This window comes from Flavobacterium ajazii (genome assembly GCF_010614725.1).
GTDB classification, from domain to species: domain Bacteria; phylum Bacteroidota; class Bacteroidia; order Flavobacteriales; family Flavobacteriaceae; genus Flavobacterium; species Flavobacterium ajazii.
Map to the genome: position 1 here is coordinate 173,015 of NZ_JAAEHL010000010.1, position 57,671 is coordinate 230,685.

The 57,671-nt window shown below is 35.2% G+C and carries 40 protein-coding genes (2 of these 40 running past the window's edge); 34 read left to right on the top strand and 6 right to left on the bottom strand.

The genetic code is table 11. From position 1 onward, the window contains the following. From GWR14_RS17990 to GWR14_RS24025, 12 genes are all read left to right on the top strand, one after another. On the top strand, positions 1–1,315 hold the 3' portion of the coding sequence (locus tag GWR14_RS17990) for a RagB/SusD family nutrient uptake outer membrane protein (RefSeq protein ID WP_163410468.1). Its footprint begins 221 nt before the window's first position; only the last 1,315 of its 1,536 coding nucleotides appear in the window; the start codon falls outside the window, past its left edge; the stop codon is at positions 1,313–1,315. 23 nt (positions 1,316–1,338) lie between these two features. Further along, positions 1,339–3,618, top strand: coding sequence for a sulfatase-like hydrolase/transferase (locus GWR14_RS17995; protein ID WP_163410469.1), 2,280 nt, complete (start codon positions 1,339–1,341; stop codon positions 3,616–3,618). A 16-nt stretch (positions 3,619–3,634) separates the two neighbouring features. Next, positions 3,635–4,897: a zinc-binding metallopeptidase family protein gene (locus tag GWR14_RS18000; protein ID WP_163410470.1), complete on the top strand. Its 1,263-nt coding sequence runs from the start codon at positions 3,635–3,637 to the stop codon at positions 4,895–4,897. A gap of 17 nt (positions 4,898–4,914) precedes the next feature. After that, complete coding sequence (locus tag GWR14_RS18005; RefSeq protein ID WP_163410471.1) at positions 4,915–7,230, top strand: arylsulfatase; 2,316 nt, start codon at positions 4,915–4,917, stop codon at positions 7,228–7,230. 222 nt (positions 7,231–7,452) lie between these two features. Next, the gene (locus GWR14_RS18010; RefSeq protein WP_163410472.1) at positions 7,453–8,712 is read left to right on the top strand and encodes a YeiH family protein; all 1,260 of its coding nucleotides are present in this window, start codon (positions 7,453–7,455) and stop codon (positions 8,710–8,712) included. 683 nt (positions 8,713–9,395) lie between these two features. Beyond that, positions 9,396–12,443, top strand: a complete 3,048-nt coding sequence (locus GWR14_RS18015) for a SusC/RagA family TonB-linked outer membrane protein (RefSeq protein WP_163410473.1) — start codon at positions 9,396–9,398, stop codon at positions 12,441–12,443. Positions 12,444–12,454: 11 nt separating this feature from the next. Then, entirely contained in the window at positions 12,455–13,912 is a 1,458-nt protein-coding gene (locus GWR14_RS18020; RefSeq protein ID WP_163410474.1) for a RagB/SusD family nutrient uptake outer membrane protein, read from the top strand. 180 nt (positions 13,913–14,092) lie between these two features. Then, positions 14,093–15,748, top strand: coding sequence for an arylsulfatase (locus GWR14_RS18025; protein WP_163410475.1), 1,656 nt, complete (start codon positions 14,093–14,095; stop codon positions 15,746–15,748). A gap of 569 nt (positions 15,749–16,317) precedes the next feature. After that, complete coding sequence (gene epsC, locus GWR14_RS18030; protein ID WP_163410476.1) at positions 16,318–17,142, top strand: serine O-acetyltransferase EpsC; 825 nt, start codon at positions 16,318–16,320, stop codon at positions 17,140–17,142. Between the two features lie 234 nt (positions 17,143–17,376). Next, positions 17,377–18,285, top strand: a complete 909-nt coding sequence (cysK, locus tag GWR14_RS18035) for a cysteine synthase A (RefSeq protein WP_163410518.1) — start codon at positions 17,377–17,379, stop codon at positions 18,283–18,285. Positions 18,286–18,414: 129 nt separating this feature from the next. Next, entirely contained in the window at positions 18,415–19,335 is a 921-nt protein-coding gene (locus GWR14_RS18040; RefSeq protein WP_031455760.1) for a family 2A encapsulin nanocompartment shell protein, read from the top strand. Continuing rightward, a complete protein-coding gene (locus GWR14_RS24025) occupies positions 19,319–21,217 on the top strand; it encodes a family 2A encapsulin nanocompartment cargo protein cysteine desulfurase (protein ID WP_163410477.1) in 1,899 nt (632 codons plus the stop codon). The genes GWR14_RS18040 and GWR14_RS24025 overlap by 17 nt, the downstream gene beginning before the upstream one ends. 323 nt (positions 21,218–21,540) lie before the next feature. Here the strand turns inward: GWR14_RS24025 and rocD are convergent, their stop codons facing one another. Continuing rightward, positions 21,541–22,794: an ornithine--oxo-acid transaminase gene (gene rocD / locus GWR14_RS18050; RefSeq protein WP_163410478.1), complete on the bottom strand. Its 1,254-nt coding sequence runs from the start codon at positions 22,792–22,794 to the stop codon at positions 21,541–21,543. A gap of 151 nt (positions 22,795–22,945) precedes the next feature. Here rocD and GWR14_RS18055 point away from each other — a divergent pair, with 151 nt between their 5' ends. From GWR14_RS18055 to GWR14_RS18070, 4 genes are all read left to right on the top strand, one after another. Next, positions 22,946–23,398 (top strand): Lrp/AsnC family transcriptional regulator, encoded by a 453-nt coding sequence (locus GWR14_RS18055; RefSeq protein ID WP_163410479.1) that lies wholly within the window; start codon positions 22,946–22,948, stop codon positions 23,396–23,398. A 133-nt stretch (positions 23,399–23,531) separates the two neighbouring features. Then, entirely contained in the window at positions 23,532–24,305 is a 774-nt protein-coding gene (locus GWR14_RS18060) for a dienelactone hydrolase family protein (protein ID WP_163410480.1), read from the top strand. A gap of 34 nt (positions 24,306–24,339) precedes the next feature. Continuing rightward, complete coding sequence (locus tag GWR14_RS18065; protein ID WP_163410481.1) at positions 24,340–25,290, top strand: DUF3667 domain-containing protein; 951 nt, start codon at positions 24,340–24,342, stop codon at positions 25,288–25,290. 6 nt (positions 25,291–25,296) lie between these two features. Further along, a complete protein-coding gene (locus tag GWR14_RS18070) occupies positions 25,297–26,313 on the top strand; it encodes a M28 family peptidase (protein ID WP_163410482.1) in 1,017 nt (338 codons plus the stop codon). Between the two features lie 134 nt (positions 26,314–26,447). Here the strand turns inward: GWR14_RS18070 and rho are convergent, their stop codons facing one another. Further along, on the bottom strand, positions 26,448–28,277 hold the full coding sequence (gene rho / locus GWR14_RS18075) for a transcription termination factor Rho (RefSeq protein ID WP_163410483.1): 1,830 nt from the start codon (positions 28,275–28,277) through the stop codon (positions 26,448–26,450). 185 nt (positions 28,278–28,462) lie between these two features. Between rho and GWR14_RS18080 the strand changes: the two genes are divergently transcribed. From GWR14_RS18080 to GWR14_RS18090, 3 genes are all read left to right on the top strand, one after another. Next, positions 28,463–28,879, top strand: coding sequence for a DUF4293 domain-containing protein (locus GWR14_RS18080; RefSeq protein WP_163410484.1), 417 nt, complete (start codon positions 28,463–28,465; stop codon positions 28,877–28,879). 167 nt (positions 28,880–29,046) lie between these two features. Beyond that, positions 29,047–29,709: a response regulator gene (locus GWR14_RS18085; RefSeq protein WP_163410485.1), complete on the top strand. Its 663-nt coding sequence runs from the start codon at positions 29,047–29,049 to the stop codon at positions 29,707–29,709. A gap of 112 nt (positions 29,710–29,821) precedes the next feature. Next, positions 29,822–31,507: a tetratricopeptide repeat-containing sensor histidine kinase gene (locus GWR14_RS18090; protein ID WP_163410486.1), complete on the top strand. Its 1,686-nt coding sequence runs from the start codon at positions 29,822–29,824 to the stop codon at positions 31,505–31,507. A 308-nt stretch (positions 31,508–31,815) separates the two neighbouring features. On the opposite strand, the gene GWR14_RS24030 is transcribed toward GWR14_RS18090, so the two are convergent. Together GWR14_RS24030 and GWR14_RS18095 are read right to left on the bottom strand one after the other, a co-directional pair. Next, on the bottom strand, positions 31,816–31,941 hold the full coding sequence (locus GWR14_RS24030; protein WP_262888220.1) for a hypothetical protein: 126 nt from the start codon (positions 31,939–31,941) through the stop codon (positions 31,816–31,818). 137 nt (positions 31,942–32,078) lie between these two features. Continuing rightward, positions 32,079–32,249 carry a hypothetical protein gene (locus GWR14_RS18095; RefSeq protein ID WP_163410487.1) on the bottom strand — a complete coding sequence of 57 codons (171 nt, stop codon included), beginning with the start codon at positions 32,247–32,249 and terminating at the stop codon, positions 32,079–32,081. Positions 32,250–32,570: 321 nt separating this feature from the next. Here GWR14_RS18095 and GWR14_RS18100 point away from each other — a divergent pair, with 321 nt between their 5' ends. The 3 genes from GWR14_RS18100 to GWR14_RS18110 all read left to right on the top strand — a co-directional run bounded on the left by GWR14_RS18100 (position 32,571) and on the right by GWR14_RS18110 (position 37,899). Continuing rightward, the gene (locus GWR14_RS18100) at positions 32,571–34,763 is read left to right on the top strand and encodes a peptidase domain-containing ABC transporter (RefSeq protein ID WP_163410488.1); all 2,193 of its coding nucleotides are present in this window, start codon (positions 32,571–32,573) and stop codon (positions 34,761–34,763) included. 2 nt (positions 34,764–34,765) lie between these two features. Next, complete coding sequence (locus tag GWR14_RS18105; RefSeq protein ID WP_163410489.1) at positions 34,766–36,058, top strand: HlyD family secretion protein; 1,293 nt, start codon at positions 34,766–34,768, stop codon at positions 36,056–36,058. Between the two features lie 152 nt (positions 36,059–36,210). Beyond that, positions 36,211–37,899, top strand: coding sequence for a tetratricopeptide repeat-containing sensor histidine kinase (locus tag GWR14_RS18110; protein WP_163410490.1), 1,689 nt, complete (start codon positions 36,211–36,213; stop codon positions 37,897–37,899). Here GWR14_RS18110 and GWR14_RS18115 read toward each other — a convergent pair whose 3' ends face one another. Continuing rightward, complete coding sequence (locus GWR14_RS18115; protein WP_163410491.1) at positions 37,900–38,397, bottom strand: metallophosphoesterase family protein; 498 nt, start codon at positions 38,395–38,397, stop codon at positions 37,900–37,902. Positions 38,398–38,536: 139 nt separating this feature from the next. After that, on the bottom strand, positions 38,537–40,465 hold the full coding sequence (locus tag GWR14_RS18120; protein ID WP_163410492.1) for an SPFH domain-containing protein: 1,929 nt from the start codon (positions 40,463–40,465) through the stop codon (positions 38,537–38,539). A gap of 461 nt (positions 40,466–40,926) precedes the next feature. On the opposite strand from GWR14_RS18120, the gene truA reads away from it, so the two are divergent. From truA to GWR14_RS18180, 12 genes are all read left to right on the top strand, one after another. Further along, positions 40,927–41,667 (top strand): tRNA pseudouridine(38-40) synthase TruA, encoded by a 741-nt coding sequence (gene truA / locus GWR14_RS18125; protein ID WP_163410493.1) that lies wholly within the window; start codon positions 40,927–40,929, stop codon positions 41,665–41,667. A gap of 90 nt (positions 41,668–41,757) precedes the next feature. Next, entirely contained in the window at positions 41,758–43,512 is a 1,755-nt protein-coding gene (locus GWR14_RS18130; protein WP_163410494.1) for an ABC transporter ATP-binding protein, read from the top strand. Between the two features lie 119 nt (positions 43,513–43,631). Then, a complete protein-coding gene (locus GWR14_RS18135) occupies positions 43,632–45,113 on the top strand; it encodes a sensor histidine kinase (RefSeq protein WP_246236345.1) in 1,482 nt (493 codons plus the stop codon). A gap of 87 nt (positions 45,114–45,200) precedes the next feature. Next, a complete protein-coding gene (locus GWR14_RS18140) occupies positions 45,201–47,795 on the top strand; it encodes a zinc-dependent metalloprotease (protein ID WP_163410496.1) in 2,595 nt (864 codons plus the stop codon). Positions 47,796–47,815: 20 nt separating this feature from the next. Beyond that, entirely contained in the window at positions 47,816–51,154 is a 3,339-nt protein-coding gene (locus tag GWR14_RS18145; protein WP_163410497.1) for a SusC/RagA family TonB-linked outer membrane protein, read from the top strand. Positions 51,155–51,167: 13 nt separating this feature from the next. Continuing rightward, the gene (locus GWR14_RS18150; RefSeq protein WP_163410498.1) at positions 51,168–52,487 is read left to right on the top strand and encodes a RagB/SusD family nutrient uptake outer membrane protein; all 1,320 of its coding nucleotides are present in this window, start codon (positions 51,168–51,170) and stop codon (positions 52,485–52,487) included. Between the two features lie 181 nt (positions 52,488–52,668). Continuing rightward, positions 52,669–53,433 carry a LytR/AlgR family response regulator transcription factor gene (locus GWR14_RS18155; RefSeq protein ID WP_163410499.1) on the top strand — a complete coding sequence of 255 codons (765 nt, stop codon included), beginning with the start codon at positions 52,669–52,671 and terminating at the stop codon, positions 53,431–53,433. A 224-nt stretch (positions 53,434–53,657) separates the two neighbouring features. Continuing rightward, the gene (locus GWR14_RS18160; RefSeq protein WP_163410500.1) at positions 53,658–54,242 is read left to right on the top strand and encodes an NUMOD4 domain-containing protein; all 585 of its coding nucleotides are present in this window, start codon (positions 53,658–53,660) and stop codon (positions 54,240–54,242) included. Between the two features lie 387 nt (positions 54,243–54,629). Further along, positions 54,630–56,018: a dihydrolipoyl dehydrogenase gene (gene lpdA, locus GWR14_RS18165; RefSeq protein ID WP_163410501.1), complete on the top strand. Its 1,389-nt coding sequence runs from the start codon at positions 54,630–54,632 to the stop codon at positions 56,016–56,018. A gap of 363 nt (positions 56,019–56,381) precedes the next feature. Next, on the top strand, positions 56,382–56,990 hold the full coding sequence (locus GWR14_RS18170) for a hypothetical protein (protein ID WP_163410502.1): 609 nt from the start codon (positions 56,382–56,384) through the stop codon (positions 56,988–56,990). A gap of 66 nt (positions 56,991–57,056) precedes the next feature. Further along, a complete protein-coding gene (locus GWR14_RS18175) occupies positions 57,057–57,446 on the top strand; it encodes a DUF1801 domain-containing protein (RefSeq protein WP_163410503.1) in 390 nt (129 codons plus the stop codon). A 123-nt stretch (positions 57,447–57,569) separates the two neighbouring features. After that, positions 57,570–57,671: the 5' portion of an NAD(P)H-dependent oxidoreductase gene (locus GWR14_RS18180; RefSeq protein ID WP_163410504.1), read on the top strand. It continues 492 nt past the right edge of the window; only the first 102 of its 594 coding nucleotides appear in the window; its start codon is at positions 57,570–57,572; its stop codon lies beyond the right edge, outside the window.

Genomic DNA, 57,671 nt, shown 5'->3' on the forward strand with positions numbered 1-57,671 from the left:
GACTGATGATTTGAGTGCCGGTCCAGGCTCACCAAACCCAGATGTTCGGTCACTTTCAGCTTTAACACATTCTTCCACTTTAATTCGCGGAAAAGAAAGCTGGCAGCAGCATTATTCAGGCATAAATAAAGCCAATGTTGCCATTGAAAGAATACCGGGAATTACTATGGATGAAAAATTGAAAAGCAGATTATTAGGTGAAGCCAAATTCCTGCGCGCCCTGTATTATTTCGACTTAGTGAGACAATTTGGAGGCGTGCCATTATTACTAACGGACCAAACTCAGCTTTCGATTGAGCAGCTACAAGTGCCTCGCAGCACTGCAGATGAAATTTATACACAGATCATTACAGATTTAAAGGAATCTGCAAACTCGTTTAAGGCAGGATCAACCGGAGAATCTGGGCGTGCCACAGAAGGTGCGGCTAAATCCTTATTATCCAAAGTATACTTAACAAAACGTGATTGGGCAAATGCGATTACCACAGCTGAAGAAGTAATAAATGGCAGTTATGGTTATGCCTTGCTGGACGACTATTCACAAGTATTTTTGCCGGCTTACAAAAACAGCAAAGAACATATCTTTTCGGTACAATTTAATGCAGTGGCGAATATAACCAATGCCGTAACCGCAAGGGATATCGCAACCGGAATACCTGGTCTGAAAGGTTCTTATGGTGATCAATTGACTTTTTACACCAAAGGAACAGATAAATATTTCAGCATTTATAAGTTATACACTGCCAAAGATAAAAGGCGTAATGTAAGTTTTGTAACTAGATACAAAAGTCCGACCAATGGAAAATGGTACGGAAATCTGCACGACAGCAAAGTTCCGGGTGATTCTATTCCTTACCTAAATAAATATTGGGATCCAAATTATGCAAGCACCGGAAAATCAGAAGCGAATGCAAATATATTACGTTTTGCTGAAGTCTTGTTAATCCATTCAGAAGCTGAAAATGAATTAAACGGTCCGACTGAAAAAGCCTATACTTCGCTTAATAAGATAAGGAAAAGAGCAGGCTTGGACGACCTTACAACAGGTTTGACAAAAGATGAATTTCGTGAAGCCGTTTACCTTGACAGAAGGTTAGAACTTGTTGGCGAATATCAGCGCTATTTTGACCTTATTCGTCAAACAGGAAGCGAGGTCACCGGAGTTGGACCTGAAGGACGAGGCACATTACTTAAAAATCTTCAGGCAGTCGGAAAAACAAACGTAGCAGCAAAACACTATTTATTTCCGATTCCTGAATTTGAAATTGAACGGAATAAAAAACTAAAAGGTGCCCAAAATCCTGGTTGGGAATAACTAATCTTTAAAAATATATACAAATGAATATAGATAAACTTTTAATTTCTGCATTGGCTCTATTTGGAACAAGTACTGCCATTATAGCTCAGCATCAGCCCATTCAGCCTTTTCAGGGAAAGATTGGAAAAACACTTGACGAATCGACTCAGTGGTGGCCCGAAAAAGTAAAAGCTAAGAAAGATGCGCCAAATGTATTATGGATTCTGCTTGACGATGCCGGTTTTGGCTCTTCATCAGCTTTTGGTGGTTTGGTAGAAACGCCAAACTTCGAAGCACTTGCTAATAATGGTCTGCGTTATACCAATTTTCATACAACGGGTATCTGCAGCCCCACACGAGCAGCATTATTAACCGGACGAAACCATCACAAAGTGGCTATGGGTCATCATGCCGAATTAGGAATTGGTGAACCTGGCTATTTAGGTGAAATTCCGTTAGAAGCCGGAACTGTTGCCGAAATCTTTCGTGAAAACGGCTACAACACTTTTGCACTCGGTAAATGGCACGGCATACAACCGGCACAGCAAAGTCTTAATGGCCCGTTTAATCGATATCCAACCGGACGCGGATTTGAACAATTCTACGGATTTTATGGCGGTGCGACAGACCAATGGCATCCACAGCTTAGCGATGGTATCAATGAAATCAATATTGAACCCAATGCCAAACATTTGAACGAGCTGTTGGCAGATAAAGCCATTTCGTATATTGCCAATCAAAAATCAACCGATCCGGAAAAACCGTTTTTTGTGTATTATGCAACCGGGGCAACGCATGCACCTCATCATGTTGCCAAAGAATGGAGCGACAAATACAAAGGTAAATTCGACAAAGGCTGGGATTGGTACCGTCAGGAAGTATTTAAGAGACAAACAGCTCAGGGATTATTACAAAAAGGAACTGTTTTGCCTCCGCGTCAGGCAGGCGTACAAGACTGGAACAGCCTGTCTGCTGATGAAAAGAAAGTATATGCACGTTTCATGGAAAATTACGCAGGCTTCCTTGCCTACACCGATCACGAAATTGGACGTGTAGTCGACTTTCTAAAACGTTCAGATTTACTTGATAATACGCTGATTTTTTTAATTATTGGTGATAACGGAGGCAGTAAAGAAGGAACTTATACAGGTTCTTTGGGCATAGGAGAACGCAATACTGCCGGAAGCAATGTGCCATTTTTACTGGACAATTTAGACAAAATAGGAACAGAAAACTCTAATCCAAATTATCCGTTAGGATGGTCTCAGGCTTGTAATACGCCTTTCCGTTACTGGAAAAGTGATGCCAACAGTGAAGGCGCTACACACAATCCGTTGATTGTTAGCTGGCCAAACGGAATAAAGGAAAAAGGAGGCATCCGCACGCAGTACAGTCACGTTTCGGATATTTTGCCTACAACAGTTGAACTTGCAAAAGTCAGTGTTCCGGAAGTAATCAACGGATATCCGCAATGGCCAATTCAGGGAACCAGTTTTGCTTTTTCTTTCAACGACGGAAAGGCACCAACGCGTCATCATGTACAATACTATGAACTTCATGGAGGCCGTTCGATTTATAAAGATGGCTGGAAAGCAAGCGTTTATCATCCGCGAAATTACTCCGGTGATACGGCAAGCAATGACCCGAATTTTAACCCACGCCCTTTCAGTCAGGACAAATGGGAACTTTATAACCTGAACGAAGACTGGAATGAAATTAATGACTTAGCAGCAAAGAATCCGGAAAAACTGAAAGAACTTCAGGATTTGTTTGACAGCGAAGCCAAAAACAATAACGTCTATCCTTTACACAGTTATCAGGAAGGATTGGCAAAACCTGTAATTAAGCCCAAAACGGTAATTCTTGAAGGAGTATCACAAAAAATTCAGGTCAATATTGGAAAAGGAGCTGTAACCATTACCGCAAATATTGAAACTTATGCGAAAACTGACGAAGGCGTAATATTTGCAAACGGTGGATTATTGGGTGGTTCCAGCCTCTACATTAAAGACGGAAAACTGCAATACATTCTCAACAATGGATTGGAAGAAAAAATTCTGACAGCATCTAAACCACTTAATGTTGGTAAAAATACCATCAAACTAGAATATACCGATTCAAAAAGTATTGTGTTGTCTCTTAATGGCGAAAAAGTAGCTGAAGAAAATAATATTAACCGTGGAAAATACCTTAACAGTATCTCTGGTGAAGGAATTAGCGTGGGTAAAGATTTAAATTCTCCGGTAACCAAATCCTATCCGGTACCGTTTGATTTTAAAGGAAAAGTAACAAAGATTGTGATTGAACAAAGTGTACAATAATTTATTGTAAGAAAGTATGAAATCAAAATATTCAATCCTTGCAGCTTTCCTGTTAATTGGAGCCACCACATTAGGTCAGAACAAATCCGAAGCTGATTTTTTCAATGGGAATCAACTGTTTTCTACCGTTCAGAAATTTGTTTCCCTTGGCGAACACCGCACCGGGACTCCAGCCGATCTGGCTACGTCAGACTGGCTGGGCAAAGAGCTGGTTTCTTATGGATACAACGTAAAGTATCTGGAATTTCCTATTCGGCAATTCTTTCCCGAAAAAGTATCCCTGTCTAACGGAAAAGAAACGATAAAAGCCTTTCCGTTATGGTGGGTAGATGAGAAAGCCAGCCGAACTGTGACAGCCCCATTAGTTGATGCAGGTAAAGATAATGCCTATTGCAAAGATAATATTGCACTGATTCATCTTCCGCTTAAAAAGCAAAGAGCCAATCCGAAAGTTTATATTGATTCGATTATCAATTTGGGTGTTAAAGGCATCGTTGCCATTACCGATAATCAGTCGGGAGAAATCGAAGCCTACAATACCAACAAAGATCAGCAGCCATGGAAGGTTCCGATTATTTTAATTGCACCCAAAGACAGTGTAAAAGCACTTGCCTTTGTAAAAAGCAGTAAACCGGTTACGCTGGCTGTTAACGGTACTTTTAAAGATGTCAAAGGCCGTAATGTTTATGGTACAATTGGTAATGGAGATAAGTACATTGTAATCTCAACTCCTATCAGCGGCTGGTTTACCTGTGGCGGAGAACGTGGTTCGGGTATCGCTATCTGGCTATCACTAGCCAAATGGGCTGCTTCCCTAAAATCGAAATATACCTTTGTGTTTACCGGCAATTCAGGTCATGAACATGCTTTTAAAGGCGCACATGAATACCTGGAACAAAATGCACCGCCTGTAGAAAAAACACACTTGTGGATTCACTTTGGTGCGGGTGCAGCAACATTGGAATACAAAACCACTGCTTCAGGATTAGTAAAGCAAACCAATGTTGATCCAAAACGGAGATTCTTCTTTAATGACCCTGTAAAAAAATCCTTCAATACTGCATTTGCAGGAATTGATGCGGTGAAAGTTTTGGCAAATGAAAATCCGGGTGGAGAACTTATTTATGTGGCAAAAAAAGGATACAAAAGATTTGCAGGCGTTTCGTATGCGCATCCGTTTTTTCATGTAAATACTGATGATGCCAGTACCACTTCTCCGAAAATTTTGGAAGAAACAGCAAAGGCTTTTAAGGATTTCATTACAGCAGAAATAAAATAACTTTTAAAAAAATTACAATGAATAAAATAATTTTCAAAACCGGAATCAGGATGCTTTTGGTATCTTCCGTATTAATGAATGCTTATGGGCAACAATCCGGACAATTAACTTCCGATAAAGAGTTTAAAGGGAAAATCGGAAGGACAGTCGCTGAGTCACAAGAGTATCATCCCGAAAAGAAAAAAGCCCCGGCAGGAGCACCAAACGTAATTGTTTTCCTGATTGATGATGCCGGATATGGTACTTCAAGCGCTTTTGGAGGACTCATGCAAACCCCGGTATTAGACAGTTTGGCCAATAACGGTATTCGTTATACCAATTTCCACTCCACAGGGGTTTGTTCTCCTACACGTGCGGCTTTACTGACGGGTAGAAACCATCATTCGGTACACATGGGAACTTTGAACTACAGCTCCAGCGGCTTTCCGGGTTATGATGCCATTATGCCTGGTGACAAAGCAACGATTGCCGAAGTATTACATGAAAATAATTATAATTCTTTTGCTGTTGGAAAGTATCACGTGGCTCCATTAGATGAAATTACCACAAACGGCCCTTTTGACAGATGGGCTGTGGGACGTGGTTTTGATCATTTTTATGGTTTTCAGTTAGGGCATACAGATCAATATCATCCCAACTTATACGAGGATAGAAAAGTCATTGATATTGAACCCAACAACAAACATTTAACTACATTATTGGCAGACAAAGCTATTAGTTATATTGCCAACCAAAAATCAATACAACCAGAAAAACCGTTTTTCCTTTATTTTGCTACCGGAGCTATTCATTCTCCGCATCAGGTAGATAAAAAATGGAGCGATTTGTACAAAGGTAAATTCGACAAAGGCTGGGACTGGTATCGTGAAGAAGTATTTGCACGCCAAAAAAGACTGGGGGTAATCCCTGCAAATGCAGTATTGCCGGATCGTGACCCAACGGTAAAAGCATGGAACAGCTTAACGCCTGAACAGAAAAAAGTATATACCCGTTTTATGGAGGTGTACGCAGGCTTTTTAACGCATGCTGATTATGAATTTGGACGTATTGTTAATTATCTGAAAGAAATAGGACAGTCAGATAATACCGTTATTCTGGTAAGTATTGGAGATAACGGATCAAGTCACAGTCCGACGAACGGATCTTTCAATGGATATATCAGCAGTCTGGATGAAGACAAACAGGTTGCTGAACTTTATAAAAATATTGATAAGATCGGAACAGAACATTCGTTTCAGGATGCTCCTTCGGGATGGACACAGGCCACCAACACCCCTTTCCGTTTATGGAAAGCCGATCCTAACAGTGAAGGCGGAACACACCAGCCGCTTATTGTGTATTATCCAAATGGCGGATTTAAAAAAGGTGCGATACATAACCAATATGGACACGTAATTGATATCGCCCCGACTATTTATGAATTAACCGGTGCAAAAGTACCAGAGGTAATAAAAGGATTCAAACAACAGCCTATAGAAGGTACCAGTCTGGTTTATTCGTTTAAAAATGCCGATGCACCCAACCGTCACACTGTTCAGTATTATGAACTTTTTGGAAAACGTGCTATTGTTAAGGATGGCTGGAAAGCTTCGGTTTTTCACAAATCAGGAACAGACTTTTCTAAAGATGTGTGGGAACTGTATAATCTGAACGAAGATTTTAACGAACGTATTGACTTAGCAGCTAAATTTCCTGAAAAGGTAAAAGAATTACAGGCTTTATTTGATGCAGAAGCCATAAAATATAATGTTTATCCTCTGACTGATCATGCATTAGGACACAGCGCAGGCGGAAGAGAACGCAGTCCGTTTGGATTGAAAAACAAAGTAATTTTGTATCCGGGAATTGATCAGTTTCTTACGTACAGCGGACCTCAATTTCAAAACGATCCCTTCACAATTACTGCGGATGTTGAATTAAAATCTACAACAGAACAAGGAGTTCTCTTTGCTACCGGTTCTGAATTTGACGGTCTGAGTTTGTTCATCAAAGACGGAAAATTTATTGTAGCCCATAATACCGGAAGTATCATTAAACATTTGGAATCGAATGTTCCTGTTCCTGTTGGAAAGTCAAAACTAAAATTTGAGTTCAATTATACTTCCCCTCCAAAAGGCAATAAAGACCGAAATCTTCCTGCCGGAACAGAGGCCATTTATATCAATGACAAAAAAGTAGCAGAAAGACAAATTATAGCTTCTGAAGGCAGAATAGGTATTTACAAAGACGGTATTGATGTTGGTGCAGACCGAAATTCTCCTGTCTCAGACAAATACAAAGTTCCGTTCAATTTCACAGGAAAATTGAATAATATTACCATAGAATACAAATAAGATCAAATACAAAAGCGGTCAGTTCAATACGAATTGGTCGCTTTGTATTTTGAAAAAGCAAATAGACAATGTCAACCTGAATAGAATTGAAGACCTATGGATACTGAAGGGCTTCGACTCCCCTCAGCCTGACACTTTTTTATATTTCACAAAACACATTTAAAAATACTTTTATTACATTCATTACATAAATAAAAAACTAAACCATAACCATTAACTAAAATGTCACAAAAAACAAAACAACCTACCCTTCACGAAGACTGGACAGTCGTACTGTTAGGATTTTTAATCATCGGAATTTCACTTTTTGTATTTCTTCCTGAAGTCCCGGCATTCAAATGGTCCAACGGATCCGATCTGCTTACAGATGTATTTTCCTTTGGAAATCTGCAAATTCTGCTGGTTCAGTTTATTTATCTGATTATTATCGGAACTATTGCTGTTTTTTTAATTGGCAAATCGGTAAAAAACTTTTTATTGGGTTTTCCAATCGTGTATCTGCTGACAGTTTTAGCATTAATTATTGCCGGCAATACATTCATAAAAGGGCTTAATTTAGAAGCCGTTATTTTTAGTTTGATTATTGGTCTTGTAATTGGCAATTTCTTCAAACTGCCGGAATGGTTTCGTTCCGCACTTTCAACAGAAGTTTTCGTGAAAATTGGATTGGTTTTGTTGGGAACAAGCGTTATTTTTTCAGACATTCTGAAAGCAGGTTCTTTAGGATTAATTCAGGCTTTAGTTGTAGTCTTATCGGTTTGGTATTTTGCTTTCTGGCTTTGCAAAAAATTAAAAGTCGATGATGAACTGACTATGATGATTTCGAGTGCGGTTTCTATTTGCGGGGTTTCTGCGGCTATTGCAACTTCGGGAGCTATTAAAGGCGATTCAAAAAAACTGTCATATGTAATTTCGATGGTATTAGTTACTGCTATTCCAATGATGATTTTCATGCCCGTTATTGCCCAATATTTTAATTTCTCCGAAGAAGTTACAGGAGCCTGGCTGGGCGGCAGTATTGATACTTCCGGCGCAGTTGTCGCATCAGGAACACTGGTGGGAGAAACCGCTTTGAAAATCAGTACAATTGTAAAATTTTCACAAAATGTTTTATTGGGACTGGCCGCTTTTGCCATCTCAGTTTATTGGACTTATACCCATAATAAATCTGAAGAAGCTGTTGCTTCAAAACCAACCTTAGGAGTTATTTGGGAACGTTTTCCAAAATTTGTAATTGGCTTTATTGCAGCTTCAGTCGTATTTTCTTTTCTGATTACTTCTGAAACAAGAGATTTAGTAAAAGACAGTTTGAAAAACCTTCAGGGAATTTGGTTTGCCCTCGCTTTTACCAGTATCGGTTTAGAGACTAACTTTAAGGATTTATTCAGCAACAACAGTCAAAAGCCTTTATTTGCTTTTCTGATTGCTCAGTTTTTTAATGTGATTATTACGCTGATTATTGCTTTTTTGTTATTTGGATAAATAATTTAAGACTATAAAACTTTCTTTTAAGATTCATTAGGAAGTTAAAAATTAAAGAACAAAGAGTGTATAATACTTCGATGAGTATTTTACACTCTTTGTTTATTTCAAACAAAACGTTAAAAATCAGATAATTAAAAATAAAATTATATTTATCTCATCCGCATCTTTCCTAACATTTTAAAAAAAATTAAAAAAACTTTTGGATATCATTATATTAAATTTAACTTTGTCTATAGAATTAGTAGAGTTATAAATTTTATCCAAAAGCAATTATATTTTGAAAACAATAGTTAACCCCGCACATCATTTTCTTCTTAAAAACTACACGTATAACACTTCCCGTTGTATGTGCCACTGTTGTTAAATCTTCAATATGCCATCTTTAATCCAATTACTATTTTCTAAACGTAATCATTGCATCACCAAAATTTTTATTGTAAATACCTAGCTGTTTGCTGGCATTTTTAAAGCAAAAAGCATGTTAAAATATATTCAAAACAAATTTAAAACTAAAATAATAATGAAGAAAACGTACAGCATCTGCTAAAAAATCAAAATATTTCTGCGGCAACGGAAATATCAGGATTAAAGAAAATTTATCGCTAAATAAAGGACTAACAGAGAGTTTAAAAATAAACTTTCAGGACTCCTTTTTATAATTACCAAAACTACATTACGTAATGACAAAAAATATAAATATCCTTTTATGGATTAGCATTTTATTGATTTCAGCCGGCATTAATGCCCAAAATACACAAGCCACCATTAACTCTACACTAAACGGAACTGTCATCGATCAGGTTACCAATCAGCCAATTCCGGGAGTTAACATTCAGATTAAAGGTACCACACATACAGCAGTAACCGATTTAGACGGAAAGTTCTATTTCCAGACAGGCCAAAAATTCCCATACATCCTGATCGTAAGTTATATCGGTTATGTTACCGCAGAACACACTGCTACTACTGATTTTGTTCAGATTTCATTAAAAGAAGACCGCAAAGAACTCGATGAACTTGTAATCATCGGATACGGAAGCACTACAAAAAAAGATTATACAGGTGCTGCCGAAACCGTTTCATCTACAGCTTTAAAGGCAACACAACGCACACTTGAAAGCTCACTTCAGGGCTCTGTAGCCGGGGTAAACGTTACACAGACTTCAGGTCAGCCGGGTGCGGGATTAAGCATTCGTATTCGTGGAGGAAGTTCGATCCAGGGAGGAAATGAACCGTTGTATGTAATTGACGGATTCCCGCTTTATAATTCGGATGTGACTTCAGGAGTTTTGAGCGGAACGCCAACAAATCCGCTATCCTCCATAAATCCTGCCGATATTGAATCTATTACGGTTTTAAAAGATGCTTCTTCTACAGCAATCTACGGATCCAGAGGAGCTAACGGTGTTGTGATTATTACTACGAAAAAAGGATCTGCCAGTGCCATGACGGTAAATTATGATTTTACCATTGGCCAGCAGGAAGTACGCAATAAAGTGGATGTTTTGGATGCAAAAGGTTTCGCCCGACTTCGAAATGCTGCTTTATACGATACAAATCCTGCTTTGGGCACAAATCAATATTTAAGTGATGCGCAAATTGCGGCACTAGGAAAAGGAGTTGACTGGCAGGAAGAAGCCTTTCAGAAAGGACTTGTACAAAATCATCAGTTGAGTATTTCAGGCGGAAACAATCAGACTAAATATGCTGTTTCTGGGAATTATTACAATCAGGAAGGAATTATTAAAAACACCGGTTTTGAAAGGCTGAGCGGAAGAGTTAACCTGACTTCGAAAATAAGCAGCAAAGCACGAATTGGTTTGAATCTTACCATTTCAGAAACGAAATCAAAAGTGGCTCCGGCAGGTTTGATCACTTCTTTACTAAGCATGCCTCCTACTGCCACTATTTATGAGCCGGACGGAAGTTATACGCTAAGAAATCCATTTGAAAACATCTTCGCAAATCCAATTGCAACCTTAAATGAGCGTAAAAATGAAGCCATTACAGACCGAATCCTTGGAACGATTTACGGCGAATATGATATCCTGAAAAACCTGGTTTTCAAAGTTTCTTTTGGAACAGATTTAATTTTCAACAAAGAGAAAAGTTATCTTCCGTCCTCTATTTATGAAGGACTGATTACAAATGGAGAAGGGAAAATTGGAACAGCCGATTCAAGAACCTGGCTAAACGAAAACACCCTTACCTACTCTAAAGTTTTTGGAGAAAAACACAATCTGAATGTCTTGGCGGGTTATACGCAGCAAAATTCTACTAAAGAATTTGTTACAGCAGGCTCTCAGCAATTTGTAAACGATGTTACGTATTATTACAGTCTTCAAAGTGGGAATGTGGCTTTAATGCCTTCTTCAGGAGAAAGCACCTGGGCTTTGAACTCCTATTTATCAAGGGTTAACTACAACTATGATTCAAAATATTTTTTAACGGCAAGTTTAAGAGCCGACGGTTCTTCCAGATTCGGAAAAAATAATAAATGGGGTTATTTCCCTTCTTTTGCTGTCGCATGGCAAATTAGCAATGAAGACTTTTTTACTCCTGTAAAAGATGTCATCAACAGCTTAAAAATCAGAACCAGTTACGGTGCTACCGGAAATCAGGAAATTGGAGAATACCAGTCACTTGCTACATTAAGCAGTGTGAAATACCTTTTTGGAGACCAGATTTACACCGGCTTTACGCCAACCAGAATCTCAAATGATGATTTAGGCTGGGAATTGACCAACCAGTTTGATGCTGGTGTTGACGTAGGTTTTTTTGATGATAAACTGAACCTGACAGTAGACGTTTATCGCAAAACAACAAAAGATTTACTATTGGCAGTTCAAATTCCATATACGACAGGATTTACCTCATCATTACAGAACTTTGGTACCGTACAAAATCAGGGAATTGAATTAGGAATCAATACAGCTCTTGGAAACACCGCTTTTTCATGGAATTCAAATTTCAATATTTCATTCAACAGCAATAAAATCATTGCGCTTGGAAATGATGCTGAATTCTATACTTTCGGGAATTACATCCTTAGAAAAGGAGAATCTTTAGGTACCTTTTACGGTGCTGTAACCGATGGTATTCTACAAACGGCAGATATCGCTACAAAGGGAGCATTTACTGGAAATGCAACTCCTAAAGCGGGTGACCGTTTGTATAAAGATATCAATGGTGATGGTGCTTTTACAACCGCTGCCGACAGAACCAGCATTGGTGATGCACAGCCTGATTTTATATTTGGTTTCACTAATACTTTTACGTACAGAGGTTTTGAATTATCTGCACTTATCAATGGATCGGTTGGAAATAAAATCCTGAACGGAAATGCTCAGGCTCTTGAATTGTACAACGGACAGCAAAATGCTTCCACAAGTGCTTTAGATGCCTGGACTCCAACTAATCCAAGCACCTCAACGCCACGTGCCAAACTGGATCCGGCACCTATTTTCTCTGATAGGTTTGTTGAAGATGGTTCTTTTGTGAGAATCAAAAACATCACCTTCAGTTATAATTTACCAAAAAAGGTTTCAGAAAAACTGCTTCTGACTTCTGTTAAGTTCAGAGTCGTAGGCGAAAACCTTTTCACTTTCACCAAATACACAGGATTCGATCCTGAGGTAACCAACGGAACCACTATTTCTCCGGGAACAGATACCGGAATTTACCCTGCATCCAAAACAATTTCGGGTGGTTTAATTGTAACATTCTAAAACGATACATCATGAAAAATATAACACTATATAGTCTACTACTTATTTTCAGCCTTAGTGCTTGTAATCCTTTGGATGAAAATCCAAAAGCTTTTATCGGTACAGGCAATTTTTACAATACCACAGAAGATGCTGATGCGGCCGTACTATCAATTTATAACGCCATCAACAGCAGTACACATACACTTTACAATCGTCTGATTCAAATTTCAATCGAAATGGCAACAGATGACTATGAAGCAGGTCCGAGAGCCAGAAATGCGCATGTTAGAGCTTTATCAAACCTGACGCATGATGCTTCAAATGACCGTATGTTAGAAATTTGGCGTCAGAGTTATGACGGAATAAACAGGGCAAATGTCGCAATCGATAACATTGCTAAAAATCCGAATCTAAATTCGCAAAAAGATATCGACCTGATTAATGAGGCTAAATTTTTGAGAGCTGTATTGTATTTCAATATTGTGAGATGGTTTGGGGATGTTCCGTTGGTTTTGCACGAAACTACTTCACTTACTCCTGAAGCAATAAACCCTCCTAATACTCCGGAAGCTGATGTCTATGCACAGATCGAAACCGATTTACTTGATGCTGAAGCCTTGCCGATTGTACAGCCTATTAAAGGAAGAATCACTTCAGGTGCTGCCAAAAGTTTATTGTCTAAAGTCTATCTGACCCAGAAAAAATGGCAAAAAGCGGCTGATAAAAGTAAAGAAGTGATTGACAGCAAAGTTTATGACCTGTTCGAAAATTTCGCCGATGTATTTAATGTAGCTACCAAAAACGGTAAAGAACATATCTTTTCAGCACAATTTAAAGGACTTACCAACTGGAACGGAAATATGCTGGCTTCTACCGCTGCCCCTACTTCTGTACCCGGAATTGCAGGAGATCAGGCCGATGCTCTGCACACTGCCGGTGGTCTTTTTGAGGCTTTCGCCGAAAATGATAAACGTAAATACATCACGTTTGCGATTGAATTTGTGAGTCCAACCGATGGAAAAACGTATAAAGTAGCACCTCATTTCAATAAATATTTTGATCCGACAACACCGGCATCACCGGGACAGTCTTCAAAAAACACACCAATTATCCGATTTGCAGAAATATTACTAATCAATTCAGAAGCCTTAAATGAACTTAACGGCCCAACTACAGAAGCATTTGCCGGAATTGACCGTGTGAGAGAAAGAGCCGGAATTGATTTGCTATCGGTAACTTCCCCTTCAATCAGCCAGGATGATTTTAGAGAAGCCGTTTTTGAAGAACGAAGAAAAGAACTGGTTTACGAATATCAGCGCTGGTTTGATCTTGCCCGAAGAGGCCCTGATTATTTTGTTGCAAAACTAAAAGCAGCGGGTAAAACCAATGCGCAGCCAAAACATGTTCATTTCCCGATTCCACAAAGAGAACTGGATTTGAATAAAAATCTGAAACAAGTTCCGGAATGGAGAGATAAAGAATTTTAATACCTAGAAAAACATAAGCTTTTTGTTATTGAAAAGAACTTAAAAGAGAAACACATTTCTCAACACATAGCTATGTGTTTTTTGAATAAGTGAAACGCCTTTTTACGCTTACAAATCTATGTTTCTATGTGTTAAAAAACTTTCCAGAATTAAATAAGTACTAACAGTAATTACAATAAAATGAATCAAAAAAGAATTACAACTTTGCTTTCTGTCCTGCTGATCGGGGCATTGGGATCTTATGAATTGAAAGCACAAACCAATTCATCAAAACCAAACGTCATCCTGATTATGGTAGATGACATGGGTTATTCTGACTTAGGAAATTATGGCTCGGAAATTAAAACACCAAACCTGGACAGATTAGCTACCGAGGGTACACGTTTACGCGAGTTTTACAACAACTCAATTTGTGCGCCAACAAGAGCTTCTCTTTTAACAGGTCAATATCAGCATAAAGCCGGTGTTGGCTATTTTGACGTAAATTTAGGATTACCGGCTTATCAGGGATATCTCAATAAAGAATCTCTAACTCTGGGAGAAGTTTTTCGCTCAGGCGGTTACAGTACTTTAATGTCCGGAAAATGGCACGTAGGTTCTGAAGATAAAGCACAATGGCCAAACCAAAGAGGTTTCGACAAATTTTACGGAATCTTAAAAGGTGCTGCCAATTACTTTAACACAGACGGATTACCTTTTGGAAAAAGCCCTTATCCGGTAGCCTTAATCCGTAATAATGAAGAACTGCATCCAAAGGCGGATTCGTATTATTTTACAGATGAAATTGGAAACAATGCCGTGCAATTTTTGGACGAGCAAAACAAAGAAAATAAACCGTTCTTCTTATACCTTGCCTTTACAGCGCCTCACTGGCCTTTGCAGGCGAAACCTGTTGATATTGCCAAATACAGAGGGAAATTTGATGAAGGCTGGGACGTTTTAAGAGAAAAAAGAATCAAAAAACTGAAAGAAAACGGAATCTTATTAGCCGATCAGACGATTGCTCCGAGAGATCCTGAAGTACCGGAATGGAATAAATTAACGTATGACGAAAAACAATTCTGGAAAGCCAAAATGGAAGTGTATGCTGCAATGGTAGACAACATGGATCAGAATGTCGGAAAGGTTTTAGACAAATTAAAAGCCCTGAAAAAAGACAAAAACACCCTGATTGTATTTATCTCTGACAATGGTGCACAAGGCGGATTCAACACTTACAACCCGTTAAGAAGAGGATTGGTGAAAAATGACGGGCCAATTGGAACTTCAGGTTCTTTTGACTATCAGGAACAAAACTGGGCCTATTTGTCTAATACGCCATTGCAGGATTATAAAAACAATATGCATGAAGGCGGTTTCAGTTCTCCTTTCATTGCCTGGTATCCATCCAAAATCAAAGCCGGCAGAATTGATAAAGGAACAGGACACCTTATTGACCTTGCCCCTACTTTTTATGATTTAGCCGGAATTCAGTATCCAAAAGAGCTGAATGGCGTTACTTCAAATCCGCTACCTGGAAAAAGTTTACTGCCTGTATTAATTGACGGTGCTTCAGAAGTGAACAGAGGTGCTCCTATATTCTGGGAAAGAGCCGGAAACAGAGCCGTAAGAGAAGGAAAATGGAAATTAGTTTCTATCTATCCATCATACCAATGGGAACTTTACAACTTAGAAAATGATAGGGGCGAAACTAACAATGTCGCTCAGCAAAACCCGGGAATCGTAAATGAGCTTTCGGCCAAATATTTTGACTGGGCAGACAAAACCGGTGTTGTGGAATACAGCAAATTCAAACAAAAGAACGAACTGATTCCGGGAGCTGCTGCTAAAAAGTAAGTTACAAAGCTCTTAGATTTTCTTCTTCTCGAGAAGATAATTATACAAGGACAGGAATAAAGTGTGAATAATTCACATTTATTTCCTGTCTTTTTTATTTCAAAACAAAAACAAAAAATCATTAAAAATCAACACATTAAAACCAAACAAAATACCTTAATCCTTCTACTTTTATTCTTATTTGAAGAAAATTTAAAAAATATTTGGTTTTTAATTTTTTAAATTTAACTTTGTCTATAGAATTAGTAGAGTTATAAAATATCAAAAAAACTACATTTTGAAAACAACGACAAACACAGCACATTTTACTCTTCCTAAAAAATATATTCATAACACATTTTGTTATATGTGTTTCTGTTGTTAAAACTCACTCCCATCCATTTTTTAAATTGATTTTTAAGAAGAATCAAAAATTAAAAAGCATTTTTTTCAAGGTTACTTATTTAATGATTTGATGTAAGATTTTGCATTCAGACCTAAATTATTATGCCTTCACAGAAAATATTATAAAACTAAAACGGACAGCTACTACAAGTTAAAAACTGTATTAACGCAAAAAACAATTCTATATGAACTCATTTTATCAGGAAATAGCCAATCAGCATCAAAACTTATTGATTCTGCCTCCAAAGAAATTAATACATCATTTTATTGATGAATTGTTCTGTGTCCTGTTTTCAACTACCTCAAAATCTTTAGGCAATGTGACTATTATTGAAGGTAAATTCACAGAATTAGATATTCAGTTTAATGAATTGGTATTGGATTTTGCTCCTGAAGACGGAAAAAGCAATCTTCAGACCAAAACATTTTTTGAAGCGTTGCCGCGATTGCATAAAAAAGTAATAGATGATGCCAGAACTATTTTTGCGAAAGATCCCGCAGCCAAAACTTTAGAGGAAGTTTTATATTCTTATCCCGGATTTTTTGCCATAGCGATTTACCGTTTCTCTCATCAGCTTTGGGAGCAGGATTTGAAACTTTTGGCAAGAACTATTTCAGAATATGCTCACATTAAGACCAGTATCGAAATTCATCCCGGAGCGCAGATTGGAGATGATTTTGCCATAGATCACGGAACCGGAATCGTAATTGGGGAAACTGCTGTCATTGGAAATAATGTACAGATTTATCAGGGCGTTACGCTTGGTGCATTAAGTGTAAAAAAAGAAGAAGCTTTTATCAAAAGACACCCAACGATTGAAGATAATGTGATTATTTATGCCAACAGCACTATCCTTGGCGGACAGACTACTGTAGGCAGGGATTCAATTATTGGAGGAAATGTCTGGCTGACATATACCGTTCCTTCAAATTCTGTAGTGTACCATAAAAACGAAATGAAAATCAAGGATAATAATCCGTTTCCGGAACCTATTTTTTATTCGATATAAAAAAAATTTAAACCATATAAGTTATATAAGTTCATTTAAAAGCAATGCCTAAAAAAGTTTTTTGTTTCACGCAGATTCTGGCAGATTTAATTTAGATAATATTTATGAAAAAATCTGCGTACATCTGCTTAAATCTTTTTAAATCTGCGTGAAAAATTTTTTAAAGCATTGCAATAGACTAAAACTAAAATGAACTTATATCACTTATATGGTGAGAAAAGCAAACCAACTATTATGAAATATCAAAATATATTAGAAACCATAGGCAATACGCCACACGTAAGGCTAAATAAACTTTTCAAAAACCATCAGGTTTGGATTAAGCTCGAAAAAACAAATCCCGGGTCAAGTATCAAAGACCGTATTGCTTTAGCGATGATTGAAGATGCGGAAAAAAAGGGACTTTTAAATCCAGATTCGGTTATAATCGAGCCAACTTCAGGAAATACCGGAATTGGCCTCGCACTGGTCGCTGCCGTAAAAGGATATAAAGTGATTTTGGTCATGCCGGAATCAATGAGTCTGGAGCGTCGAAAAATAATGAACGCCTATGGAGCAGATTTCGTTCTGACACCTCGAGAAAAAGGAACCTCGGGTGCTGTAGAAAAGGCACATGAACTTGCAGCAGAAATTCCAAATTCATTTATTCCCTTGCAATTTGAAAATCCGGCGAATGTTGAAATTCACGAAAGAACTACTGCATTGGAAATTATAAAAGACTTTCCGGACGGTATAGATTACCTGATTACCGGAGTTGGAACCGGCGGTCATATTACGGGAGTTTCAAAAATTTTAAAACAGCAGTTTCCCAACTTAAAAACCTTTGCTGTAGAACCTGCCTTATCGCCTGTCCTAAGCGGAGGCCAGCCTTCTCCGCACCCTCTTCAGGGAATTGGTGCCGGATTTATTCCAGGCGTTTTTAACGGAAAATATATCGATGAAATTATTACTGTCGAAAAAGATGCTGCTTTTAATTATGCGAAAAAAATAACCCGGGAAGAAGGAATTTTTGCAGGTATTTCAACTGGCGCAGCACTATCAGCTGTTGCTCAAAAATTGAAGGATATTCCTGAAAATGCTGTGATTCTGACTTTCAATTATGATACTGGAGAAAGATATCTCTCTATTGATGAGCTATATTGATTAGAAATTTAACACATTCATAATCAAATAATTATCCAAAAACATTTACCCATTATTTTTTTAACATAAATTTACTCATAAAAACATAATAACAAATAGACCAATCAATTAACCTTTAAAAATTAAATTATGGCAGAATTAAAAAAACAACAGACAGCATTGGGCGACGTAGCTGCAAGACAATTAGCGATTGCTACGCGTTCGGTTCCTCAAATCGGAACTATTTCACCACGCTGGCTAACGCATCTTTTACACTGGACTCCGGTAGAATCGGGGGTTTACCGTCTAAATAAAGTAAAAGACGGCAGTCATATCGAGGTAGATTGCTCGGCAAGAGACGAAAGAATTTTACCAAACACTTTTGTGGATTACATCGATAATCCAAGAGAGTACAATCTGGCAGCTGTTCAGACAATCGTAGATGTTCATACACGTGTTTCTGATTTGTACAGTAAACCGTATAACCAGATTACTGAGCAATTACGTTTAGCAATCGAAACGATCAAAGAACGTCAGGAAAGCGAGTTAATCAATAACAAAGATTATGGTTTATTAAGCAATGTTGCTCCTTCTCAGATTATAAAAACCAGAACCGGCGCACCAACTCCTGATGATTTAGATGAATTATTGACAAAAGTATGGAAAGAACCTGGATTCTTTTTATTACATCCATTAGCTATTGCCGCTTTTGGACGCGAGTGTACACGTCGTGGGGTTCCACCTCCTACTACTTCTTTATTTGGATCTCAGTTTTTAACATGGCGAGGTATTCCGCTTATTCCATCAGATAAACTGCCTATTCAAAATGGTAAGTCAAAAATCATTTTGTTACGTACAGGTGAAAGCCGTCAGGGTGTTATCGGACTGATTCAGCCGGGATTACAAGGCGAGCAATCTCCTGGATTATCAGTTCGTTTTATGGGAATAAACGAAAAAGCAATTGCTTCTTATTTAGTATCACTTTATTGCTCATTAGCGATTTTGGTTGATGACGCTATAGCAGTTTTAGAAGATGTCGAAATAGGAAAGTATCATGAGTACAAATACTAACAACAACGGTTTGTACAACATAGACGATCTGCAGCACATAGCCAATGAGTTGTTTAAAGCCCTGCCCAATGAATTTCCAAAAGAAATTTCACTGAGCCCGGACCATAACGATCATCCAAAAGCTACGAAAGTTGTAGAGACGCTATTGAGTGCAGGAAATCTGGCAGAGTTTACGCCAAATACCAGCTTGCAGAACCCAACGACCACCTACCCTTCTCATTCACCTGTGAGTGGTTTTGGAGTATCGCCTTCTGTTGGAAATTATGCAAATACAGGTGTTGCGGGTTTATACCCGGTTACAGATCTGGATACTGTTTTTCCTAACGACAAAAATTTCAATATCAATAATCCTAATACAGGTTTTAATGATGTTAATTTAAAAGGAAAAAGCCATGACAGCAATCCTTTTTCATCTCTCCCTTTAAATGATAATTATCTGCCTTTTCAAACGCAGAGTTCGTCCTTTGAAAGTGAATTAAGAGAAGCATTGGCAAGTGTCAACACGGTATTCGGAATTCAGTCTGCTTTGACACTAAACCCTATAGAAGCACAGAATTCGTATTATTTCCTTGAGAATAATCCTTTTGCGTTTGATAAAAAGAACTCGTTTCCAACAGCAGGTACAGGAAGTTCTTTTCATGGAATTCATCAGTTAGAAAATACTCCTTTTGATGCTAATCTGATCAAAAAAGACTTTCCGATTCTAAGTGAAAAAGTAAACGGAAAACCGCTGATTTGGTTTGATAATGCTGCAACGACACAAAAGCCAAAATCGGTAATTGATCGCATTGCTTATTTTTATGAGCATGAAAATTCGAATATTCACCGTGCGGCACACGAATTGGCAGCAAGAGCTTCAGATGCATACGAAGCAGCACGTGAAAAAGTAAAAACCTTTCTAAACGCTGGTTCTGTAAATGAAATTGTATTTGTTCGTGGTGCTACCGAAGGAATCAATCTTGTGGCACAAAGCTGGGGCGATAACAATCTTTCAGCCGGAGATGAAATTGTAGTGAGCAATTTAGAACATCACGCCAATATTGTTCCGTGGAAACGACTGGCCGATAAAAAAGGCTTAAAATTACGAGTAATTCCGGTCGATGATGACGGACAGATTCTATTGGATGAATATGCCAAACTACTGAATTCAAAAACTAAAATTGTCGCTTTTACTCAGGTTTCAAACGCACTCGGAACCGTAACACCAGCCAAAAAAATGGTCGAAATGGCACAGGCTGTCGGAGCCAAGGTTTTACTGGATGGAGCGCAATCTGTTTCGCATATGAAAGTAGATGTACAGGATTTAAATGCCGACTGGCTGGTTTTTTCCGGTCACAAAATATTTGGTCCAACCGGAATTGGTGTTTTATACGGAAAAGAAGATTTACTAAACGATATGCAGCCATACCAATCAGGCGGGAACATGATTCAGGATGTCACTTTTGAGGAAATAAAATACCACAAAGCACCGAATCGTTTCGAAGCCGGAACCGGTAATATCGCCGATGCTATTGGACTTGGAGCCGCTATTGATTATGTGACAAAAATCGGCATCAACGCCATCGGTCAGTACGAACATTATTTGTTGGAATATGCCACAAAACTCCTGAAAGAAATTCCGGGTGTTCGATTGATAGGAACTGCTGCTAATAAGGCAAGTGTGCTTTCTTTTAATCTGCAAGGTTATTCAAATGATGAAGTGGGTCAGGCTTTAAACAAAGAAGGAATCGCTGTAAGAACAGGTCATCATTGTGCTCAGCCAATCTTACGCCGATTGGGAGTAGAAACTACCGTTCGCCCTTCACTGGCTTTTTACAACACTACTCAGGATGTCGATAAATTTATTGAGACTTTATGGGAACTTAAAAAAGTTAGATTTTAATGATACAGAGTGAATAACTCATCCTAATAATTGCTTTTTTTGATATTTTAAGCAATTATAAACAGAAGGCGATTGTTTATGCAATCGCCTTTTTGTGTTTTTTGTCATTTCGACCTTTTTGGGAGAAATCACACTAGAAATTCCATCCAGAATATCGCCAATCTTTGTAGAGTTTCTCGTGTGATTTCTCCTTTCGTCGAAATGACAATCAAAACATCATTAATAATTTTCAGGAGCAATTTCCAGCTGTCCACTATATCTTTTTATGGCTAAAGGAGCCATAAAAAGGATGCCGTTCCCATCTGGGCTAAGACACGAAGTCCTTAAGACCTGAAATGATTCAAAGATTTTTCAATAATAGCAAGACATTCTTTAATTTGATCTTCTGTAATGACCAAAGGTGGAGCCAGACGAATTTTGTTTCCGTGAGTTGGTTTAGCCAGCAAACCATTATCTCTGAATTTCAGGCAGATTTCCCACGCCAGATCTGATTCTTCATCAGAATTGATTACAATCGCATTTAGCAAACCTTTTCCGCGAACCAGTGTAATTAAATTGTTACGTTCGGCAATTTCGTTTAATCCTTTTCTCAGAATAATTCCCAGGCGTTCTGAATTCTCAGCCAGTTTTTCTTCTTTCACCACTTCAAGGGCCGCAATCGCAACAGCAGCTGCAACCGGATTTCCTCCAAAAGTAGATCCGTGTTGTCCCGGTTTAATCACATTCATGATTTCGTTATTTGCCAAAACCGCCGAAACTGGATAAACACCGCCGGAAATTGCCTTTCCTAAAATCAAAATATCAGGCTGTACGTTTTCGTGGTGCACTGCTAAAAGCTTTCCTGTACGCGCAATTCCCGTCTGAACTTCATCAGCAATAAACAATACATTATGTTTTTCGCAGAGTGCTTTTGCTTTCGCCAAAAATCCTTCAGACGGAACGTAAACTCCTGCTTCTCCCTGAATGGGTTCTACCAGGAAACCGGCAATATTTTTTGATGACTCCAGCGCTTTTTCCAAAGCCTCCAGATTATCATATTCAATTTTTATAAAACCTTCTGTAAAAGGACCAAAACTCTTGCGGGCACTTTCATCATTCGAAAAAGAAATGATAGTGGTGGTTCTTCCATGAAAATTATTCTCGCAAACAATAATTTGTGCCAGGTTTTCATGAATACCTTTTACTTCATAAGCCCATTTTCTGCAAAGTTTCAAAGCTGTTTCTACCGCTTCGGCACCTGTGTTCATCGGGAGAACTTTATCAAAACCAAAATAGTTGGTTACATATTCTTCGTAATTTCCTAATTTATCATTGTAAAAAGCACGTGAAGTCAAGGTCAGTTTTTGTGCCTGATCAACCATTGCTCCTACAATTTTAGGATGGCAATGTCCCTGGTTTACGGCAGAATAAGCCGAAAGGAAATCGTAATATTTCTTTCCGTCCACATCCCAGACATAGACACCTTCTCCCCTGTCTAAAACTACAGGAAGCGGATGATAATTATGAGCTCCGTATTTGTTTTCTTTCTCCACTAAAGCTTCTGACTTAGAAGAAAGAATTTGTTTAGTCTGTTCCATGATTTTCTGTTTTTTATCTTTTCCAAAATTAATTATATTATTTTATTTTACAATAAAAAGCCATACTTTTGACTTTAATTTACATTTAAAAAGTCAATTTTAAAAAATAAAACCAAATTAAAAGTCAATTTTAATTCTAAACAATGCAAAAATGGATTCATTAGACCAATTTGACATCAAAATTATCAAGGAACTGGAAAAAGACGGCAGAATGGCTTTTTCAACCATTGCAGCAAATCTGAAAATCTCAAATACTATGGTGCATCAACGGGTAAATCGCTTAACAGAACAGGGTATCATTTCAGGGATAAAACCTTTGGTTAACGAAAAAAGAATCGGTTATGACTGGGCTTCTTTTACCGGAATTACACTCAATAAAGATTCGGATTCAGAAAGGATTATTGAAGCTTTAAAACAAATTCCTGAAATTACGGAGTGTTATTATGTTACAGGTTCTTTTACACTTTATATAAAAATCATAGCCAAAAATCACGAGCACATGCGTAATATTCTTTACGAAAAAATAGACCGGATTTCAGGCATTGCCAAAACCGATTCTATTGTAGAATTGGGATGTGCTTTTAAAAGAAACATTACCCTTTAAAACTTCACATATTACATTTAAAATTTTAATTTTCAATATTTTAATTCCTTTTCAAAAACCTCAAAAGAAAACCCTTTTGAGGTTTTTTTGTACGATTATATTTTAGATATTTGTTATAAATTGTAAAAAAATCATGAAAAAATCAACATTCTTAATTTTAGTTATTTCCTTATTCTTCAGTACTATGAACGCCCAGTTAAAAGCCGTAAAATACAGCGATGGTAATCAGGTTTTAAACGGATTATCTATAAAATCTGCAAAAAAAAGCAGTCAAAATCCGGGAATTTTGCTTTTGCCAGCCTGGCTTGGAATTGACAATGCTTCAAAAGAAATTGCCGAAAATTTATCAAAACTGGGTTATACCGTTTTTATAGCTGATATTTATGGAGAAGGAAATTATCCTAAAAACACTTCCGAAGCAGGTAAGCAGGCAGGTTTTTACAAAAAGAATTATGAAGCGTATCAAAAACGTATTCAGTTAGCTTTAGATCAATTAATCAAATCTGGTGCAAATGCCGATAATATTGCGGCTATTGGCTATTGTTTTGGCGGAACCGGAGTTTTAGAAGCTGCCCGCGCACATCTGAATTTAAAAGGAGTCGTTTCTTTTCATGGCGGTTTAGGCAAAGATGCAACGAGACCATCTGAAACTATCACAACCAAAGTTTTAGCCTGTCATGGCGCTGACGATCCATTTGTTTCAAAAGAAGAAATAGCTGCTTTTCAGCAGGAAATGCGTGATACCAAAGCCGACTGGCAAATGATTTATTATGCAAATTCAGTACATTCATTCACAAATCCTGAAGCAGGAAACGACAACTCAAAAGGAGCTGCTTACAATGCCGTAGCTGCAAAACGTTCTTTTGAGCATTTACAGCTTTTTCTGAACGAGGTACTTAAAAAGTAAACTAATAAACCAACCAAAACTAAACCAAAAATCAATGTCGCATAATAAAATCAGAGAAGATAAAACCTGCCTCAACTGCCGTCATGTTGTAGAGCAAAAGTTTTGTCCCAATTGTGGACAAGAGAATTCGGACAGCAGAAAAACATTTCATCATTTGTTCATTCACTTTTTTGAAGATCTGACACATTACGAAAATGCTTTTTGGAAAACGATTCGAAATCTGCTTTTTAAGCCGGCAACTTTAACTAAAGAATATCTTTCCGGAAAAAGACTTTCTTATCTGGCTCCTGTACGGCTCTATATTTTTATCAGTTTTATTACTTTTCTTTCGCTTGCTATGTTTCCTAATAAAGTAAATGAAAAAGACATTTCTACAGAAAAAACAGAAACCAACAAAGAAGAAGCAATTTCTAATGAAAAAATAGATTTAGGATTTAAATCAATGAAGGAAATCGATTCGATTCAAAAATATGGACCGGAAAAAGAAAAGTTATCTGCATTTGAATATTGGATTTACCAAAAGATTTCAACAGTTACCGAACATAATACAAAAGACGAAATCCTTGAAAAATTCATCGAATCTTTCTTTCACAATATCCCAAAAATTCTTTTTATAATTATGCCTTTTTTCGCCTTCTTTTTATGGCTGTTTCATGACAAAAAAAGATGGTATTATTTTGATCATGGAATATTTACACTCCATTATTTCTCTTTTTTACTATTGATTTTTCTGATTCTATTCATTATTCAAAAACTAATTGGATTATTTGGAGATGAGAGTCCCATCAGTTTTATATCAAACATCACTAATTTTTTCGGAGGACTTTGGATGTGCTATTATTTCTATCCTGCACATCACCGCTTTTATGGAGAAAGCAGAATTGTTTCATTTGTTAAAAGCGTAACATTATTTGTTATAAACTTTATTTTTATTCTATTTTTACTCATTTTCTATATTTTATACATTTTCATCAATTTACATTAAACACAAATGAAAAAACTTTTAGTTCTATTTTTAATAGCTGCTGCATTTTCATGTAAAAACACCCAAAGTGTTTCCTCTAAGGACAATTCGGATCCTTCTAAATACATTGAAAAAATTTCCGAAAAAAACTTGAAAACAATGCTTTACACAATAGCTTCTGATGAAATGGAAGGCCGTGAAACCGGTTCTAAAGGACAAAAGAAAGCAGGACTTTACATGATCGGGCAATACAAAAAAAATGGAATCTCTTTTCCAAAAGGTGCTACAGATTATTACCAGCACATTCCGGCATCTTACCTAAATGCCAGACGCAATGAAAACTTACAGGATTCAGAGAATATCTGGGCATACATTGAAGGTTCTGAAAAACCGGATGAAGTTTTAGTGATCTCAGCTCATTATGATCATGTTGGTATTCAAAATGGTGAGGTTTATAATGGTGCAGATGATGATGGTTCCGGAACGGTAGCCTTATTAGAAATGGCAAAAGTTTTTGCAAAAGCTAAAAAAGAAGGCCACGGACCAAAACGCTCTATTTTATTCCTGCACGTAACAGGTGAAGAACACGGTTTGCATGGTTCACGTTACTATTCTGAACATCCCTTATTTCCTATCGCCAATACAATAGCCGACATTAATATTGATATGATTGGTCGTCGTGATGTAGAACATGCTAAAACAAACAATTATGTATATGTAATTGGAGCGGACAGATTATCATCAGATTTACATAATGCTGTAGTGTCACAAAATGACAAATACATCAAAATGGATTTAGATTTCAAATTCAACGATCCTAAAGATCCAAACCATTTTTACGAGCGTTCTGATCACTATAACTTTGCTAAACATGGTATCCCGGCGGTTTTCTTTTTTAACGGCGTTCACGAAGATTACCATGGTAAAGACGATATAGCAGAAAAAATCGAATACGATGCTTTAACAAAAAGAACAAAATTAGCGTTTGTTGTTGCCTGGGAACTAGCTAATAGAGAAAACAGACCGTTAGTGGATAAAAAATAGGCTCTAAGGTACTAAGTTGCTAAGGTTCTAAGTTTAAAAAAAGGGATAAGTTAAAACTCATCCCTTTTTTATATTATAGTAATCTCAACGTAAAAGTCTTAGAAACTTAGTCCCTCAGCAACTTAGTAACTTTATCAGTCATTCATCGAAATCAAAAACTCTTCATTATTTTTTGTTTTCTTAAAACGATCATTTACAAAATCCATTGACTCTACCGGGTTCATATCAGAAAGATATTTACGCATAATCCACATTCTTTGTAATGTTTTTTCGTCTAACAATAAATCATCACGACGTGTACTTGATGATGTAAGATCGATTGCAGGGAAAATACGTTTGTTTGCAATTTTACGATCCAACTGAAGTTCCATGTTACCGGTACCTTTAAATTCTTCAAAGATAACCTCATCCATTTTAGAACCAGTTTCTGTCAATGCTGTTGCAATAATACTTAACGAACCACCGTTTTCAACATTTCTGGCAGCTCCAAAGAAACGTTTTGGTTTTTGAAGCGCATTAGCATCAACACCTCCACTTAATACTTTTCCTGACGCTGGCTGAACAGTATTATAAGCTCTTGCCAAACGTGTAATCGAATCTAATAAAATTACTACATCATGACCACATTCTACCAGACGTTTTGATTTTTCAAGTACGATATTTGCAATTTTCACATGCTCCTGTGGCTCTCTGTCAAAAGTTGAAGCAATAACTTCTCCGCGTACACTTCTTTGCATATCTGTAACCTCCTCAGGACGTTCATCAATCAAAAGAACGATTAGATAAACTTCAGGATGATTGGCTGCAATCGCATTGGCAATGTCTTTTAGTAACATTGTTTTACCGGTTTTCGGTTGTGCGACTATCATACCACGCTGTCCTTTTCCGATTGGAGAAAATAAATCAATAATTCGGGTTGATACAGAACTGCCTTTTTCGGCTAATTTAAATTTTTCTGAAGGAAAAACTGGCGTCAGGTGTTCAAAAGAAACTCTGTCGCGAACTACCTGCGGATCGTGACCATTAATTTTAAGAACACGAACCAAAGGGAAAAACTTCTCACCTTCTTTTGGAGGACGAACAACTCCCTTAACGGTATCCCCGGTTTTTAAACCGAATAATCTGATTTGTGAAGTTGACAAATAAATATCGTCAGGAGAAGCTAAATAATTATAATCTGATGAACGTAAGAACCCGTAACCGTCAGGCATCATTTCCAGAACACCTTCACTTTCGATAATTCCGTCAAATTCAAAATCTGAATCCCTGAAGTTATTATTATTCTTTTTATTTTTATGGTTTGGATTCTGATTTCCATTATTACCATTCCCGTTCTGATTTGGATTTGGATTTTGATTCGGGTTTTGGTTTTTATTCTGATTAGGATTAATCTTTTTTACCGGAGCATTTCCTTCTGTCTTTTCAGTTACCGGAGCTGAAACATTTGTTTCCGTTTCTGTTTCTGCTTTTTCTTCAACGCTTACCTCTTTTGCTGCTTCTTTCTCTTTTTGTAAAGCAACCTTTTTTTCATAAGCAGATTTATTAAACTTAACGATTTTCGGCTCTTTTTTCTCTGTTACAACTTCATTATCAGCAACTCCTTTATTTTCAACAACTTCCTCTGTTTTTGGCTTTGGCTGATTTTTAGTATTTGCTTTTGAAACAATCGGAGTTTGTATTTCCTCACGTGGTTCTTCTACTTTATCAAACTCTAAAACAGGAGCATTTTTATTGGCTGCTGTCTTTTTAGCAGGAGTAATTCTTGCTCTTTTGGGCTTATCTTCAACTATTTCTGCATTTGCCACAGCAGGTACAGGCGGCTCTACTGTCGCTTCCTGATGCGCTAAAATCTGACTGATCAAAGTATCTTTTTTGACACCATTAATTTTTATCGTTTTAGCTAATTTAGCTATTTCTTGAAGCTCAGAAAGCTTCATTTCTTTTAATGCAGAAATATCAAACATGAATTGTTTTATGAATTTAATTGATTTTAAGGAAATACTGTAAAAAAGACAGAGTAGATAATTATTTAGGATTGACCGCAGTATGAAGTGCTTACGGTATTACGATGCAATAATACGAATAAAATTTTATCACACAATAGTATTTATAAAAAAGAAAATATATTTTTGTAAAACAATTTCAAATCATGCTACAACGAATTCAGACAGTATATTTAATTCTTACCTTTTTAATTACAGGTGTGTTACTATTTTTTACCCCACTTTGGACATTAAATAATGGTAAAGCATTTTATTTCATGGAGAGTCAGCTTTACACTATCATATTAGGGCTAAGCACTATGCTGACACTAATTAGTATTATTTCATTCAAAAAGAGACAAAATCAGTTTGTTATGGGCAGGCTGAACATCATATTAAATTTAATTTTATTAGGATTATTTGTTTACCGTTCGCTAAATTTATCTGGAGAAACAGTGAATGCTGTTTCTGAGAAAGGTATTGGGATGTTTCTTCCTATTGTCGCTATCGTGTTATTAGTTTTAGCTAATAAGGCCATCAAAAAGGACGAAGATCTTGTAAAATCTGTGGATCGTTTGAGATAAACCTATAAACTTAGTTTATTGCGCGAAGAGAACCCGAATTGTGAAATTCGGGTTTTTTTGTACACATGTTTAACTAATTCCCTGTAAAATATGCAAAAAAACAGAAAAAACAAAGCATTTATAAATAGTTTTTATATAATTTTACATCGCTATTTTCTAATCAATATATGACACAAAAAATAAAAATACATTTAGCAGACGATCATTTGGTTCTCATTGACGGCTTAACAAACTTATTAACCACTGTCCCGGATTTTGAAATTGTAGGCTCATCTTCAAATGGTTTGACCATCCATGAAGAAGTAACAGCCAACAATGCCCAAATATTAATACTTGACCTAAGCATGCCGGAAAAAGACGGTATCGAAGTATTAAAAGAATTTCAGCAAAAAGGATTCCCTTGCAAAGTTATTATTTTGTCGAGCTATGATGATTTAAAAATCATCAAGGAAGTTATGAATCTGGGTGCCAGCGGCTATCTTACCAAAAAATGCGCCGGCGAAAATATTATTGAAGCCGTTGATGCTGTAAATCAGGGACAAGAATATTTTTGCAACTCTGTAAGAGAGAAAATTTTCAACACTTTTACAGAAAACAACCCTAAATTAAACAAAAATAATTTTCCTGAAAACTCTATTCTGACTAGCCGTGAATTAGAAATTGTGACTCTAATTTCGCTCGAATACAGTGGAAAAGAAATTAGCGAACAATTATTCATCAGTACAAATACAGTAGAAACCCACCGTAAAAATATCATGAAAAAATTACAGACCAAAAACACTATTGGGCTGGTAAAATATGCTATTAAAAACAATTTGATAAAATCCTAAATCATTCAAAAAATTAAACCAACCGATTATCGAAAAAACAATACTCTTCAACTAATTATGAATTTCATTTTAAAGTTTTTAAAATACAATTTTATCCGCCTAAATCTTTAATATGCATATTCATCGTTATTTTATATCTTTTTGCATACTTGTACTTTCTGTAGCTACTACTGTCGGACAAAAAAAAAGCTATACTGAAAAAGAACTGTTAAAGCTTTATAACGAAGCAACAGTAAATCTGCACAAAGAGAATTACGAAAAATCCTTACTTCAGGCCAGGCTGCTTTTAAATCATGCACTCCTATCAGAAAACAATAATTTAATAGGAAAGGCCTACAATACAATAGCAGCCAACTTTGATGGTATCACTGAACCCGAAAAAGCTTTATTTTATTATAAAAAAAGTCTAATATATGCTGAAAAAGCCAATAATTTAGAATTGCAAAACTGGCTTTACAACAACATTGGAAACATTTATTGTTTCGACAAAAAAGAATACGGAAAAGGTGTTTCATATTATAAAAAATCTCTCTATTTCAGTCGGGCAACAAAAGATTCTGCCCAAATTTTCATGACCAACCTTAACATTGCGTGGGCATACTTTGATGTCGGAAATTTTCCTGAAGGAACACCTTATCTAAATTACATCAATGCACACAAAAAACATGGTTCTGCAACTACCTTAGCTGTTACGTATTTGCTCAATGGTATGTACCACGATTTCAAGAAAAACAATCAAAAAGCAGATTACAATTTTAATCAGGGGATCAAAAATGCCATCAAATATGATGAAGATACAGACTTATCTTTTATTTATCAGGAATACGCCCGTTTTTTATTCAAAAATGGAAATTATAAAAAGGCTTACATAAACCTCAATGCTTACGATAAAACAAACAGCAAGATTGCCCTTCAAGATAAAGCCCGTAAAACAGAAATCGCCGGAATCAATCTTAAAATTGATGAATTTAAACGCGAGATAGATAAAATGGGCATCGAGTATAAAAACAGGGAACAATTATTTCATAAAGAAAAAAAACGCAATCAAAAAATATTCATAATCACTCTCTCCCTATTTTTATTCATCACAATTCTTTTTTACTTCTTTTATCAAAATACAAAGCTTAAACAAAAAAACAAGATTAAAAATATTGAAAATAAAATACATCAAAATATAATCAATGCCAGTATTGACGGACAGGAAAGTGAAAGAAAAAAAGTCGCATTGTTTTTGCATGATACCATTAGTGCTTCGCTGTCATCTGCAGGTATGCATCTCAACGTATTTTTGGCACAAAACAATCCCATTTCTGACGAAATCATAAAAACAAAATTTATTCTGGATGAAACTCATGATAAGGTAAGAGACCTTTCACACGACCTGCTTCCTACTCTATTGGTGCGTTTTGGATTATTATATGCTTTGGATGATTTATGTGAAAAATACTCTAATTCAACTTTACATTTTGATTTCAGGAATACTATACCAATTAAAAAAAGATATCCAGAACAATTTGAAACCAGAATTTATCATATTGTTTCTGAACTTTTAAACAACATTATTAAACATAGTGAAGCCCATAATGCAGTTGTTTTATTACAAGAAAAACAGCACGAAATGACGATTGAAATTACTGATAACGGAAAAGGATTTGACACCAATGATTTTAATTTTGTTGAAGGGTTTGGGCTTAATCAGATCAAAGCCCGAATAAATAACCTGAACGGAGTTTTTAATGTTATATCTAAAATCAATCAGGGAACTTCAATTACGATTAGTGTTCCTTTAAACGGGTAAATTAAACAAAGAAACGCTTCTATATAGAAGCGTTTCTTTGTTTAATACAAATGATAAATATTATCTTGTTTACTTTCAACTCTTTTCAGAAGTTGATTTTAATAAACTATTTTATTTAAACTTCTACTTTACCACCTTTTCTATCATCATCTCCTCCAACAATACTTTTTTGTTCTTTTCCTGTCAATTCTTCTACTCCTTCTACTTCTAAAAATTTTTCTAACATAATTTTATGATTTTATTTAGTTTAAATATTACAATGCCTTTTTAGCTTTAATTTTAAAAAATACTATTAATAACTATTAGTATTATGCATCAGCTTTCCCGCCATTTCTTCCCCTCCCATCTTCAACATTTTCTCCTCCAACAATACTTTGCTGCTCCTTTCCTGCCAACACTTCTACTCCTTCTACTTCTAAAAATTTTTCTAACATAATTCTATGGTTTTAATTGGTTTATAAACTCTTATAGTTTAAAAAAAAATGATACGAGCCGTGCAAAAATTAAAGTTTTAATCCCTTAAAAAAACAGAGAATTTCAATTTCTTAACTTCGTACTAATTTTTTTAATATTAAGCCTCTGTTTTCCCGCCTTTTCTACCCCTCTCATCTTCTGCTATTTCTTCTTCCTCTTTTTGTTCTTCCTCTTTTTGTTCTTCTTTTTCATCGGTAAAAAAGAACTTTTTTTGTTCGTTTCCTGCTAAATCCTGCATTTCTGCTGTTTCTAAAAATCTTTTTGACATAATTTTTTGGGTTAAAATTCAATTTAAAATATCTCAATCATTATCAGACACTTGAGAAATATGTCTTTTTTATTAGTTTTATCACAACACCTAATATCTGACAAAACAACTAACACACAATAATACTATATTTTTAATTACAATAAACATTATTTAATAAAATATTTTTACACAAAAAGTTAAAACAATAAAAAAACATAAAAAACAATAAAAATATTAACCAGAAAAAAAACTGTTTGTACAAATTTCAGAAAGTAAATACCCTATTTTTGTACACACATAGATAAACTATTTTCGACAATGATTTAATCGTATATTAAATTGAAAAAATTTCCCCATTATAAACAGGCCGATTTTAAAGACTGCGGCCCCACTTGTTTAAAAATAATAGCCAAACATTACGGTAAAACCATCCGTATACAAGATTTAAGAAATATTAGCGAAACCACCCGTCAGGGAAGTAACCTGTTTTTCTTAAGTGATGCCGCAGAGAAAATTAATTTTAGGACACTAGGTGTTAAATTAAATCTACAAAAATTACAAGAAGCGCCGCTGCCTTGTATTGTACACTGGAATAAAAAACACTATGTAGTACTTTATAAAATAAAAAAGGGAACCTACTATATTTCTGACCCTGCTTTTGGCTTAATTGAATACGACAAGAAAGATTTTTTAAGATTCTGGATAGGGAATAATGCCGATGATCAAACTCAGGAAGGAGTTGCTTTATTGATGGAGCCAACACCTATTTTTTTTCAGTCGGATTTTGACAAAGAACAGAATCACAGATTAGGCTTAGGCATTTTATCCCGATATGTTCTTCCTTATAAATCATTTTTGACACAATTAGGTATAGGCTTACTGGCTAGCAGTATATTGCAGCTTATTTTTCCTTTCTTAACCCAGAGTATTGTTGATATTGGTATACAAAATCAAAACATCCATTTTATTTATTTAATCCTTTTTGCACAGCTATTCCTTTTTGCCGGAAAAACTGGTTTAGAACTTATCAGAAGCTGGATATTACTGCATCTTTCTACCAGAATAAATATTTCGTTAATTTCAGACTTTTTCATCAAACTAATGAATTTGCCTATTTCATTTTTTGATACCCGAATGACGGGAGATATTTTACAGCGAATAAATGATCATCACAGAATAGAAAAAATCCTGACAACATCCTCCTTAAATTTATTATTTTCTATAATTAACATGTTCATTCTTGGGGGAGTACTGGCTTATTTTAATCTAAAAGTATTTTTAGTCTTTTTTACTGGAAGTGCTTTGTACTTCGGATGGATTACGCTATTCTTAAAAAGAAGAGAAATACTTGATTACAAACGTTTTACAGAAGTATCACAGGAACAGAGCAAAGTAATAGAACTTATAAACGGAATGCAGGAGATCAAATTACATAATGCAGAAAAGCAGAAACGTTGGGGCTGGGAATATGTTCAGGCAAGACTTTTCAGAGTTTCTATAAAAGGATTAATTTTAGAACAGTGGCAAACCATCGGATCGTCTGTTATTAATGAACTCAAAAATATTTTTATCCTTTTTTTATCTGCCAAATTAGTAATTGACGGTTCAATTACCCTGGGAATGATGCTCGCAATCAGCTCTATTGTGGGGAGTTTAAACGGACCTATTACGCAGCTTATTGAATTTGTACGAGAACTTCAGGACGCAAAAATATCATTAGCAAGATTATCCGAAATTCACGAAAAAGAAGACGAGACCCAACAAGAAATTCACCAGACGAATGATGTTCCTGTTGATTCTGATATTGAAATAAAGAATCTTACTTATAGATATTTAGGATCTGATAGTCCTGTACTGGATAATTTGAACCTTGTAATACCTGCTAATAAAATAACCGCCATAGTTGGAACCAGCGGAAGCGGTAAAACAACCTTAATGAAACTACTGCTTAAGTTTTATGAGCCCGAAAAAGGAAAGATAACAATTGGTCATTCTAATCTTAAAAATATCTCTCAGAAAGCCTGGAGATCAAATATAGGAGCAGTAATGCAGGAAGGTTTTATTTTTAGCGACACGATTGCTAATAATATTGCATTTGGTGAGGATCAGATTAATAAAGAAAGACTCGTGTATGCTGCAGATGTAGCCAATATTAAAGAATACATTAGTGAACTTCCGCTGGGATATAATACCAAAACAGGTGCTGAAGGATTAGGAATGAGTACCGGGCAAAAACAGCGACTGTTAATCGCAAGAGCAGTTTATAAAAATCCTGAGATTTTGTTTTTTGATGAAGCCACTTCAGCTTTAGATGCCAATAATGAGAAAAAAATCATGCATAAACTGGATATTTTTTTCAAAAACAAAACTGTCGTAGTAATCGCACATCGCTTGAGTACAGTTATGAATGCTGACCAGATTGTGGTTTTAGATAAAGGAAAAATTATAGAAATAGGGTCTCACTCTTCATTAGTGGAACAAAAAGGAAATTATTTTGAATTGGTTAAAAATCAATTACAGTTAGGAAATTAATCATGGCAGAAAATACAACATTTGAATTAAGAAGCGAAGAAGTCCAAGATATCTTAAGCAAAGTACCTCATTGGATGATCCGATGGGGCAGTGTTTTACTATTTGTAATCATATTAATGCTGTTCTTTGTTTCCTGGCTCATTAAGTACCCCGATGTTGTGAATACAGAAATTGTAATTACTACGCACATCCCGCCTGAGAAAATTGTAGCCAAATCTACCGGACGCATTGAGGCAATTTTAGTAAAAAATAAAGCTATAATCTCTAAAAACAGTACGCTTGCTGTTATAGAAAATACCGCAAATTATAAAGATGTTTTTTTATTAAAAAATATTGTAAACCAGTATAATATTAATGATCCTAAAAAAGAATTTCCTTTTGCATTATTAAAAAACTTACAGCTCGGAGAAATAGAAAATGCTTTTGCCCTTTTCCAAAAAGACTATCAGGCAAAGGAATTAAACAAAAAACTGCATCCTTTTGAAATTGAAAACAGGGCACAACATTCTGAAAATATCCAGATAAAAGAAAGATTAGAAATCCTGTTGCAGCAAAAGAAAATCAACGAAGGAGAATTGGAACTACAAAAAAATGAAATTTCCCGCTATGAAATTTTATTCAATAAAGGAATAATTTCTGCCCAGGAAATAGAAACCCGTAAATTAAGTTTTCTTCAGTCACAAAAAAATTATAAAAGCCTTTTGTCGTCAATTTCTCAGCTAAAATCCTCTCTGATAGACAATAAAAAATCAAGTCAGAACTCAGAAATAAACAGCACCAAAGAAGAAGTTAATCTTGAACGCGGCGTATCACAATCTTTTTATCAGTTAAAAAAAGTGATCAGAGACTGGGAACTTGCTTACACCTTAAAATCTTCTGTAAACGGTGTGGTAACTTTTTTGCAGGTTTGGACAGAAAACCAAACCATAACCACAGGTGATAATGTTTTCTCTGTTATTCCCTATGCCAAAAACAGTTTTATCGGAAAAGCAAAAGCTCCTGCTTTAAATTCAGGAAAAATAAAAACGGGTCAAAGAGTTAATATTCGCCTGGCAAATTTTCCGGACAGCCAATTTGGTGTTTTACAAGGAAAAATTAAAAACATTTCTCTGGTACCCGATAAGGATGGAAATTTATTTCTTGATGTAACACTGCCCAATGGCTTAACGACTTCCTATCATAAACAAATCGTTTTTCAACAGGAAATGAAAGGAAATGCAGAAATTATTACTGAGGATTTACGATTAATTGAGCGGATATTATATGAGTTTAAAAGTATTTTTGAGCAAGTTTAAGCTTTCTTTTTATATTTCTTTACTGCATTATTATATAAAAAAATTAATACTGAATTCTAAATAGTTACATTTTTTTAATAAGAATAAATTCAATTATTATATTTGAATAAAATTTCCTAAAGGAACATCTTAAAAGCTATCCTATTTATTAAATGCGTAAAATTCGAATTATTTCATTACTCTTCATATTACTAACTTGTTTTAGCAATAACTTTTATTGTCAAAGTAAGATAATTTCAAAAGACGAAATTGATAAACTATTAAATGAAGCGACAAAATACTGGAAGTTTAATAATCATGAAAAATCTTTAACACAATCAAGAGCCGCTTTAAAATATGCTATTAAAATCAATAATAATTATTTAATCGCACGAAGTTACAATTTAATTGGAGTAAATTTTGATGATTTACTTATGCCGGATAAAGCATTCCCTTTTTACATAAAAGCTCTATACTACATCAATAAAACAGATAATAGCATCTTCAAAGGCAGGATTAATAATAATTTAGCAAATATTTATTTTTTCGAAAGAAATCAATATCAAAAAGGAATATTCCATTACGAGAAAGCTCTTCGATATTGTAATAATTCATCCGATACCTCACTAATTTTTATTAGAAAACTTAACTTAAGCTGGGCTTATTTTGAGATTAAGAATTTTAATAAAGGCTTGCAATATCTGAAATATCTAAATCAATTTAAACAATATGGAGACGAATCAACATACGTTGCATTAAATATGTTAAACGGTGTTTATTATGACCATATAAATGATACCTTAAAAGCAAATTTTCACTTCTTAAGAGCGATTCGATTAGGCAATGAAAATGACGAAAAATTAGATCTATCGATAACACATAAAAAATATGCTGCTTTTTTATTTAAAAACAAAAATTATAAAAAGGCTTATGAAAACATATTAGAATTTAATCGGCTTACTGATGAAATCCTTGCTTTGGCAAAACAAAAAAAAACAAAACTAATTGGTGTCAATCTTGAACTGGATGAATTTAAAAGAGAAGTTGATAAAATCGAAACAGAATACAAGAACAAACAAAAATTATTACAGGAAGAACAATCCCGTCATATGAAGGTTTTTGGAGTCATTATTATGCTATTTATCATCATAACAATTCTTTTTTACTTTTTTCTCCAGAACGCCAAACTGAAACAAAAAAACAAGATTAAAAATATTCAGAATAAAATACACCAAAATTTAATCAATGCCAGTATAGATGGGCAGGAAAGCGAAAGAAAAAAAGTTGCTTTATTTTTGCACGATACCATTAGTGCATCATTATCATCAGCAGGAATGCATCTTAATGTGTTTTTAGCACAAAATAATCCTGTTTCTGATGAGATCATAAAAACGAAATTTATTCTGGATGAAACCCATGATAAGGTTAGGGATCTTTCGCATGATTTGCTACCTACTCTTTTGGTTCGTTTCGGATTATTATATGCTTTGGATGATTTATGTGAAAAATACTCTAACTCGACTTTACTTTTTGAGTTTCGAAATACTATTCCAATTAAAAAAAGATACACAGAACAGTTTGAAACCAGGATTTACTATATCATTTCTGAACTTCTAAATAATATCATCAAGCATAGTAAGGCTAGTAAAGCAATTGTTTCGTTAATGGAAAATGACGACGAAATGATTATTGAAATTACAGATAACGGAAAAGGATTTGATACCAATAAATTTAATTTTGTTGAAGGCTTCGGACTTAATCAGATCAGGGCGAGAATAAATAACCTCAATGGACATTTTAATGTAACCTCAAAGATCTATCAGGGAACTTCCATTATAATTAATGTACCCCTGAATGATTAATTAAGCTCTTTTGCCAATTTCTATAATTTCTAGATCTTTGATTTTGTCACCATCAATCACAAAACGAAGCATGGTTCGCATTTGATGGAAACCGCTTTTTCCCGCAGCTCCCGGATTCATGTGTAATAAATTGTTTTTTTTGTCAAACATTACTTTCAGAATGTGCGAATGTCCGCAGATGAATAATTTAGGTGGGTTTGCAACCATCTCTTCCCTGATATTCGGATTGTATTTTCCGGGATAACCACCAATATGTGTAATCCAGACCGAAACATTTTCACTCATAAACCTGTTATGAAGCGGAAATTCCAATCTTGCCTCAGCATTATCGATATTTCCATAAACACAACGCAATGGTTTTAGTTTTTTTAAAGTATCTGTAACGTTTAAATCCCCAATATCTCCCGCATGCCAGACTTCATCTGCCTGTGCTGCATATTTTAAAATGATGTCGTCAATATGACTGTGCGTATCGGAAAGGAGGAGGATTTTTTTCATTCTGAAAAACTAAGATTCTGAGGTGCTAAGATACTCAGATTTTACTAATACTATTTATCAAAAAAAATCCAATTGCTTTCACAATCGGATCTTTGATTTTTGATTTAGACGCACGGCTGTGCGTCTCTACTAAAAAAAATTAATTTTTAGGCTTTTGGGTTTTAACGTCTTTTAAATCTTTCGTGTCTTTGGTATCCATCATTTCCATTAGTTTCAAACCTAACAAACCACTGATAGAGCCATCAGAACCGCCATTTCCTGAAATTAATACATCCGGAATCACTTTGATGTTTCCTTTACCAATTTCTTCGGTTACTTTATAACGCGTAAAGTTATCACCACCCATTGCGCTTACCTGAAGCTGATACGCTTCTGCGGTTGATTTACCAATTGCCATAATTTTCTCAGCTTCGGCTAAACCGGTTTTTGAAATTCTTTCAGCCTCTGCACTTGCGTTCAGTTTTGTTGCTTCTGCCTGTGCTCCTGCTCTTGCTTTAGTTGCTTCAGCTTCAGCATTTGCTCGCATTTTTGTTGCTTCGGCTTCTGCGTTTACATTCAGTTTTAAACTTGTAGCATCCCCTTCTGCTTTCTTAACTGTAGCATCTGCAGTACGCTGTGCGATTTCAACACTTTGAGAAGCACGTACAATTTCTTTCTGCATATCGGCAATGGCGGTTTCTTTTTCCATACCCTGACGCTGTTCCTGTGCCAGCTTTTGGGTTTGATAGGTTTTTTGTTCTTCTTCTGCCAGTTTTCTGTCTGTCAAAGTTTTCATCAATGAATCCGGCGGAACAATATCTCCAATTAGGGTATCCACTGCATTTACGTTATATTCGTCAAGAACTAACTTAATATGATTTTTAGCAGACTCCTGGCGTTCCTTTCTGGTTGTAAGAAACGAAATTACATCACTATCCTGAGCTGAGTTTCTGAAATAGTTACCAATTGTAGGCTCTAAAACCTGAGAAACCAGATTATTCATGCTTCCAAAACGTGCAATAACCTTTGGTGCTTCATTTGCCGGAACGTGAATAATTTGTGCAACATCCAGATTAAATGGAAAACCGTCTTTTGAACGAACTGTAATCGTAGAAAGATTTTTATCTAAATCGTGAGATTCGCTTCGTGCATTTGCCCAGTTTAAAACCAGATTTGTTGTTGGAACAGGTTCCAGTTTTGTTGTATATTTATTCAAAGCATATTTACCGGGTCCAAAAGGTTCCATCCAGACACCTCTTTGTCCTTTTGAAACGATGTTTCCGTGTTTGAAAGTATCTCCGGTAACATCCTGACCGTCTTCACCAATATAAGAAATCACTACACCAACATAACCAATAGGCACATCAGTCATCGGGTTCTGTTCAATTAAAATTCCCCAGGTGTTAATATAATAAGAACCTGCCAACATAACCTGAGGCTGTAAACCACGATTCCCTCCTTGTTCCAGAAACTTGTCAAAATCCTGAAAATTATTATGGTTCTCAACAAATTTACCTGCAATCTGCCCCTGTGGAATTGGCTCTCCATCCAGGGCTGTTACGATACCGATCATGTTTTCATAAATCTTGATCTGATCTGCAATCACAATCTCGAACAAGAAAGTATTGATACGATACGATCCTGTAGTAATAAAAGCCGTCTGGCGTCCTTTTTGACCTCCATTATTCAGAAAGGCAGTAGCATCCTGAAAATTGTCACTTTCTACTTTTCTGGCCAAGATTCTCCCTGTTGGAATTTCCTTTCCATCTTTACTTAAAACCAATCCGATTTTACCTTCCGGAATAAGGGTGAATCCGGTCATATCGATTGAATATTGCCAGATCCACATTCCCCAGTATAAACCCGGAGCCAACGTTTGTGCCTGATAACCCGCTTCGCCTTTTGTAGCAATTATACGACCATCCGGCAATGATTTGTCTGCCCCAAACAGAACGAATTTCTTGGTCACTAAACCAATCCTATCTTCAGGAACGATAACCATTCCGAAGAAAACACGCAAAATAAATTTGTAAAAAACAATGGCAAATAAAATTAAAATTATCCACCAGTAAGAAGTAATTTCATTCATAGTTTTTGATATTTAATAGTACAAACATAGGAGAAATAGTAAATGTTAAAATGAAAACTTTTTAAAATTAACATTTAGAATTTTCTTCTTAAAAATGTTAAAAAACGCCTGAAATTATATCGTTGGAATTGTCAATTTCTGACACGATTTTTAGCCGGACAAACTATGATTTGCATTTTCGGTTTTAAAGGATTTTAACAAAGGTTCTGAGATTCTAAGTTGCTAAGGTTCTAAGTTTTGTTTTTAGATTTTATTGAAATGGATATTTATCGATTTTAAAATATATCGGAAATATTATACTTAATTATATACAATTTACCAATCTGACGTAAGACACACTGCTGTGTGTCTCTACACATTAATTGCGATAAAAAAAACTTAGAACCTTAGCTCCTCAGAACCGTAGCGGCTTTTAAAAAAAACCTTTGTACCTTTGCAACTCAAAACCTCTGTCCCTCACAATGAGATATTTTATTCAATTTGCCTATAACGGAACTCATTACCATGGCTGGCAGTTTCAGCCGAATGCTTCATCAGTTCAGGAAACTTTAAATAAAGCACTTTCAGTTTTATTAAATTCAGACATAAATGTTATGGGAGCCGGAAGAACTGATACGGGAGTCCATGCTTCTGAAATGTACGGGCATTTTGATTTAGATAAATCAATTGATATTCCGGTTTTAGTGCATAAGATAAATTCGTATTTACCAAAAGATATAGCTGTTTATAATCTGATTCCGGTTCATGATGATGCACATTGCCGATTTGATGCCACCAAAAGAACCTATGAATATCATATCAATACAGTTAAAAATCCGTTTTTAGAAGGGTTAAGTTGGTATGTAAATCAGAAACTGGATGTTGATTTAATGAATGAAGCGGCGCAGATTTTACTGAAGCATACCGATTTTCAGTGTTTTTCGAAAGTAAATACCGATGTCAATACATTTGATTGCACGGTTTTTGAGGCGTACTGGAAGCAGGAAAAAGACAAATTGGTTTTTACCATTTCAGCGAATCGTTTTTTACGAAATATGGTTCGGGCAATTGTGGGAACTTTAATCAATATCGGATTACATAAAATTACACTATCCGATTTTGAGAATATCATTGCGAGCAAAAGCAGAGAAAAAGCCGGTTTTTCGGTTCCGGCACATGGTTTATATTTAACCGATATTTATTACGATTACATCATAAAATAGCCCTGATTGCAACGGAAATCCTTTTTTGTTTTTTCTTTAAAAACAAAAAAGATTGAAGTGAAAAGCAGGAAATAGCTCCTAAAAAATATAATGAAAGCAAAAGCATTTGACACCGGATTATTCAAACGGATTCTAAAATATACCAAACCTTATAAATGGCGCTATTACGGCGTTATAGTTTTTGCGATTTCATTATCGATTTTTGCAGCGCTTCGCCCGTACTTATTGAAACAAACTGTTGATGGTTATATTAAAACGCATGATAAATACGGTTTGTTAATGTACATTATCCTTATGGGAGTTGTTTTATTGATGGAGGTTTTCTCTCAGTTTTATTTTGTGTATTGGGCCAACTGGCTCGGACAGGATATTGTAAAAGATATTCGAAATAAACTGTTCAAACATATTTTAAGTTTCAGAATGAAATATTTTGATTTGGTTCCGGTTGGTCAGCTGGTAACCCGATCGGTTTCGGATATTGAATCTATTGCCCGTATTTTCAGTCAGGGGCTTTTTATGATTATCAGTGATTTGATGAAAATGCTGGTAGTTTTGCTTTTTATGTTTTACATGAACTGGAAACTGACCTGGATTGTGATTGTTGCTATGCCAATTTTGGTTTACGTTACCCGAATTTTTCAGCGTAAAATGCAGGTGGCGTTTGAAGAAGTAAGAACACAGATTGCTAATATGAATTCATTTGTTCAGGAACGTGTAACAGGAATGAAAATCGTTCAACTTTTTAACCGTGAAAAAATTGAAGCTGAGAATTTCAGGGCTATAAATGACAAACACCGAGTTGCATGGATAAAAACGATTCTGTACAACTCGATCTTCTTTCCGATTGCTGATATCATTTCATCAATTACTTTAGGATTAGTGGTTGTTTTTGGCGGTTTTAAAATTCTGAACGGAGATAACTTTACGACTTTTGGAGATTTATTTTCTTATACTATGTTTATCGGAATGCTTTTTAATCCCTTACGACAAATTGCAGATAAATTCAATGAGATGCAGTTGGGAATGATTGCCGCCAATCGTGTTTTTGATATTATTGATACGCAGGATCATATTCAGGATACAGGAACGATTGAAGCTCCGGTTTTTGATGGAAGCATCGAATTTAAACAGGTTCGTTTTAGTTATATTTCCGAAGAAGAAGTTATAAAAGGAATTGATTTATCTGTAGCTTCCGGACAGACGGTTGCAATTGTAGGTTCGACCGGAGCAGGAAAATCTACAATTATCAATTTGCTGAACCGCTTTTATGAAATTAACAGCGGAACAATTTGCATTGATGGCGAAAATATAGAAAACTATACTCTGGCATCTTTACGAAAACAAATTGCTGTGGTTTTACAGGATGTGTTTTTGTTTGCCGATACGATTTACAACAATATTACTTTGCACAATCCGAGAATCACCCGTGAACAAGTTCTGGATGCCGCGAAGAAAATCGGTGTTCATGATTTTATTATGAGTCTTCCCGATAATTATGATTTTGATGTTAAGGAACGTGGCGTAATGCTTTCATCCGGACAAAGACAGCTGATTGCTTTTTTACGTTCGTATGTGAGTAATCCGAGTATTTTGATTTTGGATGAAGCAACTTCATCAATTGATACTTATTCTGAAGAATTGATTCAGCGTGCTACCGAAACAATTACCAAAGGAAGAACTTCAATCATCATAGCGCACCGTCTCGCAACCATTGTGAATGCCGATAAAATCATAGTAATGGACAAAGGCCTGATTGTTGAGCAGGGCACACATCAGGAATTATTAGCCAAAACAGACGGATATTACAAAAATCTTTACGACTCGCAATTTTCGGTTGCAAATTAGAACACTTCTACTTATATATACACCCTTTGAAATTTAGATTAAAAAAAATAACATCCAGGCGTGCTTTTTTTATATACGTCGCATTCACTATTTTACTTACAGTTTCTTCTGTTTACATTTTGAGTAACTTAATTACTGATCTTACAGAGAGAGCCAATGAAGATATGGCGCAGCGTAATTTTATTAAAAAGCAGGAATTCATATCGCAGGAATTTTCAAAACTCCTGGAACAGGAAAACCGAATAAAACATGTCTTAAAAATTAGTACTCCAGAGAATTTATCTTCGAATTTAAAAGTTTTATCCTCGGTACAGACAACCAATTCTTTGATCGTAAATAACTGGTTTCAGATTAACGGTGAGAAAATTAGGTTTGGAACTGATTCTACTGCTACTCAGGCGGAAATTAATGATACTGAAAAATTTGTTCTTCAATATAAAAATTCAGACCATATAAGCACAATTGTTCCTTTTGGAAAGGAATGGATCTGGCGGATTTATTTTAAGCTGATTTCTAAAAATAATACAACAGTTCGTTTCGGTTACGATATCAGCCTAAAAAAAATCCGCGATTATTTGTCTACTGCGGATAAAACAGCTACTAACTATGCTTTTATTTTTGATAAAAATGGAACATGTATCTACCACCCTGATTCAACTTTTATAGGCAAAAACATTTATAAAGTTTCTTCTATCCGCTCTATTGATACTATTTACAGTAAAAAACAGGATTATGTAAAAAGAGTTACCATGTCTGAGTATTTGAAACTGGATGTAATTCGGTTTACAAAAAAACTAGATATCAAAGGTACGCATTGGTTTATTTGTTCTAATTTTCCTAAAATCTTCATTGATGAAAATGTAGATTTGATCAGAAAATATTCAACATGGATTTATTCTATTACGACTATCATGCTGTTAGTCATTTTCTATTTATTCTCGTATGCAAACAGACGCGCCTACAAAGAAAAAGGAATTGCGATTAAAGAAAAAAACAAACTGCTTGTTGAGAACGAAAAAATTGTAAAAGAAAAAGCCCTGATTCAGCTGCAGCAGTTAAAAGAGCAGATCAATCCGCATTTTTTGTTTAATTCACTCAATTCACTTTATATGCTGGTTGGAACCGATGTAAAAACAGCACAGAAATTTACATTGAATTTATCTCGTATTTATCGCTATTTAATTGACCCGCCTGAAAAAAATATTGTTCCATTAAAAGAAGAATTATTATTTATTGAAAAATACATCTTTTTACAGCAAACCCGTTTTAAGGAAGAACTTTTCTTTTTGATAAAAATTGAAGACGAAGAAGCTTTAACTAAATTTATTCCCTATCTGGCTTTTCAGATTGCAGTTGAAAATACGATTAAACATAACATGGCTACAGCCGAAAATCCATTGACAACAGAAATCCTGATTCAGAAAGATCAGGTCATTATCAGCAACAATCTCCAAAAAAAGACACACAGTGAACCAAGCACAAATTTTGGACTGAAATACCTGTCAAGTGTCTATAATTTTTATTCCAGAACCAATTTCAAAACCTCAGAAAAAGAGGGCAATTTTGTTTGTATTTTACCATTAATATCCATTCACTCCTAAAAAAAAGCCACTCACTCCTTTTCTCTTTTTATTTGAGCACGAAACGAATAGTTTCGCGCTCAGATTCAATTTAAATTTACTATCAAAATGAGGAAAAAGGCTATCCTGTATAACTTAAAAGTAATCGCTGTATTGCTTTTATTTTTATTAGGTTCGATTTCTGTTTATTCTCAAAAAAAGAATAAGAATAAAGAAAAAGGTACTGAAATAGCAAAAGATACAACATCTGCTAAGAAAGGAAAAAAATATAATGAGCTTGTAAAAAAAGGAACTGTAAAAAAAGGCCTCTTCAATATTATACAAGTTAAGACTGATCTTTATTTCGAAATTCAGGATAGTTTGTTTAAAAGAGAATTTTTGATTGTAAACAAAGTATCACAGGTTCCTTTTCAGATAAACGAATATGGTCTAAACAAAGGAATGAATTATGAGAACAAAGTAATCAGTTTTTATAAAGATACAATTGCAAATAAAGTTTGGGTAAAATCTTATCTCCCAAAAGTTTCTTCACCTAAAGATGATGCCATAACAGCTTCTGTAAAAGATAATTTTTCAGAATCTATTATTGAGGTTTTTGATATTGAAAGTAAAAATAACGACTCGACTTCTGTTGTTATTAAAGTAAACAAAATTTTCGACGGTAAACAAAAGAGTTTCAATGACTTAATAAGCAATACCGGATTAATCAGCTCTATAAAATCTGATTTATCCTATATAGAAAGCGCAAAATCGTTTCCTAAAAACATTATTGTAAAATCGCAGTTAACGACTTCAATTCCTGAAGACGGAATTCCAACATCAGTAACCCTTGGTGTAACAAGTAATATTATTTTATTGGACAAAACCCCAATGAAACCTCGTTTTTCTGATAACCGTATTGGGTATTTCACTGAAAAGCATTGGTATTTTGCCGATGCACAGCAGGCAATGCTTGAAAAAGAATTGATTACACGCTGGCGTTTAGAACCAAAAAAAGAAGATGAAGAACGTTATTTGAAAGGTGAATTAGTAGAGCCGAAAAAACCAATCGTTTATTACATCGATCCGTCTACTCCTAAACAATGGAGAAAGTATATTATTGATGGAGTTCACGATTGGCAGGCAGCTTTTGAAAGAGCTGGTTTTAAAAATGCCATTATTGCAAAAGAACCTACTGAAAATGATTTAGATTTTGATATTGATGATGTACGTTACTCTGTAATTACCTATGCAGCATCTCCAAAATCCAATGCTATGGGGCCATCTGTTGTTGACCCGAGAAGTGGTGAAATTATTGAAGCCGACATCATCTGGTGGCACAATGTTATGACTTCTCTTCAAAGCTGGATGCGTATCCAGACCGGCCCTATTGATCCGAAAGCCAGAGGAAATATTTTTAGCAATGAGCATATGGGAGAAGCAATACGTTTTGCCTCGTCTCACGAAGTAGGACACACATTTGGTTTAAAACACAATATGGGATCTTCGTTTGCTTATGATGTTGAGTCTTTACGTTCTAAAGAATTCACAGCAAAAATGGGCGGTACTGCTCCCTCTATCATGGATTATGCCCGGTACAATTATGTAGCACAGCCGGAAGATAGTGTTAGCGTTATTACTCCTAAAATTGGAGAATACGATAAGTATGCTATCGAATGGGGATACAGATGGTACTCTCCAGACGAAAACGAAACCGTTAAGCTAAACGCATTGATTGCCAAACACCAAAACGATCCTGTTTATTTTTATGGTGAACAGCAGGGAGAGATAATTGATCCTCGTTCACAGTCTGAAGATTTAGGAAACGATGCGGTAAAAGCAAGCGAATACGGTTTGAAAAACTTAAAACGTGTTGTCGATAATATATTAAACTGGACTCACGATAAAGATCAGCCTTACTACGAAACGGGTAAACTGTATATCGGAGCTATCGGACAATGGCAAATGTACAATCGTCATGTAATGAACAATATTGGAGGTATTTACTTAAATACAACGGTTCACGGCGACAATAAACAAAGTTATGTTCCGGTTCCTGCAGCCATGCAGAAAAGAGCGGCCGATTATTTAGTTAAAAATGCACTTACGATTCCACAGTGGTTGTTTTTTAATAGCATTTTAGATAAAACAAATCCATTGAAAGATACTCCTCTTGGACCTTATGAGTACACACCATACACACTATCAAGAGAGTTACAATACGATATTATGTATAAATTATTAAACGATGATCGTTTACTTCGAATGACAGAAAACGAATTATACCAGCGAAATAAAACCAATGAGAAGGTCTTTACCGTAAATGAGTTGTTTAAAAAAATACATCAGAATGTGTTTGCAGGAACTATTCTAAATAAATCTTTGACTATCCTGGAAAGAATGACACAGAAAAATTATGTTGATGTTTTGATTGTTTCTACAAATAAATTGTTTGAAAAAACAGATATTAAAAAACCGATTGAAATACAAGAAACATTACAAATGCCTCATTTATGTTCTTTAGACGATGCACATATGGTGAGAAACATTAATAATTCTTTTTTAAAAAGAGTTACAGAAGTAACTTCAGATAAAAAAGGAGAATTAACAAAAGTACTTCAGTTATTAAAACTAAAAAAGAACACGGGGGATGAATCTACCCAAAACCATTACCGCGATTTGATACAACGAATCGATAAAGCTTTGAATAATACAACCTTTTAATAAATACCCAATCCAAAAACATGAAAAAAATTTTACATGCCTTACTGCTGTTCCTGGCCATTGCAGGATACTCGCAGGAAAATCGTACTATTACGGGGATCATTCAGGACGAAGCTGATTTGTCACCAATACCTGGTGCATCAATTTACGTTGAGAATAATTCCATTTCAAACAAAACTGCCATGGCAGGAATTATCCAAAGTGAAGGAATCGGAACTACCACGGATTTCGATGGTAAATTCACTTTGAAAATCGGGAAAAACATTACTTCTTTGAGAGTTACATTCATGGGCTACCAATCATATACGCTTGAATTATCTGCTCAAAAAAATTATACAATCAACTTAAAATCTGAGACTGCAAAACTTCAGGAGGTTGTTGTAACGGGTTACCAAAAAATTGAGAAAAGAAAACTTACTGCTGCGGTTACAAAAATTGACATGGCTGCGATTCAGCAAACAGGAGTTTCCAGTATTGACCAGTTACTGGTAGGACAAATTGCCGGGGTTGCTGTAAGTACACCATCTGGAGCTCCAGGAGCACCTGCAAGAATCAGAATCAGAGGTACAGCTTCTCTTAGCGGTACACAAGATCCGTTATGGGTACTTGACGGATTACCATTGGAAGGAAATGAAGTTCCTAAAAACTTTGATAAAGATAACATCGATGTATTAAGCAACTACTCTATTTCTGGTTTAAACCCTGATGATATTAAGGATATTACCATTTTAAAAGATGCAGCTGCAACAGCGATTTATGGTGCACGCGCTGCAAATGGTGTAATCGTGGTTACTACCAAAAAAGGTAAAGCAGGTAAAATGGTAGTAAACTTTAATACCAACGTATTTATTACACAAAGACCTGACTTTTCCAAATTAAACTTAATGAATGCAAGCGAAAAAGTTGATTTAGAGCTTAACATGGCGAGCCGTTCTGATTTGACTTACAGAGATTCTGGAGGAGAGATTGCACGTATCTTAAACGAATCAAATGAATTAGCTGCATTCAGAGCTGGCGGATTCTCTTCTTTGAGTCCCGCAACTCAGCAATCTATCAATGATTTAAGAAATAATAATACAAACTGGGGGAACTTATTATACCAAAATGCTGTGAATACGCAGCACGGTTTGAGTTTATCAGGTGGTGGAGAAAAGTCTGATTACTATTTCTCTTTAGGATACTATGACGAAAAAGGAACAACTGTTGGAACAGGCTTCAAACGTTACAACGTAACCTTAAAAAACAACTTTGAGATAACAGACAAATTTAAAGTTGGTGTTGGTATTTTTGGTTCTGAAAACAAAAACACATCTTACCTGACAGATTCTTACGCATTTACAAGTCCTTCTAACTATTCCAGAAACGTAAATCCATATTTAGTTCCATTCAATGCCGATGGAAGTTATAAATACGATGATGATATTGTAGGCTATTCAGAACGTAAAGTACCATTTAACTTCTTAGAAGAAAGAGAAAATACTTCTCACGAATTAAAAACAAGAGCAGTAAAAGCATTATTTGATGCTGAATATAAAATTACTAAAGACTTAAAAATAACTTCTCAATTAGGTCTTCAGTTAGACAATACAGCTAGTGAGAAATTTGCCGGTAAAGACACTTATTACACCCGAAACCTAAGAGAAAAATCCAGTTATTTTAGTAGTGGAAATCAGCAGTATTTCCTTCCTGTTGGTGGTGTAATTCAAAATTCAAATACAGACTTTTTCCAGTATAACCTGAAAACAATGGCGAATTTCTCTAAAAAAATAGGAGAAAAACACGAAATTGAAGCTATGGTTGGTAATGAGTTGAGAAGAAATTACGCTACAACTGTTTCAACTAAAGGATTTGGTTTTGACGAGAAGAATTTAACAACACAGCAAATTGTTTTCCCAAATTCAGGTTTTGCAAAAGAATCAGATTGGATAGCATACGCTAAAGCTAAAAATGAGAATGCATTTGCATCATTCTTTGCAACAGCTGCTTATACATACGACAGAAAGTATAGCATATTTGGAAGTGTTAGATATGATGGTTCAGATTTATTTGGTGTAGATCCAAAATATAAATATTTGCCGCTTTGGTCTACCTCTGCTTCATGGGCAGTCTCTGAAGAAGATTTCTTAAAAGAAAACCTAACGCTTTCTAATTTAAGACTTCGTGCTTCTTATGGTTTACAAGGAAATATCGACAAAAATACCTCTCCTTTTGTAGTAGGTAAAATCAGTACAAGTACTATTCTTCCTGGTCAGACAGAACCAACAATTGTTGTTGAAAGTCCACCAAACGATAAATTACGTTGGGAAAAAACAGAAAATATCAACCTTGGTGCTGATGTTGGATTATTTAACAACCGTATCAGCATTGTTAGTGATTTATACAAAAGAAAAAGTACTGATCTAATTAGTTTAAGATCTATTCCATTAGAAAATGGATTTGAATATACTAACATGAACTGGGCACAAGTAAGTAATAAAGGTTACGAAATCACTTTATCTACAAAAAACATTGACCATCCAAACTTTAAGTGGAATACAAGTATTAACTTCTCTCACAACAAAAGCAATATTGATCGTACAGAAGTTCGCGATACAGATTATTTACCAAGCAGAGAAGGTCGTCCTGTAAATGCTGTTTTTGGATTTAAAACAAAGGGAATTGACGAAAACGGATATCCTTTATTTGTAAATAAAAAAGGAGAAACAGTAAATTCTCAAACATTCTTTGGTTTATACGATCCTTTTGCTGACTTTTTCCCAGGAGAACTTACACAATCAAATCTAACAGCAAATGAGTTTAGAGATTTGTTTACTTACTTAGGTGATAGAGATCCTAAATTTACAGGAGGTATTACTAATACATTTACAGTAAAGAATTTTGACCTTACCATTGCAGCAGCTTTTAATCTAAAACAAACTGTAGTAAAAACTCCTCCTTATAACGGAACATTAGTAGACAGAGGACAAAATTACAGTAGAGATGTTTTAAATGCATGGTCTCCAACTAATACATCTTCTAACTTACCAGCAATTAATGGTAAAGATTCCGGAACAGGAGATTCTTACATGGCCTATTTATGGTATTCTGGTGGAAATCAAATCCCTACAATGAATTATTTAGACACATGGGTTAGTGAAATGAGTTATATGAGATTAAGCAGTATGCGTTTAGGTTATACAGTCCCAAAATCATTTACAGATCATATCAACATTCAAAGCATCAGATTCAATGTTGAGGCAAGAAACTTATTCGTAATTAGTTCTGATTACAAAGGTTACTTTGACCCGGAAACTTTCGGAAACATTTATGCACAACCAGTTCCTAAGTCATTTACTTTAGGATGTAATGTAACTTTCTAATACCATTTTAAAGATGAAAAAATTCTCAAAATATATAGTACTTTTCGTTGCAGCTATTGCAGTAAGCAGCTGTGATGATTATCTGGACATTACTCCGGTTGGGCGAGTTATTCCGGAAACATTAGATCAATTTCGTGCAGTTTTAACACAAGGATATACTGTTTATCCGGAGCATAAATCATTGACAGCAGTTCGTACCGACGAATTAACAATGAATGAGTTTAGTGATGAGATTAATGTTTATAAAGATATTTATACCTGGAAAGATACTAATCCTGATCAAATAACAATTACTTTCCCATATCAGGATTTGTATACTGTCATTTTTTACACAAACGTTATCATTAACGAAGCGTCTAAAAAATTAGCTGAATCTCCGGAAAAAAATCAATTAGTTGGAGAAGCCTACGCTTTAAGAGCTATGGCTTACTTTGATTTGATTAACCTTTTCGGAAAACCTTATAATGCTGCAACAGCTGGTTCAGATAAAGGAGTTCCATTGGCTTTAGAAATAGATTTAGAGCAGGCATACGTTCCTCAAAGTGTTGAAGTAATTTACAACCAAATTATTTCTGATACTGAAAAAGCTAAAGATTTTATTAACGTAGATTCTCAGGTAACAGGTAAAAACTACCGTTTTTCTAAAGTGGCATTATACAGTTTAGAAAGCCGTATTTACTTATACCAGCAACAATGGCAAAAATCTTTAGACGCTGCAAACAAAGCTTTAGCTATCAACAGCAATTTAGTTGATTTAAAAACAACTCCTGTTTTTGCAACTAAATATGACTCAAAAGAATCTATTTTAGCTCTTGAACTTACTTATATAAATGGACTAAAAGGAGCTTCATATGCTTCACCAGAATTAATTGCAGCTTATAATAAATCAACTGATTTACGTTTTCCTCTTTACTTTTTAGCAAGCGGAAGCCGTTACAGAATCCAAAAAGCAGGAAATGATGAACAAAAATGTTCATTCAGGACTTCTGAATTGTATCTGACAAAAGCAGAAACTTTATTAAAACTCAATAATCTTTCTGATGCTAAAACGATTGTTTTAAGTTTCATCAAGAACAGATACACAGCAGCTGCTTATACTCAGCTTGAAAATGATGTTAATGCAATGAATGCAGCAGATTTAACAAACTTCATTTTAGAAGAAAGACAACGTGAATTTGCAGTTGAAGGACAACGCTGGTTTGATTTGAGAAGAACTTCTCAAAAACAAATCGTTCACACTTTCAATGGAGAAGATTTTACATTAATACAAAATGATCCGCGATATACCATTATTTACCCGGCAAACGCGAGATTAAATAATCCCAATCTATAATACCTATTAAATCCGGAAAGAGGTCCAGTTGCAAAACTGGGCCTTTTTTCTTTTAAATTTCTCCCGTTTAATCATTTAATAAAAACCGTTAAAAAAACTATTGGAAAAAATCAGGAGTCAATTATATTTGCAAAATGAATGACAGGCTTCATCCTGAATGAAATTTATACCCCTAAGCCAAATGAAAATTGCAATCGTTGAAGATGAATACCTTGCTTCCAGTTATCTGAAATCTATTTTAGAACAGCAGGATATTTTACAGATTGCAAACATTACTGTTTTAAAATCTGTAAAAGAAGCAATCCTTTTTTTTAGCGAAAACAATGTTGATCTGGCTTTTATGGACATTCATCTTGGGGATGGAAAAAGTCTTGAAATTTTCGAAAAAGCAGCTGTCTCCTGCCCTGTCATTTTTATTACAGCTTACGATGCATACGCTATTTCTGTCTTCAAACATTTTACGATTGATTATCTTTTAAAACCTTTTGAAGAACAAGAATTACTAGAAGCCTTAATCAAGTTCAAAAAAATAAAAGACAGTTTTAATGCTGATGCCACATTACAGTCTCTGGTTGCAATTGAAACCCCGGAAACAAGCAAAATACAGCGTCATTTTTTAGTAAATCACGGTTATAAACTCATTTCTGTAAATGAATCGGAGATTACTTATTTTGCAGCTTCAGGCAAACATTTGTTTATCTGTGTAAATTCAGGAAATAGTTTTTTGTACAACAACACAATTACAGAGATCATAAATTGTCTCGATCCGTTTATATTTTTTAAAATAAACCGAAAATATATTGTAAACCGTAATATTATAAAAGAAGTTGTAAAACATTCCAATCAAAAAATCGAACTGATCCTTACAGTTCCATCCCTCGAAAATGAGCCAATAATGATCAGCAAAAAAGAAATCAACAACTTTAAAAACTGGCTGGATCAATAATTAAAAACTGGTTTTTTCTTAAAATCTCACATTCCCACATCCTAAATATACCCTGATTATCTGCATTTTAACTTAAAAACGGATTCAAAAATGGCTAAAAACAGTTTAAACGTTAAAATAACGTTATAAGAATCATAAAAAACAACCTCATAATCAAATAGATAGCTTTGTTTTTCTTTGAAATTGTATCTTTGGGGATGCTAAAATTTCAAATGTAAAAGAATATGCCACAGATTAGATTTTATCCAAATGAAGAATTTAAAGAAATAGAAATCAACGAGTCCTTACAATTTAAATACGCGATTTCAAACAAAGGAAGATTAATTAGTTATACAGACGATATACAAAACGGGCGTATCTTAAAAGGAGGTTTGAGCGATGGCTACCCTACCTTTAGATTCAAAATCAGACAGGATGATAGAATTATCAATAAATACCTTTTTCTCTACAAATTAGTTGCCCAGTATTTTATCCCAAAACAATCAGAAGAGCAAACGTATGTCCTTCATTTGGATTATGTTCGAAACAACGATGATGTCAGCAATCTCCGTTGGGCCACAAGAGCCGAAATGATTGCACACAGCCGTAAAAGTCCACATGTTATTCAGGCCAAAAAGAACCTGATTGAACACAATATAAAATCAGACGGCAGAAAACTGACTACTACCAAAGTAATGCTCATCAAAAAAATATTAGCCCGTCCGGAGCAAAAAACCCGTCTAAAAATGATTGCCAAACAATTTGGCGTAAGCGAAATGCAGATTAGACGCATTGCCAGCGGTGAAAACTGGGGACACGTAAAAGTTTAATTGTGAATTGTTAATGGTTAATTATTAATGATATCACGCTGAACAAAGTCTGGGAGCTGTAAAAGTTCCTGGGCTTTGTTTTTTTTGCACATCCTTCATTTTTCAGATTTATATTCAAAATTTTAATTTACAATTCATAATTCACAATTTACAATTAACAATTCCCCCATTTTCTGTGAAAAGACTAAAATCTGCATGGGTAAAAACAAATTTACAAGTGTTTTTTTAAAATAAATCCTTAAATTCGCAGGCACAAATAATCGTGAATAATTGGAAAAGAGTTTCGGAAAAACAAGCCTCAATTTCAATAGTAAAACTAAATAACCAAAAAAATGACACGAGCGTTAGCGACTGCATTTTTACAAATAACAAATAAATAAGCAAAAAATGAAATACGACGTTATTGTTTTAGGAAGTGGTCCCGGCGGATATGTTACAGCTATCAGAGCATCACAATTAGGCTTTAAAGTAGCTGTAGTTGAAAAAGAAAACTTAGGTGGTGTATGTTTAAACTGGGGATGTATCCCAACAAAAGCATTATTAAAATCTGCTCAGGTTTTTGATTATTTAAAACACGCATCTGATTACGGATTGAAAGTTTCTGAATTCGATAAAGATTTCCCTGCTGTTATTCAGCGTAGCCGTGGAGTTGCAGAAGGAATGAGCAAAGGAGTTACTTTCCTGATGAAAAAAAACAAAATTGACGTTATTGAAGGTTTCGGAAAATTGAAACCTGGAAAAAAACTTGACGTTACTGATAAAGACAATAAAGTTACAGAATATAGCGCTGATCACATTATCATAGCAACTGGTGCACGTTCTCGTGAGCTGCCAAACTTACCTCAGGATGGTGTAAAAGTAATTGGTTACCGTCAGGCGATGACATTGCCAACACAGCCAAAATCTATGATTATCGTAGGTTCAGGCGCAATTGGAGTTGAATTCGCTCACTTTTACAACTCAATGGGAACAGATGTTACTATTGTAGAATTTATGCCAAACGTTGTACCGGTAGAAGACGAAGATATCTCAAAACAATTTGAAAAATCGTTGAAAAAAGCTGGTATCAAAGTAATGACTAATTCTTCTGTTGAGAAATTAGATACTTCCGGAGCTGGTGTAAAAGCAACTGTAAAAACAGCTAAAGGAGAAGAAATCCTTGAAGCAGACATCGTACTTTCTGCAGTTGGAATCAAAACAAACATCGAAAATATAGGTTTAGAAGAAGTGGGTATTGCTGTAGACCGTGATAAAATCTTAGTAAACGCTTACAACGCAACAAACATTCCTGGTTACTATGCAATTGGAGACGTTACTCCTGGTCAGGCTTTGGCTCACGTAGCTTCTGCTGAAGGAATCAACTGTGTGGAAAAAATTAAAGGTTTACACGTAGATCCAATCGATTACGGAAACGTTCCGGGATGTACTTACGCAACTCCTGAAATTGCTTCTGTTGGTTTAACTGAAAAACAGGCTAAGGAAAAAGGATACGAATTAAAAATTGGTAAATTCCCTTTCTCAGCTTCTGGAAAAGCAAAAGCTGCCGGAAATGCTGACGGATTCGTAAAAGTAATCTTCGATGCTAAATACGGAGAATGGTTAGGATGCCACATGATTGGTGCCGGAGTTACAGACATGATTGCTGAGGCAGTTGTAGCCCGTAAACTGGAAACTACCGGTCACGAAATCCTTAAATCAATCCACCCTCACCCAACCATGAGCGAGGCGGTTATGGAAGCGGTTGCTGATGCTTACGGCGAAGTAATTCACTTGTAATAATATACCGTTTTACGGTTACATATAATTTTCAATTTATAAAATCCGGTTTGTGCAGACAGACTGGATTTTTTTATGGACATGCCCCGCAGAAAAAGCGGGTCGGGCTATTCGCTAAATTCCCGATTAACAAAAACTACGACTAAAAAGCCTTGTTTTTCTAAACCGGGAGATACCACTGCTATCCCTCATACAAAATCGTTTTCATAACCATATTTTTTGGTATGCAGTTCCATCATAATCCAAAAGCACCTATGAAGAAAGAATCATTCTAATGCTTTGTAAGAAAAAATAAATAAATTTGAAGAATAACAAATCAATATTCAAACGCAACCAACTTTACCAAAAACATTAATCACATATATGCAAAGTTTCTGGAAATACTTCAAAGCACAATCTTCAAAAACATTAGATACCATCTTACCCTCTAAGCACATTTTAATTAAAATTAGTACAGTCGATAATTACTGTATTAATGATTGGGAAAACTGGAAAGAAATATATCCGGAAATAGATTTACTTTTAAGCCTGAATAAATATAAAAATCAAACTTTTATAAGAACCTTCCAATCTTTCGAACATGAAAATAAATGGTTGGGATTTGGCCGTATGAAATGGAATCTTGAAAATAATATTAAATGGACAGAAAAACACAAAACACAAAAACAATTAAACTTTTATAATACCGAAATTTGGTGTCCCGATTGGAATCATTACGAAAAAACAGGAACCTATCCGGATGTTTATATTAATGCTTTTCAATTCCCTGATGAAACAGGCTTACTGTTTGCAATAAAAAAAACATTTTATAATAAAAATAAGGAAGTAATTGATACCATACTATCAAATGTAGGCTCTAAAATCCCAAACTCTTCATTGAAATCTACAGAACGATTTTGGAAAAAAAGTTATAAAAATGATATATCAGACTTGAATCATCACGATCTAAAAGAACTCTTTTTCAAAGCTTGAAAAAATAAAAATTGAGTAAAATTTTTACTATAGATATAATTATTTCGTAATTAAAAATGAATGATTATGAACACAGCAATTCAGGAATATAACAATTCACAAAACAGTCCGGACAAAGAAATCTGTAATCAACTGTCCGAAATCATCCATAAAAATCTGTCAGATGCCGAAAACAAAATCTGGCATGCACATCCGGTCTGGTTTCTGGATGGAAATCCAATTGTGGGGTACAGCAAATTAAAAGGCAGTGTACGCCTGTTGTTCTGGAGCGGTCAGTCGTTTGATGAAGAGCTGCTTTCGAATGAAGGTTCTTTTAAAGCAGCTGAATTTCGCTATACAAATGCTGAACAGATCAATCCTGAAGATATAAACCGTTGGCTGCAGAAGGCAAGAGAAATTCAGTGGGATTATAAAAATATTGTGAAACGTAAAGGAGTTTTGATTCGTTTAAAATAGATTTCAATTGCAATTGCAATGTCAATTACAATGTCAATTACAATGTCAATTACAATGTCAATTACAATGTCAATTACAATGTCAATTACAATGTCAAAAAATAAATAACTAATCTTACCCAAAATGAATACACTAATTGTTTACTGCCATCCGAGTAAAAAATCCTATACGTTTCAGGTTTTTGAACGTCTGAAAGCTGTGTTGCAGAAACAAAACCTTAATTTT

Bases quoted from the DNA above. Each gene is read 5' to 3' on its own strand.
- rocD (WP_163410478.1), bottom strand. From the start codon at position 22,794: ATGGAACAGACTAAACAAATTCTTTCTTCTAAGTCAGAAGCTTTAGTG.
- truA (WP_163410493.1), top strand. From the start codon at position 40,927: ATGAGATATTTTATTCAATTTGCCTATAACGGAACTCATTACCATGGC.
- GWR14_RS18095 (WP_163410487.1), bottom strand. From the start codon at position 32,249: ATGTCAAAAAGATTTTTAGAAACAGCAGAAATGCAGGATTTAGCAGGA.
- GWR14_RS24030 (WP_262888220.1), bottom strand. From the start codon at position 31,941: ATGTTAGAAAAATTTTTAGAAGTAGAAGGAGTAGAAGTGTTGGCAGGA.
- GWR14_RS18065 (WP_163410481.1), top strand. From the start codon at position 24,340: ATGTCGCATAATAAAATCAGAGAAGATAAAACCTGCCTCAACTGCCGT.
- GWR14_RS18115 (WP_163410491.1), bottom strand. From the start codon at position 38,397: ATGAAAAAAATCCTCCTCCTTTCCGATACGCACAGTCATATTGACGAC.
- GWR14_RS18175 (WP_163410503.1), top strand. From the start codon at position 57,057: ATGAACACAGCAATTCAGGAATATAACAATTCACAAAACAGTCCGGAC.
- GWR14_RS18005 (WP_163410471.1), top strand. From the start codon at position 4,915: ATGAATAAAATAATTTTCAAAACCGGAATCAGGATGCTTTTGGTATCT.
- GWR14_RS18170 (WP_163410502.1), top strand. From the start codon at position 56,382: ATGCAAAGTTTCTGGAAATACTTCAAAGCACAATCTTCAAAAACATTA.
- GWR14_RS18025 (WP_163410475.1), top strand. From the start codon at position 14,093: ATGAATCAAAAAAGAATTACAACTTTGCTTTCTGTCCTGCTGATCGGG.
- GWR14_RS18160 (WP_163410500.1), top strand. From the start codon at position 53,658: ATGCCACAGATTAGATTTTATCCAAATGAAGAATTTAAAGAAATAGAA.
- GWR14_RS17995 (WP_163410469.1), top strand. From the start codon at position 1,339: ATGAATATAGATAAACTTTTAATTTCTGCATTGGCTCTATTTGGAACA.
- cysK (WP_163410518.1), top strand. From the start codon at position 17,377: ATGAAATATCAAAATATATTAGAAACCATAGGCAATACGCCACACGTA.
- GWR14_RS18120 (WP_163410492.1), bottom strand. From the start codon at position 40,465: ATGAATGAAATTACTTCTTACTGGTGGATAATTTTAATTTTATTTGCC.
- GWR14_RS18080 (WP_163410484.1), top strand. From the start codon at position 28,463: ATGCTACAACGAATTCAGACAGTATATTTAATTCTTACCTTTTTAATT.
- GWR14_RS18040 (WP_031455760.1), top strand. From the start codon at position 18,415: ATGGCAGAATTAAAAAAACAACAGACAGCATTGGGCGACGTAGCTGCA.
- GWR14_RS24025 (WP_163410477.1), top strand. From the start codon at position 19,319: ATGAGTACAAATACTAACAACAACGGTTTGTACAACATAGACGATCTG.
- GWR14_RS18130 (WP_163410494.1), top strand. From the start codon at position 41,758: ATGAAAGCAAAAGCATTTGACACCGGATTATTCAAACGGATTCTAAAA.
- GWR14_RS18070 (WP_163410482.1), top strand. From the start codon at position 25,297: ATGAAAAAACTTTTAGTTCTATTTTTAATAGCTGCTGCATTTTCATGT.
- GWR14_RS18145 (WP_163410497.1), top strand. From the start codon at position 47,816: ATGAAAAAAATTTTACATGCCTTACTGCTGTTCCTGGCCATTGCAGGA.
- lpdA (WP_163410501.1), top strand. From the start codon at position 54,630: ATGAAATACGACGTTATTGTTTTAGGAAGTGGTCCCGGCGGATATGTT.
- GWR14_RS18110 (WP_163410490.1), top strand. From the start codon at position 36,211: ATGCGTAAAATTCGAATTATTTCATTACTCTTCATATTACTAACTTGT.
- GWR14_RS18155 (WP_163410499.1), top strand. From the start codon at position 52,669: ATGAAAATTGCAATCGTTGAAGATGAATACCTTGCTTCCAGTTATCTG.
- GWR14_RS18090 (WP_163410486.1), top strand. From the start codon at position 29,822: ATGCATATTCATCGTTATTTTATATCTTTTTGCATACTTGTACTTTCT.
- GWR14_RS18000 (WP_163410470.1), top strand. From the start codon at position 3,635: ATGAAATCAAAATATTCAATCCTTGCAGCTTTCCTGTTAATTGGAGCC.
- rho (WP_163410483.1), bottom strand. From the start codon at position 28,277: ATGTTTGATATTTCTGCATTAAAAGAAATGAAGCTTTCTGAGCTTCAA.
- GWR14_RS18150 (WP_163410498.1), top strand. From the start codon at position 51,168: ATGAAAAAATTCTCAAAATATATAGTACTTTTCGTTGCAGCTATTGCA.
- epsC (WP_163410476.1), top strand. From the start codon at position 16,318: ATGAACTCATTTTATCAGGAAATAGCCAATCAGCATCAAAACTTATTG.
- GWR14_RS18085 (WP_163410485.1), top strand. From the start codon at position 29,047: ATGACACAAAAAATAAAAATACATTTAGCAGACGATCATTTGGTTCTC.
- GWR14_RS18060 (WP_163410480.1), top strand. From the start codon at position 23,532: ATGAAAAAATCAACATTCTTAATTTTAGTTATTTCCTTATTCTTCAGT.
- GWR14_RS18105 (WP_163410489.1), top strand. From the start codon at position 34,766: ATGGCAGAAAATACAACATTTGAATTAAGAAGCGAAGAAGTCCAAGAT.
- GWR14_RS18010 (WP_163410472.1), top strand. From the start codon at position 7,453: ATGTCACAAAAAACAAAACAACCTACCCTTCACGAAGACTGGACAGTC.
- GWR14_RS18015 (WP_163410473.1), top strand. From the start codon at position 9,396: ATGACAAAAAATATAAATATCCTTTTATGGATTAGCATTTTATTGATT.
- GWR14_RS18055 (WP_163410479.1), top strand. From the start codon at position 22,946: ATGGATTCATTAGACCAATTTGACATCAAAATTATCAAGGAACTGGAA.
- GWR14_RS18020 (WP_163410474.1), top strand. From the start codon at position 12,455: ATGAAAAATATAACACTATATAGTCTACTACTTATTTTCAGCCTTAGT.
- GWR14_RS18140 (WP_163410496.1), top strand. From the start codon at position 45,201: ATGAGGAAAAAGGCTATCCTGTATAACTTAAAAGTAATCGCTGTATTG.